General features: G+C 71.4%; 51 protein-coding genes (1 of these 51 running past the window's edge). 47 read left to right on the top strand and 4 right to left on the bottom strand.

Annotated elements, in window-relative coordinates; translation table 11 throughout:
* The 6 genes from AB0I73_RS21780 to relA form a co-directional block, all read left to right on the top strand.
* Positions 1-234, top strand: a 234-nt coding sequence (locus tag AB0I73_RS21780; protein ID WP_363039736.1) for a Holliday junction DNA helicase RuvB C-terminal domain-containing protein, incomplete at its 5' end; no start/stop codon positions are given.
* 165 nt (positions 235-399) lie between these two features.
* The gene (gene yajC, locus AB0I73_RS21785; protein ID WP_363039738.1) at positions 400-909 is read left to right on the top strand and encodes a preprotein translocase subunit YajC; all 510 of its coding nucleotides are present in this window, start codon (positions 400-402) and stop codon (positions 907-909) included.
* A 128-nt stretch (positions 910-1,037) separates the two neighbouring features.
* Positions 1,038-2,828, top strand: coding sequence for a protein translocase subunit SecD (secD, locus tag AB0I73_RS21790; protein WP_363039740.1), 1,791 nt, complete (start codon positions 1,038-1,040; stop codon positions 2,826-2,828).
* A gap of 3 nt (positions 2,829-2,831) precedes the next feature.
* On the top strand, positions 2,832-3,950 hold the full coding sequence (gene secF, locus AB0I73_RS21795; RefSeq protein ID WP_363039742.1) for a protein translocase subunit SecF: 1,119 nt from the start codon (positions 2,832-2,834) through the stop codon (positions 3,948-3,950).
* Positions 3,947-4,495 carry an adenine phosphoribosyltransferase gene (locus tag AB0I73_RS21800; RefSeq protein ID WP_363039744.1) on the top strand — a complete coding sequence of 183 codons (549 nt, stop codon included), beginning with the start codon at positions 3,947-3,949 and terminating at the stop codon, positions 4,493-4,495. The genes secF and AB0I73_RS21800 overlap by 4 nt, the downstream gene beginning before the upstream one ends.
* 194 nt (positions 4,496-4,689) lie before the next feature.
* Positions 4,690-7,248, top strand: a complete 2,559-nt coding sequence (relA, locus tag AB0I73_RS21805; RefSeq protein WP_363039746.1) for a GTP pyrophosphokinase — start codon at positions 4,690-4,692, stop codon at positions 7,246-7,248.
* Positions 7,249-7,360: 112 nt separating this feature from the next.
* Here relA and AB0I73_RS21810 read toward each other — a convergent pair whose 3' ends face one another.
* Positions 7,361-8,590, bottom strand: a complete 1,230-nt coding sequence (locus AB0I73_RS21810; protein WP_363039748.1) for a DUF349 domain-containing protein — start codon at positions 8,588-8,590, stop codon at positions 7,361-7,363.
* 137 nt (positions 8,591-8,727) lie between these two features.
* Entirely contained in the window at positions 8,728-9,549 is an 822-nt protein-coding gene (locus AB0I73_RS21815) for a peptidylprolyl isomerase (protein WP_363039750.1), read from the bottom strand.
* Positions 9,550-9,753: 204 nt separating this feature from the next.
* Here AB0I73_RS21815 and AB0I73_RS21820 point away from each other — a divergent pair, with 204 nt between their 5' ends.
* The 18 genes from AB0I73_RS21820 (at position 9,754) to nusB (ending at position 28,497) form a co-directional block, all read left to right on the top strand.
* On the top strand, positions 9,754-10,464 hold the full coding sequence (locus AB0I73_RS21820; protein ID WP_363039752.1) for an MBL fold metallo-hydrolase: 711 nt from the start codon (positions 9,754-9,756) through the stop codon (positions 10,462-10,464).
* A gap of 12 nt (positions 10,465-10,476) precedes the next feature.
* Positions 10,477-11,739 (top strand): histidine--tRNA ligase, encoded by a 1,263-nt coding sequence (gene hisS, locus AB0I73_RS21825; protein ID WP_363039754.1) that lies wholly within the window; start codon positions 10,477-10,479, stop codon positions 11,737-11,739.
* A 299-nt stretch (positions 11,740-12,038) separates the two neighbouring features.
* Positions 12,039-12,698, top strand: a complete 660-nt coding sequence (locus tag AB0I73_RS21830; protein WP_363039756.1) for a vitamin K epoxide reductase family protein — start codon at positions 12,039-12,041, stop codon at positions 12,696-12,698.
* A 43-nt stretch (positions 12,699-12,741) separates the two neighbouring features.
* On the top strand, positions 12,742-14,097 hold the full coding sequence (locus AB0I73_RS21835; protein WP_363039758.1) for a replication-associated recombination protein A: 1,356 nt from the start codon (positions 12,742-12,744) through the stop codon (positions 14,095-14,097).
* A gap of 337 nt (positions 14,098-14,434) precedes the next feature.
* Positions 14,435-15,049 (top strand): 30S ribosomal protein S4, encoded by a 615-nt coding sequence (gene rpsD / locus AB0I73_RS21840; protein WP_109379468.1) that lies wholly within the window; start codon positions 14,435-14,437, stop codon positions 15,047-15,049.
* Positions 15,050-15,324: 275 nt separating this feature from the next.
* A complete protein-coding gene (locus AB0I73_RS21845; protein WP_363039760.1) occupies positions 15,325-15,768 on the top strand; it encodes a DUF948 domain-containing protein in 444 nt (147 codons plus the stop codon).
* A gap of 7 nt (positions 15,769-15,775) precedes the next feature.
* The gene (locus AB0I73_RS21850) at positions 15,776-16,147 is read left to right on the top strand and encodes a hypothetical protein (protein WP_363039762.1); all 372 of its coding nucleotides are present in this window, start codon (positions 15,776-15,778) and stop codon (positions 16,145-16,147) included.
* Positions 16,147-18,819, top strand: a complete 2,673-nt coding sequence (alaS, locus tag AB0I73_RS21855; RefSeq protein WP_363039764.1) for an alanine--tRNA ligase — start codon at positions 16,147-16,149, stop codon at positions 18,817-18,819. Before AB0I73_RS21850 ends, alaS begins: the two co-directional genes overlap by 1 nt.
* 44 nt (positions 18,820-18,863) lie before the next feature.
* Positions 18,864-19,328: a Holliday junction resolvase RuvX gene (ruvX, locus tag AB0I73_RS21860; RefSeq protein WP_109379564.1), complete on the top strand. Its 465-nt coding sequence runs from the start codon at positions 18,864-18,866 to the stop codon at positions 19,326-19,328.
* A 124-nt stretch (positions 19,329-19,452) separates the two neighbouring features.
* Complete coding sequence (gene mltG / locus AB0I73_RS21865) at positions 19,453-21,216, top strand: endolytic transglycosylase MltG (RefSeq protein WP_363039766.1); 1,764 nt, start codon at positions 19,453-19,455, stop codon at positions 21,214-21,216.
* Positions 21,216-22,043 carry a shikimate dehydrogenase gene (locus tag AB0I73_RS21870; RefSeq protein ID WP_363039768.1) on the top strand — a complete coding sequence of 276 codons (828 nt, stop codon included), beginning with the start codon at positions 21,216-21,218 and terminating at the stop codon, positions 22,041-22,043. Before mltG ends, AB0I73_RS21870 begins: the two co-directional genes overlap by 1 nt.
* Positions 22,044-22,335: 292 nt before the next feature.
* Positions 22,336-23,520, top strand: a complete 1,185-nt coding sequence (gene aroC, locus AB0I73_RS21875; protein ID WP_109379462.1) for a chorismate synthase — start codon at positions 22,336-22,338, stop codon at positions 23,518-23,520.
* Positions 23,521-23,546: 26 nt separating this feature from the next.
* Positions 23,547-24,029, top strand: a complete 483-nt coding sequence (locus tag AB0I73_RS21880; RefSeq protein ID WP_363039846.1) for a shikimate kinase — start codon at positions 23,547-23,549, stop codon at positions 24,027-24,029.
* Positions 24,026-25,120, top strand: a complete 1,095-nt coding sequence (gene aroB, locus AB0I73_RS21885) for a 3-dehydroquinate synthase (protein WP_109379460.1) — start codon at positions 24,026-24,028, stop codon at positions 25,118-25,120. The genes AB0I73_RS21880 and aroB overlap by 4 nt, the downstream gene beginning before the upstream one ends.
* Before the next feature lie 236 nt (positions 25,121-25,356).
* Entirely contained in the window at positions 25,357-26,238 is an 882-nt protein-coding gene (locus AB0I73_RS21890; protein ID WP_363039770.1) for a Pro-rich N-terminal domain-containing protein, read from the top strand.
* 91 nt (positions 26,239-26,329) lie between these two features.
* Complete coding sequence (locus AB0I73_RS21895) at positions 26,330-27,436, top strand: aminopeptidase P family protein (protein ID WP_363039772.1); 1,107 nt, start codon at positions 26,330-26,332, stop codon at positions 27,434-27,436.
* Between the two features lie 57 nt (positions 27,437-27,493).
* A complete protein-coding gene (gene efp / locus AB0I73_RS21900; RefSeq protein ID WP_109379458.1) occupies positions 27,494-28,060 on the top strand; it encodes an elongation factor P in 567 nt (188 codons plus the stop codon).
* A gap of 2 nt (positions 28,061-28,062) precedes the next feature.
* Positions 28,063-28,497: a transcription antitermination factor NusB gene (gene nusB, locus AB0I73_RS21905; protein WP_363039775.1), complete on the top strand. Its 435-nt coding sequence runs from the start codon at positions 28,063-28,065 to the stop codon at positions 28,495-28,497.
* 257 nt (positions 28,498-28,754) lie between these two features.
* Here nusB and bldD read toward each other — a convergent pair whose 3' ends face one another.
* Entirely contained in the window at positions 28,755-29,258 is a 504-nt protein-coding gene (gene bldD, locus AB0I73_RS21910; protein ID WP_109379456.1) for a transcriptional regulator BldD, read from the bottom strand.
* A 275-nt stretch (positions 29,259-29,533) separates the two neighbouring features.
* On the opposite strand from bldD, the gene pyrR reads away from it, so the two are divergent.
* From pyrR to AB0I73_RS21980, 14 genes are all read left to right on the top strand, one after another.
* Entirely contained in the window at positions 29,534-30,091 is a 558-nt protein-coding gene (gene pyrR / locus AB0I73_RS21915; protein ID WP_363039778.1) for a bifunctional pyr operon transcriptional regulator/uracil phosphoribosyltransferase PyrR, read from the top strand.
* A 108-nt stretch (positions 30,092-30,199) separates the two neighbouring features.
* Positions 30,200-31,174: an aspartate carbamoyltransferase catalytic subunit gene (locus AB0I73_RS21920; RefSeq protein ID WP_109379454.1), complete on the top strand. Its 975-nt coding sequence runs from the start codon at positions 30,200-30,202 to the stop codon at positions 31,172-31,174.
* A gap of 4 nt (positions 31,175-31,178) precedes the next feature.
* Complete coding sequence (locus tag AB0I73_RS21925; RefSeq protein ID WP_363039780.1) at positions 31,179-32,474, top strand: dihydroorotase; 1,296 nt, start codon at positions 31,179-31,181, stop codon at positions 32,472-32,474.
* Complete coding sequence (locus tag AB0I73_RS21930; protein ID WP_363039782.1) at positions 32,471-33,043, top strand: hypothetical protein; 573 nt, start codon at positions 32,471-32,473, stop codon at positions 33,041-33,043. Before AB0I73_RS21925 ends, AB0I73_RS21930 begins: the two co-directional genes overlap by 4 nt.
* Positions 33,040-34,221: a glutamine-hydrolyzing carbamoyl-phosphate synthase small subunit gene (carA, locus tag AB0I73_RS21935; RefSeq protein WP_363039784.1), complete on the top strand. Its 1,182-nt coding sequence runs from the start codon at positions 33,040-33,042 to the stop codon at positions 34,219-34,221. The genes AB0I73_RS21930 and carA overlap by 4 nt, the downstream gene beginning before the upstream one ends.
* Positions 34,214-37,522, top strand: coding sequence for a carbamoyl-phosphate synthase large subunit (gene carB / locus AB0I73_RS21940; protein WP_363039786.1), 3,309 nt, complete (start codon positions 34,214-34,216; stop codon positions 37,520-37,522). The genes carA and carB overlap by 8 nt, the downstream gene beginning before the upstream one ends.
* 74 nt (positions 37,523-37,596) lie before the next feature.
* Positions 37,597-38,703, top strand: coding sequence for a quinone-dependent dihydroorotate dehydrogenase (locus AB0I73_RS21945; protein ID WP_363039788.1), 1,107 nt, complete (start codon positions 37,597-37,599; stop codon positions 38,701-38,703).
* A complete protein-coding gene (pyrF, locus tag AB0I73_RS21950; protein WP_363039790.1) occupies positions 38,700-39,545 on the top strand; it encodes an orotidine-5'-phosphate decarboxylase in 846 nt (281 codons plus the stop codon). The genes AB0I73_RS21945 and pyrF overlap by 4 nt, the downstream gene beginning before the upstream one ends.
* Before the next feature lie 257 nt (positions 39,546-39,802).
* A complete protein-coding gene (locus tag AB0I73_RS21955) occupies positions 39,803-40,126 on the top strand; it encodes an integration host factor (RefSeq protein WP_003977346.1) in 324 nt (107 codons plus the stop codon).
* A 60-nt stretch (positions 40,127-40,186) separates the two neighbouring features.
* Positions 40,187-40,780, top strand: coding sequence for a guanylate kinase (gene gmk, locus AB0I73_RS21960; RefSeq protein WP_363039791.1), 594 nt, complete (start codon positions 40,187-40,189; stop codon positions 40,778-40,780).
* 83 nt (positions 40,781-40,863) lie between these two features.
* Complete coding sequence (rpoZ, locus tag AB0I73_RS21965; RefSeq protein ID WP_006382157.1) at positions 40,864-41,136, top strand: DNA-directed RNA polymerase subunit omega; 273 nt, start codon at positions 40,864-40,866, stop codon at positions 41,134-41,136.
* 212 nt (positions 41,137-41,348) lie between these two features.
* Positions 41,349-42,551 carry a bifunctional phosphopantothenoylcysteine decarboxylase/phosphopantothenate--cysteine ligase CoaBC gene (gene coaBC / locus AB0I73_RS21970; protein WP_363039793.1) on the top strand — a complete coding sequence of 401 codons (1,203 nt, stop codon included), beginning with the start codon at positions 41,349-41,351 and terminating at the stop codon, positions 42,549-42,551.
* A gap of 236 nt (positions 42,552-42,787) precedes the next feature.
* Positions 42,788-44,011, top strand: a complete 1,224-nt coding sequence (gene metK / locus AB0I73_RS21975) for a methionine adenosyltransferase (RefSeq protein WP_363039795.1) — start codon at positions 42,788-42,790, stop codon at positions 44,009-44,011.
* 126 nt (positions 44,012-44,137) lie between these two features.
* A complete protein-coding gene (locus AB0I73_RS21980) occupies positions 44,138-46,285 on the top strand; it encodes a primosomal protein N' (RefSeq protein ID WP_363039797.1) in 2,148 nt (715 codons plus the stop codon).
* A 22-nt stretch (positions 46,286-46,307) separates the two neighbouring features.
* Here the strand turns inward: AB0I73_RS21980 and AB0I73_RS21985 are convergent, their stop codons facing one another.
* The gene (locus tag AB0I73_RS21985) at positions 46,308-46,877 is read right to left on the bottom strand and encodes a hypothetical protein (protein WP_363039799.1); all 570 of its coding nucleotides are present in this window, start codon (positions 46,875-46,877) and stop codon (positions 46,308-46,310) included.
* Between the two features lie 233 nt (positions 46,878-47,110).
* Between AB0I73_RS21985 and fmt the strand changes: the two genes are divergently transcribed.
* From fmt to AB0I73_RS22030, 9 genes are all read left to right on the top strand, one after another.
* Positions 47,111-48,043 (top strand): methionyl-tRNA formyltransferase, encoded by a 933-nt coding sequence (gene fmt, locus AB0I73_RS21990; protein WP_363039801.1) that lies wholly within the window; start codon positions 47,111-47,113, stop codon positions 48,041-48,043.
* Between the two features lie 98 nt (positions 48,044-48,141).
* The gene (locus tag AB0I73_RS21995; protein ID WP_363039803.1) at positions 48,142-49,560 is read left to right on the top strand and encodes a transcription antitermination factor NusB; all 1,419 of its coding nucleotides are present in this window, start codon (positions 48,142-48,144) and stop codon (positions 49,558-49,560) included.
* Between the two features lie 91 nt (positions 49,561-49,651).
* Positions 49,652-50,338 (top strand): ribulose-phosphate 3-epimerase, encoded by a 687-nt coding sequence (gene rpe / locus AB0I73_RS22000; protein WP_363039805.1) that lies wholly within the window; start codon positions 49,652-49,654, stop codon positions 50,336-50,338.
* Positions 50,339-50,416: 78 nt separating this feature from the next.
* Positions 50,417-51,463, top strand: a complete 1,047-nt coding sequence (locus AB0I73_RS22005; protein ID WP_109379439.1) for a sugar-binding domain-containing protein — start codon at positions 50,417-50,419, stop codon at positions 51,461-51,463.
* Between the two features lie 277 nt (positions 51,464-51,740).
* Positions 51,741-53,183, top strand: a complete 1,443-nt coding sequence (locus AB0I73_RS22010; RefSeq protein WP_363039848.1) for a GuaB1 family IMP dehydrogenase-related protein — start codon at positions 51,741-51,743, stop codon at positions 53,181-53,183.
* An 80-nt stretch (positions 53,184-53,263) separates the two neighbouring features.
* Complete coding sequence (locus AB0I73_RS22015) at positions 53,264-53,716, top strand: Lrp/AsnC family transcriptional regulator (protein WP_109379437.1); 453 nt, start codon at positions 53,264-53,266, stop codon at positions 53,714-53,716.
* Between the two features lie 359 nt (positions 53,717-54,075).
* Positions 54,076-55,278 carry an MFS transporter gene (locus tag AB0I73_RS22020; protein WP_363039808.1) on the top strand — a complete coding sequence of 401 codons (1,203 nt, stop codon included), beginning with the start codon at positions 54,076-54,078 and terminating at the stop codon, positions 55,276-55,278.
* An 81-nt stretch (positions 55,279-55,359) separates the two neighbouring features.
* Positions 55,360-57,324: a nitrate- and nitrite sensing domain-containing protein gene (locus tag AB0I73_RS22025; RefSeq protein WP_363039810.1), complete on the top strand. Its 1,965-nt coding sequence runs from the start codon at positions 55,360-55,362 to the stop codon at positions 57,322-57,324.
* A protein-coding gene (locus tag AB0I73_RS22030; RefSeq protein ID WP_363039812.1) for a DUF742 domain-containing protein crosses the window boundary here: on the top strand, positions 57,321-57,671 show its 5' portion. Its footprint extends 30 nt past the window's final position; 351 of the gene's 381 nt are visible here — the first part of the coding sequence; it begins with the start codon at positions 57,321-57,323; the stop codon falls past the right edge of the window. The genes AB0I73_RS22025 and AB0I73_RS22030 overlap by 4 nt, the downstream gene beginning before the upstream one ends.

Raw genomic sequence — 57,671 nt, forward strand, 5'->3', positions numbered from 1 at the left:
CTGCTCAGGCTGTTCGGCGGCGGCCCGGTCGGCCTGTCCACGCTGGCCGTCGCGGTGGGCGAGGAACGTGAGACCGTGGAAGAGGTCGCCGAGCCCTTTCTCGTCCGGGAGGGCCTGCTCGCCCGTACCCCGCGCGGCCGGATCGCGACCCCGGCGGCATGGGCGCACCTCGGCCTCACCCCGCCCGGCTCCCACGGAACCGGAAACGGACAAGGGGACTTGTTCGGGGCATGAGGGGGCCGGCACCGGCCGGGACAGGAACCCCGGTGCCACGCTGAGCGTTGTTCCCTGCGCGCGGACTCGCCTAGACTCCGCCGATGCCACCGCTTGCAGGCGGCATCACATACCCCCAACCAACAGGCCGTTCACCATCGCGGTCATGTGAAGGAAGTCCGACCCGTGAGTCTCCTGACCCTCCTCCCGTTCATTGTGCTCATCGGGGCCATGTTCCTGATGACCCGGTCGGCCAAGAAGAAGCAGCAGCAGGCCATCGATATGCGGAACCAGATGCAGCCGGGTTCCGGTGTCCGCACGATCGGGGGCATGTACGCCACGGTCAAGGAGGTCAGTGAGGACACGGTCCTCCTCGACGCCGGCCCCGGCGTGGAACTGCTGTTCGCGAAGAACGCCATCGGTGCCGTCCTGAGCGACGACGAGTACAACCACATCGTCCACGGCATCGAGCACGACCTGAAGTCCGACGCCGACGTCGTCCCCGACGACGCCTCCTCCCTCACCGAGACCGACGACTCCCCCGGCGCTGCCGCCTCCGACGACGCGCCGGTCGATTTCGGTAAGAAGGACGAGAAGGAAACGGCTGACACGGCCGACGAGCCGGCCGACGCCGCCGACAAGGCGAAGACGGACGAGCAGCCGAAGAAGTCCGAGGGCGGTTCCGGGACGAAGTAGTCGAGCCCCGGGGTGCGCGGGCCCGCCCGCGCACCCCGGGACCCGCCCCGCTCGCACGGAATCCCCAGACCAGTCATGGCCGCCCGCCCATCGACCGGGCCCGAGGCGGCCCGAGAGGGAGTACGAAGGTGGCTGCACTCAAAAAGGGAAACAAAGCGAGCGTCACAAGCAAGCCGTGGCGCTCGCTCACCCTGATCCTGATCGCCATCGTGGCGCTCACCGGAGGCATGTTCGCCTCCGGGCACAGAACCCCGCGTCTGGGCATCGATCTGGCCGGCGGCACCAGCATCACGCTGGCGGCGGTCCCCGAGGCCGGCCAGGAATCCGCGATCAACCCGGCCAACATGGCAACCGCGGTCTCCATCATGGAACGTCGCGTCAACGGCCTCGGCGTCTCCGAGGCAGAGGTCCAGACGCAGGGCGACCGTAACATCATCGTCAACATTCCCAAGGGCACCAACTCCGAGCAGGCCCGGAAACAGGTCGGCACCACCGCCAAGCTCTACTTCCGTCCGGTCCTCGCGACCGAACTCGCCACCGGCGGAGCCGCCCCCACGCCCCGCACCACCGATGGTGCCCCGGGCCAGGGCACCGGAGCGGACAAGGCCACCGACAAGGCGAGCGAGAAGGCCACGGACAAGACCACCGACGAGGGGTCCCCGTCCGCCTCCACCAGCCCGTCGGCGAACCCCACCACCCAGGGCCGCGCGGTCACCGACGCCCTGAAGGCCGACGCCACGCCGTCGGCGGCCCCCAGCGGCCCGGCCGAGGACGGGGCCACCCCCTCCCCGTCCGCCACGGGCGGTACGGACAGCAGGCTCCAGGCCCAGTACGCCGCGCTCGACTGCACCAAGGCGAGCGTCCGCGCCACCGCCGGAGACGGCGCCAAGTCCACCGACTCGACCGTGGCCTGCGGCCAGAACTCCCAGGGCCAGTGGCAGAAGTACATCCTCGGTCCCGCCGCCGTCGACGGCACGGACGTCGACCAGGCCAAGGCCGTCCTCAACACGCAGTCCGGTGCCGGCTGGACCGTCACCATGGACTTCACGGACAAGGGCAGCAGCAAGTTCGCCGACATCACCGGCAAGCTGGCCCAGAACCCGTCCCCGCAGAACCAGTTCGCCATCGTCCTGGACGGCGAGGTCGTCTCCGACCCCTACGTCAGCCAGGCCCTCACCGGCGGCAACGCGGAGATCTCCGGCAACTTCACGCAGAAGTCGGCCGAGGAACTCGCCAACATGCTCTCCTACGGCGCGCTGCCGCTGACGTTCCGCGAGGACAGCGTCACCACCGTCACCGCCGCGCTCGGCGGTGACCAGCTGCACGCCGGCCTCATCGCCGGCGCGATCGGCCTCGCCCTGGTCGTCCTGTACCTGCTCGTCTACTACCGCGGTCTGTCCTTCATCGCCGTCGCCTCGCTGCTGGTGTCCGCGTCCCTCACCTATGTGATCATGGCCCTGCTCGGCCCGACCATCGGCTTCGCGCTGAACCTGCCGGCCGTCTGCGGCGCCATCGTCGCGATCGGCATCACGGCGGACTCGTTCATCGTCTACTTCGAACGCGTGCGGGACGAGATCCGTGAGGGCCGCACCCTGCGCCCCGCCGTGGAGCGGGCCTGGCCGCGCGCCCGGCGCACCATCCTGGTCTCCGACTTCGTCTCGTTCCTCGCCGCCGCGGTGCTCTTCGTCGTCACCGTCGGCAAGGTCCAGGGCTTCGCGTTCACGCTCGGCCTGACCACGGTGCTCGACGTCGTGGTGGTGTTCCTGTTCACCAAGCCGCTGCTGACGCTGATGGCCCGCCGGAAGTTCTTCGCGAGCGGTCACAAGTGGTCCGGTCTCGATCCGAAGGCTCTGGGAGCGAAGCCGCCGCTGCGCCGCACCCGCCACCACTCCGCCCCCTCCCACCCGAAGGAGGCGTGAGAGATGTCGAAGCTCGGTGGTCTCGGCGCCCGACTGCACCACGGTGAGGTCGGCTACGACTTCATCAAGAGCCGCAAGATCTGGTACGGCATCTCCCTCCTGATCACCGTCCTGGCCGTCGTCGGCCTGGCGGTGCGCGGCCTCCACATGGGCATCGAGTTCCAGGGCGGGGCGGTCTTCACCACCCCGAAGAACATGAGTGCCTCGGTCGCCCAGGCCGAGACCTACGCGGAAGAGGCCTCCGGCCACGACGCCGTCGTCCAGAAGCTCGGTGACGGCAGTCTGCGCATCCAGATCGCGGCCATCGACACGGGTGTCTCGGACAAGATCAAGACGGAGCTCTCCCAGGACCTGAAGGTCAGTCCCGAGCAGATCAACGCGGACCTGGTCGGTCCCAGCTGGGGCGAGCAGATCGCCAACAAGGCATGGCTGGGCCTCGGCATCTTCCTGTTCCTGGTCGTGATCTATCTGGCCGTCGCCTTCGAGTGGCGCATGGCCGTCGCCGCGTTCGTCGCGCTGATCCACGACATCACCATCACCGTCGGCATCTACGCCCTCGTGGGCTTCGAGGTCACCCCGGGCACGGTGATCGGGCTGCTGACCATCCTCGGCTACTCTCTCTACGACACGGTCGTGGTGTTCGACAGCCTCAAGGAACAGACCCACGACATCACCCAGCAGACCCGCTGGACCTACAGTGAGATCGCCAACCGCTCCATCAACGGCACGCTGGTCCGCTCCGTCAACACCACGGTGGTCGCGCTGCTGCCGGTGGGCGCCCTGCTGTTCATCGGCGGCGGAGTGCTCGGCGCCGGCATGCTGAACGACATCTCGCTGTCGCTGTTCGTCGGTCTCGCCGCCGGTGCGTACTCCTCGATCTTCATCGCCACGCCGCTCGTCGCCGACCTCAAGGAGCGCGAGCCGTCGATGCGGACCCTGAAGAAGCGTGTCCTGGCCAAGCGGGCCCAGGGCACGGACACGGGCGAGCCGGCCGAGAACCGGGTGCCCGACGACAGCCACGACGACGGGTCGGCGGACGCCGTTCCCGCCGTTGTGGGACCACGCCACCAACCCGCGTCCCGCAACCGCGGTCGCGGCCGACCCCCAGGAAAACGCAGATGACCGAAACAACCGACGCCTCCGCACTGCTGCTGAGCCGTATCCGGGACGTCGAGGACCACCCGGAGCCGGGTGTGATGTTCAAGGACATCACCCCGCTCCTGGCCGACCCCAAGGCGTTCGCCGTGCTCAGCGACGCCCTCGTCGAGATCGCCGAAGCCACCGGCGCCACCAAGGTCGTCGGCCTGGAGGCCCGGGGCTTCATCCTCGGCGCCCCGGTCGCCGTTCAGGCAGGCCTCGGGTTCATCCCCGTGCGCAAGGCGGGCAAGCTCCCCGGAGCCACCCTCAGCCAGGCGTACGACCTGGAGTACGGCTCCGCCGAGATCGAGGTGCACGCCGAGGACCTGACCGCCACCGACCGCGTCCTGGTGATCGACGACGTGCTCGCCACCGGCGGCACCGCCGAGGCGTCGGTGCGGCTCATCCGCAGGGCCGGCGCCGAGGTCGTGGGCCTCGCCGTACTGATGGAACTCGGCTTCCTCGGCGGCCGGGCCCGGGTGGAGCCGGCCCTGGCCGGTGCTCCGTTGGAGGCACTGCTCAGGCTCTGAGCGGCGACGTGGGACGCGCGTGGAGCGCGGCGGAAACCGCACGGGGCGGGCACCGGAGGAATCCGGTGCCCGCCCCGTGCGTTTCACGGGTAGACGGTCCTCACACCGGTCCGTAGGAGAGCCATCGGCCGGGGATGGCTACCATGGGGGCTCCGGAGCCTGCCGGGGACCCGGAAAGCGCACGAGGAGTCCTCTTGCCAGACGAGGCCCAGCACCTGACCGCAGACAAGCCCGAGTCCGACTCGGCTGCGGCGGCCAAGCCCGCGCCCAGCACGCCCTACGCGAAGAACGACACGCGCGGGCCGGTCCAGCACGCCCAGGCCTCTGCCGCGGACAAGCCCGAGCAGCCGCGCCCCAAGCCCGCCCCCCCTCTCGACTCCGCCCGAGCGGGGGGACCGCCCGAGCGCTCCGCCCCCATGGTCCGCCCGAACACCGGACAGCCCGCCCGCTCCGGCTCCTCCAACCGCGTCCGCGCCCGGCTGGCCCGACTCGGCGTGCAGCGCGCCAACCCTTACAACCCGGTGCTGGAACCGTTGCTGCGGATAGTCCGCAGCAACGACCCCAAGATCGAGAACGCCACGCTCCGCCAGATCGAGAGCGCCTACCAGGTCGCCGAGCGCTGGCACCGCGGCCAGAAGCGCAAGAGCGGCGACCCGTACATCACGCATCCGCTCGCCGTGACCACGATCCTCGCCGAACTGGGCATGGACCCGGCCACCCTGATGGCCGGCCTGCTGCACGACACGGTGGAGGACACCGAGTACGGCCTGGAGCAGCTCCGCCGCGACTTCGGCGACACCGTCGCCCTGCTGGTCGACGGCGTCACCAAGCTGGACAAGGTCAAGTTCGGCGAGGCCGCGCAGGCCGAGACCGTGCGCAAGATGGTCGTAGCCATGGCCAAGGACCCCCGCGTCCTGGTCATCAAGCTCGCCGACCGCCTGCACAACATGCGCACCATGCGCTACCTCAAGCGCGAGAAGCAGGAGAAGAAGGCGCGCGAGACCCTGGAGATCTACGCGCCGCTCGCCCACCGGCTGGGCATGAACACCATCAAGTGGGAGCTGGAGGACCTCGCCTTCGCGATCCTCTACCCCAAGATGTACGACGAGATCGTCCGCCTGGTCGCCGAGCGCGCCCCCAAGCGCGACGAGTACCTCGCCGTCGTCACCGACGAGGTGCAGCAGGACCTGCGGGCCGCACGCATCAAGGCCACCGTCACCGGCCGCCCCAAGCACTACTACAGCGTCTACCAGAAGATGATCGTCCGCGGCCGGGACTTCGCGGAGATCTACGACCTGGTGGGCATCCGCGTCCTCGTGGACACCGTCCGCGACTGCTACGCGGCCCTCGGCACGGTGCACGCGCGATGGAACCCGGTCCCCGGCCGGTTCAAGGACTACATCGCGATGCCCAAGTTCAACATGTACCAGTCGCTGCACACGACGGTCATCGGCCCCGGTGGCAAGCCCGTCGAGCTCCAGATCCGCACCTTCGACATGCACCGCCGCGCCGAGTACGGCATCGCCGCGCACTGGAAGTACAAGCAGGAGGCCGTCGCCGGCGCCTCCAAGGTGCGCACCGACGCACCCAAGTCGTCCGGCAAGAGCAAGGACGACCACCTCAACGACATGGCGTGGCTGCGCCAGCTGCTGGACTGGCAGAAGGAGACCGAGGACCCGGGCGAGTTCCTGGAGTCGCTGCGCTTCGACCTGTCCCGCAACGAGGTCTTCGTCTTCACGCCCAAGGGCGACGTCATAGCGCTCCCCGCCGGTGCCACCCCGGTGGACTTCGCCTACGCGGTCCACACCGAGGTCGGCCACCGCACCATCGGGGCGCGGGTCAACGGCCGTCTCGTACCGCTCGAGTCGACCCTGGACAACGGCGACCTGGTGGAGGTCTTCACCTCCAAGGCGGCCGGCGCGGGCCCCTCCCGGGACTGGCTCGGCTTCGTGAAGTCGCCGCGCGCCCGCAACAAGATCCGCGCCTGGTTCTCCAAGGAGCGCCGTGACGAGGCCATCGAGCAGGGCAAGGACTCCATCGTCCGTGCGATGCGCAAGCAGAACCTGCCGATCCAGCGCATCCTCACCGGCGACTCGCTGGTCACGCTGGCGCACGAGATGCGCTACTCGGACATCTCCGCGCTCTACGCGGCGATCGGCGAGGGCCATGTCGCCGCGCAGAACATCGTCCAGAAGCTGGTGCAGGCCCTCGGTGGGGAGGAGGCGGCCACCGAGGAGATCGACGAGTCGGTGCCGCCGGCCCGCGGCCGCGGTCGCAAGCGCCGCACCAGCGCCGATCCCGGCGTCGTCGTCAAGGGCGTCGACGACGTCTGGGTCAAGCTGGCCCGCTGCTGCACGCCGGTCCCCGGTGACCCGATCATCGGTTTCGTGACCCGCGGCAGCGGTGTCTCGGTCCACCGCAGCGACTGCGTGAACGTCGACTCGCTGTCCCGGGAGCCCGAGCGCATCCTCGAGGTGGAGTGGGCGCCCACCCAGTCCTCGGTCTTCCTGGTCGCCATCCAGGTCGAGGCGCTGGACCGCTCCAGGCTGCTGTCGGACGTCACGCGCGTGCTGTCCGACCAGCACGTCAACATCCTCTCCGCGGCCGTCCAGACCTCCCGCGACCGTGTCGCCACCTCCCGCTTCACCTTCGAGATGGGCGACCCGAAGCACCTCGGGCACGTCCTGAAGGCGGTACGGGGCGTGGAGGGCGTCTACGACGTGTACCGGGTGACCTCGGCCCGCAACCGGTAGCCCCGCCGCCGCGCACGGCACGCAAGCCACGGAGCACGAGGCACGAAGCACACGGAAGAGGGGCTCCCGTACACCCGGTACGGGAGCCCCTCTCAGCGCGCGGCGACCGTCGTCAGCCGCCGAACTCCTGCAGCCCCTTCAGCGCCTGGTCCAGCAGCGCCTGGCGGCCCTCCAGCTCCCGCTCGAGCTTCTGGGCCCTGGCCTCGTTGCCCTGCGCCCGCGCCTGCTCGATCTGGCCCCTCAGCTTGTCCACGGCGGCCTGGAGCTGACCGGTCAGGCCCTCGGCACGCGCGCGCGCCTCCGGGTTGGTCCGGCGCCACTCGGCCTCCTCGACCTCCTGCATGGCCCGCTCCACGTTCTGCATCCGGCCCTCGACCTTCGGCCGGGCGTCCCGCGGCACATGGCCGATGGCCTCCCAGCGCTCGTTGAGCGCGCGGAACGCGGCACGGGCGGCCTTCAGATCCGTGATCGGCAGGAGCTTCTCGGCCTCCTCGGCCAGCTCCTCCTTGAGCTTGAGGTTCTCCGCCTGCTCCGCGTCCCGCTCGGCGAAGACCGAGCCGCGGGCGGCGAAGAAGACGTCCTGGGCGCCGCGGAAGCGGTTCCACAGGTCCTCCTCGTGCTCGCGCTGGGCGCGGCCCACGGCCTTCCACTCCGCCATCAGGTCCCGGTAGCGTGCCGCCGTCGCACCCCAGTCCGTCGAGTTCGACAGCGCCTCCGCCTCGGTGACCAGACGCTCCTTGGTCTTGCGGGCCTCCTCGCGCTGCGCGTCCAGGTGCGCGAAGTGCTGCTTGCGCCGCTTGGAGAACGCCGACCGGGCGTGCGAGAAGCGGTGCCACAGCTCGTCGTCGGACTTGCGGTCCAGCCGGGGCAGCCCCTTCCAGGTGTCCACCAGCGCCCGCAGCCGCTCACCGGCCGCCCGCCACTGGTCCGAGCCCGCCAGCTCCTCCGCCTCGGCGACCAGCGCCTCCTTGGCCTGACGGGCCTCGTCGGACTGTTTCGCCCGCTGCGCCCTGCGCTCCTCGCGCCGCTTGTCCACCAGCTCCACGAGCTTGTCCAGACGCACGCGCAGGGCGGCCAGATCACCGACCGCGTGATGGGCGTCGACCTGCTCCCGCAGGTGCTCGACCGCCGTCATGGCGTCCTTCGAGGACAGGTCGGTGGTCTTCACTCGCTTCTCGAGGAGGCCGATCTCGACAACCAGGCCCTCGTACTTGCGTTCGAAGTAGGCCAGTGCCTCCTCGGGGGAGCCCGCCTGCCAGGAACCGACGACCTGCTCTCCGTCAGCCGTACGCACGTACACGGTGCCCGTCTCGTCGACGCGGCCCCACGGGTCGCTGCTCACAGCGCCTCCTCCACATGATGCCTGCGGAGGGCTTTGCTACCCCCGGGCATCGTCCACAGTTTTCGTCACGGCCAACATAGGCGACCGACGGGACACCTGTCCGCATCCCGCGCGACCGAAATTCCGCAGCTGGGCGGTCAGGATGCGGTGACGGTCGCCTTGTCGATCACGACCGTCGCGTTGGGCGGGCCGTCACCCGCTCCGGTGCCGTCACCGGCGGCGGCGATCTTCTTCAGGACCTTCATGCCGGCCTCCGAGACGGTGCCGAACGGCGTGTAGCTCGGCGGGAGCGGGCTGTCCTCGTACACCAGGAAGAACTGACTGCCGCCGCTGTCCTTCTGCCCGGTGTTCGCCATCGCGACGGTGCCCGCCGGGTACGTGTTGTCCTTCAGGCTCTCGTCCTTCAGGTTCTCGTCCGGGATCGTGTAGCCGGGACCGCCGGTGCCGGTGCCCGTCGGGTCACCGCACTGCAGCACGTAGATGCCGTTGGTGGTGAGCCGGTGGCACTTGCTGTGGTCGAAGTAACCCTTGCCGGCGAGGAAGTTGAACGAGTTGACGGTGTGCGGGGCCGCCGACGCCTTGAGCGCCATGTCGATCGTGCCGCAGGTCGTCTCGAGCGTCATCGTGTACTTCGCCGACTCGTCGATGGAGAGCGCCGGCTCCTTCTTCCAGGTCTTCGACGCGACCTCGCCCCCGGCCGGCTTCTCGCACGGGTCGGGCGCCTTGCCGGTCGCCTCGGCGCTCGGCGTGACCTCCGCGCTCGCGTTGGCCTTGTCCCCGTCCGATTCGAACGCCCCGGCCGTGTACAGCGCGAGGCTGCCGATCAGGACCACGCCGAGCGCGGAAGCGATCACCGAGTTGCGGATCCGCGCCTTGCGTCGTGCCTGGGTGCGCCGCTGCTGCTGCCGCAAGAACTTCTCCCGCGCGAGCTGACGCCGCCGCTGTTCCTGGCTGACCACCGGGTTTACTCCTCATGCGTCTCGTGTGCCGACCGGTACGCGTGCCTGCGGCGGACCGACCGTCTGCGTGTGCCCCGTACCGTATATGGGTTCGCTGTGGAATCGGCAGCGCCGGTAGGCTCTGACGACGGGCGCGAGCCCCGTCGCAAGCCTCTCGTATCGACACAACCGTCGACGCGACCCTCGACACAACGAAGGACGATCGTGCTCATTGCCGGGTTCCCCGCCGGGGCCTGGGGGACGAACTGTTATCTCGTCGCCCCCGCCGCCGGTGAGGAGTGCGTGATCATCGACCCCGGCCATCAGGCCGCCCCGGGAGTGGAGGAGGCGGTCCGCAAGCATCGGCTGAAGCCCGTCGCCGTAGTCCTCACCCACGGTCACATCGACCACGTGGCCTCCGTCGTCCCCGTGTGCGGGGCGCACGACGTACCGGCCTGGATCCACCCCGACGACCGGTACATGATGAGCGACCCCGAGAAGGCCCTGGGCCGCTCCATCGGGATGCCGCTGATGGGCGAGCTGACCGTGGGGGAGCCGGACGACGTCAAGGAGCTGGCCGACGGCGTGAAACTCGAACTGGCCGGGCTGGAGCTGACGGTCGCGCACGCGCCGGGGCATACCAAGGGGTCGGTGACCTTCGGCCTGCCCGAGGCGGCGGACATCCCGCCGGTCTTCTTCTCGGGCGACCTGCTGTTCGCCGGCTCCATCGGACGCACCGACCTGCCCGGCGGTGACATGGTCGACCTGCTCGACTCGCTGGCGCGCGTGTGCCTGCCGCTCGACGACTCGACCGTGGTGCTGTCCGGACACGGACCCCAGACGACCATCGGCCAGGAGCGCGCCACCAACCCGTATCTGCGGCAGGTGGCCGCCGGCCAGGGAGCGGATGTGGACGCTCCCCGACGAGGAATGTGACGAGAGACTTCCGTGAGCACCTTCAAGGCCCCCAAGGGCACGTACGACCTGATCCCGCCGGACAGCGCCAAGTACCTCGCCGTCCGTGAGGCCATCGCCGCCCCGCTGCGCGACTCCGGTTACGGCTACATCGAGACACCCGGCTTCGAGAACGTCGAGCTGTTCGCGCGCGGCGTCGGCGAGTCCACCGACATCGTCACCAAGGAGATGTACGCCTTCGAGACCAAGGGCGGCGACCGCCTCGCCCTGCGGCCCGAAGGCACGGCCTCCGTGCTGCGCGCGGCCCTGGAGGCCAACCTGCACAAGGCCGGCAACCTCCCGGTCAAGCTCTGGTACTCCGGCTCGTACTACCGCTACGAGCGCCCCCAGAAGGGCCGGTACCGCCACTTCTCCCAGGTGGGCGCGGAGGCGATCGGAGCCGAGGACCCGGCGCTGGACGCAGAACTGATCATCCTGGCGGACCAGGCGTACCGCTCCCTGGGGCTCAGCGGCTTCCGCATCCTGCTGAACTCCCTGGGGGACAAGGAGTGCCGCCCCGTCTACCGGTCCGCACTGCAGGACTTCCTGCGCGGCCTGGACCTGGACGAGGACACCCTGCGCCGCGCGGAGATCAACCCGCTGCGCGTCCTGGACGACAAGCGCGAGTCGGTCCAGAAGCAGCTGACCGGCGCCCCCCTGCTGCGCGACTACCTGTGCGACGCCTGCAAGACGTACCACGAGGAGGTCCGCGAGCTGATCACAGCCGCGGGCGTCACGTTCGAGGACGACCCGAGGCTGGTGCGCGGCCTGGACTACTACACGCGCACCACCTTCGAGTTCGTCCACGACGGTCTGGGCTCCCAGTCCGCGGTGGGTGGTGGGGGCCGCTACGACGGTCTCTCCGAGATGATCGGCGGTCCCGCGCTGCCGTCCGTCGGCTGGGCGCTCGGTGTCGACCGTACCGTGCTGGCCCTGGAGGCGGAGGGGATCGAACTCGAGCTGCCCGCCACCACCCGCGTGTTCGCCGTCCCGCTCGGCGACGAGGCCCGCCGGGTGCTGTTCGCCAAGGTCACCGAACTGCGCAAGAACGGCGTCGCCGCCGACTTCGCCTACGGCGGCAAGGGTCTGAAGGCGGCGATGAAGGCGGCCAACCGCTCGGGCGCGCGCTACGCCCTGGTGCTCGGCGAGCGCGACCTCGCCGAGGGCGTCGTCCAGCTCAAGGACATGGGGTCCGGCGAGCAGACCGCGGTCGGCGTGAACGAGATCGTGGCCGAGCTGGAGGCACGGCTCGGCTGATCCCCGTACGCGGCCACGCGCGGACCACGCGCCACGGAGGCGCCGGTGTGCCCTTGCGGCATCCGGCGCCTCCGTCGTCGATGCCGGGAACCCTCGGGGCCCGGGGACGCCGATTCGTCCGAACGGGGGGCCCGGCTGGGGCGCGTGTGCGGTCATGGCACAGACGGCGGCCGAAACCGAGCCCTCGCGGGGGTGATTCGTACGTTCTTGTGGCCGGTGGGCGGTGGGTGCACAGGTGCGTGCGGCACAATGGCCCTGCCCGAAGCAGGTCCACACTCCCCAGCGACGGAATCGGCGTGATGAGCAAGACGACTGTGAAGGACGTGTCCACCGTGCCCGAGCCTTCGCCGGGACCCGCCGCCGGGCCGCCCCGCGAGGGCGCAGGCCGTGCGTTGGCCCTGCTCCTGGTCATCACCGGCGCGGCCGGCGTACTCGCCGCGTGGATCATCACGCTGGACAAGTTCAAGCTGCTCGAGGCCAAGGTCAAGGGCGAGACGTTCGTCCCCGGATGCAGTCTCAACCCGGTGGTCTCCTGCGGCAGCATCATGGAGAGCGACCAGGCGTCCGTCTTCGGGTTCCCCAACCCGATGCTGGGCCTGGTCACCTACGGCATCGTCGTCTGCGTCGGCATGAGCCTGCTCGCCGGGGCCCGCTTCCCCCGCTGGTACTGGCTCACCCTCAACGCGGGCACCCTGTTCGGCACCGGTTTCTGCGCCTGGCTGATGTTCCAGTCCCTGTACCGGATCAACGCCCTGTGCCTGTGGTGCTGCCTGGCCTGGGTCGCCACGATCGTCATGTTCTGGTACGTGACGTCGTTCAACGTCCGCAAGGGCTTCCTGCCCGCCCCCGGCTGGCTGAAGAGCTTCTTCGGCGAGTTCACCTGGGTCATGCCGGTGCTGCACATCGGCGTCATCGGCATGCTGGTCCTGACCCGCTGGTGGCATTTCTGGACCAGCTGACGGCCCCGCCGCGTTGTCGGTGCGGTCCTTTAGGGTTGCCGACGTGGAGCCCGACCTGTTCACCGCCGCAGCAGAAGAACGCCAGCAGAAGGACCCGACCGGCAGCCCCCTCGCCGTGCGGATGCGCCCGCGCACGCTCGACGAGGTGGTGGGCCAGCAGCATCTGCTGAAGCCGGGCTCACCCCTGCGCCGGCTGGTCGGCGAGGGTGCCTCGGGCCCCGCGGGCCCGTCCTCGGTGTTCCTGTGGGGGCCTCCCGGCACCGGCAAGACGACCCTGGCCTACGTCGTCTCCAAGGCCACCAACAAGCGTTTCGTCGAGCTGTCGGCGATCACCGCGGGCGTCAAGGAGGTCCGCGCGGTCATCGACGGCGCCCGCCGCGCCTCCGGCGGGTACGGCACGGAGACCGTCCTCTTCCTCGACGAGATCCACCGTTTCAGCAAGGCCCAGCAGGACTCCCTGCTCCCCGCGGTCGAGAACCGCTGGGTCACGCTGATCGCCGCGACCACCGAGAACCCCTACTTCTCGGTCATCTCCCCCCTGCTCTCCCGCTCCCTCCTGCTCACCCTCGAACCCCTCACCGACGACGACGTCCGCGGCCTGATGCATCGCGCGCTCGGCGACGAACGGGGCCTGAAGGGCGCCGTCACCCTCCCCGAGGACACCGGGGACCATCTGGTGCGCATCGCCGGCGGGGACGCCCGCCGCGCCCTGACCGCCCTGGAGGCCGCCGCGGGGGCCGCGCTGGACAAGGGCGAGACGGAGATCTCCCTGGCCACCCTGGAGGAGACGGTCGACCGGGCCGCCGTGAAGTACGACCGCTCCGGCGACCAGCACTACGACGTCGCCAGCGCCCTGATCAAGTCCATCCGCGGCTCCGACGTCGACGCCGCCCTGCACTACCTGGCCCGGATGATCGAGGCCGGCGAGGACCCCCGCTTCATCGCCCGCCGCCTGATGATCTCCGCCAGCGAGGACATCGGCCTCGCCGACCCGAACGCGCTGCCGCTCGCGGTCGCCGCCGCCCAGGCCGTCGCCATGATCGGCTTCCCCGAGGCCGCCCTCACCCTGAGCCACGCCACCATCGCCCTCGCCCTGGCCCCCAAGTCCAACGCGGCCACCACCGCGATCGGCGCCGCCCTGGACGACGTGCGCAAGGGACTGGCCGGGCCCGTGCCGCCGCATCTGCGCGACGGGCACTACAAGGGCGCGGCCGCACTGGGCCACGCGCAGGGGTACGTGTACCCGCACGACCTGCCCGAGGGCATCGCGCGCCAGCAGTACGCCCCGGACCCCCTGAAGGACCGCGCGTACTACGAGCCCACCCGGCACGGAGCCGAGGCGCGGTACGCCGACGCGGTGGAATGGACCAGGAGGCACCTCGGTCGGAAGCAGCCGTGAGCACCCTGTAGAATTTTCCGAAGCTGCGTCCCGTGTCCGGCCCCGCGAGGGAAACCGGCACCACCAGAGCGGGACATCCAGCAGGAGGGTCTGCCCCCGGGTAGGGATCTCCAGGAGCGTCGCGCACCGTCGAACGGTGTCGCGGGCAGCCCACCACCACCCGGAATCCCGGGAGCGGTCGGTGGGCCACTCGCGTGCTGCACGTATGTGCCCAGATCAGGGGAGCGGCTGCCCGGCAGGCCCGACACGGACCCGCGGGGTTTCCCCGGCTGCGGATGCGACCTCCCTTAACCCTGGTGAAGCCGTATTCGCACAGAGAACACGAGGTGTTTGGTTCATGGCGAACCAGTCCCGTCCCAAGGTCAAGAAGTCGCGTGCCCTGGGTATCGCGCTGACCCCGAAGGCCGTCAAGTACTTCGAGGCCCGCCCCTACCCCCCGGGTGAGCACGGCCGCGGCCGTAAGCAGAACTCGGACTACAAGGTCCGTCTGCTGGAGAAGCAGCGCCTGCGCGCCCAGTACGACATCAGCGAGCGCCAGCTCGTCCGCGCGTACGAGCGTGCCGCCAAGACGACGATCAAGACCGGTGACGCCCTCGTCATCGAGCTCGAGCGCCGTCTCGACGCCCTGGTCCTGCGTTCGGGCATCGCCCGCACGATCTACCAGGCCCGTCAGATGGTCACCCACGGCCACATCCAGGTCAACGGCAAGAAGGTCGACAAGCCCTCCTTCCTCCTGCGCCCGGACGACGTCGTGCAGGTCCGTGAGCGCAGCAAGGACAAGACGCTCTTCACGATCGCCCGCGAGGGTGGCTTCGCCCCCGACGGCGAGACCCCGCGCTACCTCCAGGTGAACCTCAAGGCCCTGGCATTCCGCCTGGACCGTGAGCCGAACCGCAAGGAGATCCCGGTGATCTGCGACGAGCAGCTCGTCGTCGAGTTCTACGCCCGCTGACCCCAGCAGGCAGGCGGTACCCCAGCCCGCCGTCTCCCCGCCCCTCAGGGTGGGCGGGGCGGCGGGCTGCTGCATGGGCGCCCCGGCCACGACGTGCCGACCCCGCCGGACGGTAATCCGGTGCGGAGTCCCGGCACCGGCGCGATAGGCTCGGTGCACGAATTTCTTGACGTTCTCGGTGTTTCTCGAAGTTCTCGATGTTCCTTGAGGCTCCTTGAGGTTCTTCGAAGCTCTTCGATGTGGCAGGCACGTTTCTCAGGGAGCAGGTGCGCACAGTGTCCGGTGGAGAGGTGGCCGGAATCCTGGTGGCCGTGTTCTGGGCGATCCTGGTCTCCTTCCTCGCCGTCGCACTGGCGAGGCTGGCCCAGACGCTCCGGGCGACCACCAAGCTCGTGGCGGACGTGACCGACCAGGCCGTCCCGCTGCTGGCGGACGCCTCCTCGGCGGTGCGTTCCGCGCAGACCCAGATCGAACGGGTCGACGCGATCGCCTCCGACGTCCAGGAGGTCACCTCCAACGCCTCCGCGCTGTCGACCACCGTCGCCTCCACCTTCGGCGGCCCGCTGGTCAAGGTCGCCGCCTTCGGCTACGGCGTGCGCCGGGCCGTCAGCGGCCGCAAGGAGGACACGTCCGCCAGGACACCGGGACCCACCGTGATCGTGGGCCGCGCCGTCCCGGGCATGCGGCGGGCGGGGCGCACCCGGGGAAAGAAGGACTGACGCAGCGATGTTCCGCCGTACCTTCTGGTTCAGCACCGGCGTCGCCGCCGGGGTGTGGGCCACCACCAAGGTCAACCGCAAGCTGAAGCAGCTGACCCCCGAGAACCTCGCCGTGACCGCGGCGAACAAGGCGCTCGAGGCCGGCGGCCGGCTCAAGGACCGGGCAGTGGACTTCGCGTTCGAGGTCCGCGACAACATGGCCCGGCGCGAGGCCGAACTGAGCGACGCCCTCGGCCTCGACACCCCCGCCGACCGGGAACTCCCGGCGGCCCGCCGGTACGCCGCCATCGAGAACCGAAACAGCCCGAAGAGCAACCCCCGGTACGTCGAGGGCTCGACGTACCTGACGCACCCGTACAACCGGAATGAGGACCACTGATGGAGTCGGCCGAGATCCGCCGCCGCTGGCTGAGCTTCTTCGAGGAGCGCGGACACACCGTCGTCCCTTCGGCGTCGCTCATCGCGGACGACCCGACTCTGCTGCTCGTCCCGGCCGGCATGGTGCCCTTCAAGCCCTACTTCCTGGGCGAGGTCAAGCCGCCCTTCGACCGCGCCACCAGCGTCCAGAAGTGCGTCCGCACGCCGGACATCGAAGAGGTCGGCAAGACCACCCGGCACGGCACCTTCTTCCAGATGTGCGGCAACTTCTCCTTCGGCGACTACTTCAAGGAAGGCGCCATCAAGCTCGCCTGGGAGCTGCTCACCAGCTCCCAGGAGCAGGGCGGCTACGGCCTGGACCCCGAGCGCCTGTGGATCACCGTCTACAAGGACGACGACGAGGCCGAACGGATCTGGCGCGACGTCGTCGGTGTGCCCGAGGAGCGCATCCAGCGCCTGGGCATGAAGGACAACTACTGGTCCATGGGCGTCCCCGGGCCCTGCGGCCCGTGCTCCGAGATCAACTACGACCGCGGTCCCGAGTTCGGCGTCGAGGGCGGCCCCGCCGTCAACGACGAGCGGTACGTGGAGATCTGGAACCTCGTCTTCATGCAGTACGAGCGGGGTGAGGGCATCGGCAAGGACAACTTCGAGATCCTCGGGGACCTGCCGAGCCAGAACATCGACACGGGCCTCGGCCTGGAGCGGCTCGCCATGATTCTGCAGGGCGTGCAGAACATGTACGAGATCGACACCTCCATGGCCGTCATCAAGAAGGCCACCGAGCTGACGGGCGTGGCCTACGGCGACGCCCAGGCCTCCGACGTCTCGCTGCGCGTGGTCACCGACCACATGCGCACCTCCGTGATGCTCATCGGTGACGGGGTCACCCCCGGCAACGAGGGGCGCGGCTACGTGCTGCGCCGCATCATGCGCCGCGCCATCCGCAACATGCGCCTCCTCGGCGCCACCGGCCCGGTCGTCAAGGACCTCATCGACGTCGTGATCGAGATGATGGGGCAGCAGTACCCCGAGCTGATCACCGACCGCGAGCGGATCGAGAAGGTCGCCGTCGCCGAGGAGAACGCCTTCCTCAAGACGCTGAAGGCCGGCACCAACATCCTCGACACCGCCGTCACCGAGACCAAGCAGTCCGGCGGCACGGTCCTGGCCGGCGACAAGGCCTTCCTGCTCCACGACACCTGGGGCTTCCCGATCGACCTCACCCTGGAGATGGCCGCCGAGCAGGGGCTGTCCGTGGACGAGGACGGCTTCCGACGGCTGATGAAGGAGCAGCGGGAGCGGGCCAAGGCCGACGCCCAGGCCAAGAAGACCGGCCACGCCGACCTCGGCGCCTACCGCGAGATCGCCGACCGGGCCGGCGCCACCGACTTCACCGGGTACACCGACACCGAGGGCGAGTCCACCGTCGTGGGCATCCTCGTCGACGGCGTCTCCTCACCGGCCGCCACCGAGGGCGACGAGGTGGAGATCGTCCTCGACCGCACCCCGTTCTACGCCGAGGGCGGCGGCCAGATCGGCGACACCGGCCGGATCAAGGCCGACTCCGGTGCCGTCATCGAGGTCCGCGACTGCCAGAAGCCGGTCCCGGGCGTGTACGTCCACAAGGGCGTCGTCCAGGTCGGCGAGGTGACCGTCGGCGCCAAGGCCCACGCCTCCATCGACGACCGCCGCCGCAAGGCCATCGCCCGTGCCCACTCCGCCACCCACCTCACCCACCAGGCCCTGCGCGACGCCCTCGGCCCGACGGCCGCCCAGGCCGGTTCCGAGAACCAGCCCGGCCGCTTCCGCTTCGACTTCGGCTCGCCGTCCGCCGTTCCGACGGCCGTGATGACCGACGTCGAGCAGAAGATCAACGAGGTGCTCGCCCGCGACCTCGACGTGCGTGCCGACGTCATGGGGATCGACGAGGCCAAGAAGCAGGGCGCCATCGCCGAGTTCGGCGAGAAGTACGGCGAGCGCGTGCGCGTGGTGACCATCGGCGACTTCTCCAAGGAGCTGTGCGGCGGCACCCACGTGCACAACACCGCCCAGCTCGGCCTGGTCAAGCTGCTCGGCGAGTCCTCCATCGGCTCCGGCGTGCGCCGCATCGAGGCCCTGGTCGGCGTGGACGCCTACAACTTCCTCGCCCGCGAGCACACGGTCGTCGCCCAGCTCCAGGAGCTGATCAAGGGCCGCCCGGAGGAGCTCCCGGAGAAGGTCTCCGCCATGCTCGGCAAGCTCAAGGACGCCGAGAAGGAGATCGAGAAGTTCCGCGCCGAGAAGGTGCTCCAGGCCGCCGGCGGCCTCGCCGAGTCCGCCAGGGACGTCCACGGGGTCGCCCTGGTGACCGGACAGGTCCCCGACGGCACCGGCGCCGACGACCTGCGCAAGCTGGTTCTGGACGTACGCGGCCGCATCCAGGGGGGCCGGGCCGCCGTCGTCGCCCTGTTCACGGTCAACAACGGCAAGCCCCTCACTGTGATCGCCACCAACGAGGCCGCCCGCGAGCGCGGCCTCAAGGCCGGTGACCTGGTCCGCACGGCCGCCAAGACCCTCGGCGGCGGTGGCGGCGGCAAGCCGGACGTCGCTCAGGGCGGCGGTCAGAACCCGGCCGCCGTCGGTGAAGCCGTCGACGCCGTCGAGCGGCTCGTGGCGGACACGGCCAAGTGAGCGGGCCCGTGGCCGGCCCCACGCCGGGCGGGGACGGCCCCGCGATGCGCCGGGGGCGCCGACTCGCGATCGACGTCGGGGACGCCCGTATCGGGGTCGCCTCGTGCGACCCCGACGGGATCCTCGCCACCCCGGTCGAGACCGTCCCCGGCCGGGACGTCCCGGCGGCTCACCGGCGCCTTCGGCAGCTCGTCGAGGAGTATGAGCCGATCGAGGTCGTGGTCGGTCTCCCTCGCTCCCTCAAGGGGGGCGAGGGCCCCGCCGCGGCCAAGGTCCGCGGCTTCACCCAGGAGCTGGCCCGCCGGATCGCGCCGGTGCCGGTGCGGCTCGTGGACGAGCGCATGACGACGGTGACGGCGAGCCAGGGGCTGCGCGCCTCGGGCGTGAAGTCCAAGAAGGGACGCTCCGTCATCGACCAGGCCGCCGCGGTGATCATCCTCCAGCAGGCACTCGAATCCGAACGGGTGTCAGGCAACCCACCCGGTGAGGGCGTCGAAGTGGTCATCTGATCGCGGTACGGTAACGTTCCGCGCGATGCGGTGGCGTTCGAACAGCCACCGCACAGAGAGAGGCGGGACGGGTGCCGGCGCCCCCACAGCCGCGCGACCGCCGCCTCGCGGCTCTAGGGGATCGATGACTGAGTATGGCCGGGGCCAAGGCTCCGAACCGTGGCACCCGGACGACCCGTTGTACGGCGACGGCGGGTGGACCGGGCAGCATGCCCAGCAGGCCCAGCCGGGTCAGCAGTCCCCCTACGAGGGCCAAGCGCAGCATTACCCGCAGCAGCAGTACGGCGACTGGGGCAGCGCCGAGCAGGGCGGATACGGCCAGCAGCAGTACCCGCAGCACGACCAGCAGCAGTACGACCAGCAGCAGTACGACCAGCAGCAGTACGACCAGCAGCAGTACGACCAGCAGTACGCCCCCCAGCAGATGCAGCATCCCGACCAGCAGCCGTACGACACCGGCGGCTGGCACAACGGCGCCCAGCCGCAGGACCCGTACGCGGCGGCCGATCCGACGGACCCGTACGGGCAGCAGGGCGGTGCGTACGGCGCCCAGCAGTCCGACCACTACGGCACACCGGAGGCCTATCCGCCGCCGGAGCCCCCGGCTCACCGGAACACCGAGCCCGAGCGGCGGCCGGAGCGGGAGGCGGACCCGGAGCCGGACACCGACTGGGACCCCGGGCCCGACCAGGGAGAACACGCCTTCTTCTCGGGCGCCGACGATGACGACGAGGACGGTGACGGCGATCCGGGCGCTCGTCGCGGTCGCGGTGAGCGCCGGGGCAAGGGCGGGAAGGGTGTCAGGGAGAAGAAGCGGCGCAACGGATCCGCCTGCCTCGTGGTGGTGCTGGTCCTCGGCGGCGGTCTGGCCGGTGTGAGCTACTTCGGCTGGCAGTTCGTCCAGGATCGTTTCGGCAGTGCCCCGGACTTCGCGGGCGACGGGAACGGCGAGCAGGTCACCGTCACGATCCCCAAGGGGGCGGGCGGATACGCCATCGGCCAGGTACTCAAGAAGGAAGGCGTGGTCAAGAGCGTCGACGCCTTCGTTGCGGCTCAGCAGGGCAACCCGAACGGCGGCACGATCCAGGACGGCGTCTACACGCTCGAGAAGGAGATGTCGGCCGACGCCGCCGTCGAGCTCATGCTCAGCCCGAAGAGCCGCAGCAACCTGATCATCGCCGAGGGCAAGCGCAACGCCGAGATCTACAAGCTCATCGACACACGCCTCAAGGTCGAGGACGGGACCACCGCGAAGGTCGCCAAGAATGACTGGGAGAAGCTCGGCCTGCCCGACTGGGCGGTGAACCACGAGGACGTCAAGGACCCCCTGGAAGGGTTCCTGTTCCCCTCCAGCTATGGCGTGTCCGAGGGGCAGACGCCCGAGGACGTGCTGAAGGGCATGGTCGAGCAGGCCACCGCCACCTACGAGAAGCTCGGAGTCGAGAAGAAGGCCGAGAGCCTCGGTCTCGAGGACCCGTGGCAGCTGGTCACCGTGGCGAGCCTCGTCCAGGCCGAGGGCACCAGCCACAGTGACTTCCGCAAGATGTCCGAGGTCATTTACAACCGGCTCAAGCCGGGCAACACCGAGACCAACGGCATGCTGGAGTTCGACTCCACCTACAACTACGTCAAGAACCAGAGCAAGATAGACCTGAGCCTCAGCGAGCTCAGGAACTACGACAACCCGTACAACACGTACTTCTACAAGGGCCTGCCGCCCGGACCGATCAGCAACCCCGGCGAGGACGCCATCAAGGGCGCGCTCGCCCCGACGAACGGCGGCTGGTACTACTTCATCTCGCTCGACGGCAAGACCAGCGAGTTCACCAAGACCAACGCCGAGCACGCGAAGCTGGTCGAAAAGTGGAACGAGTCGAGGAAGAACTGATGACCGCACCCCGCCGTGCCGCGGTCCTCGGCTCCCCGATCGCCCACTCCCTCTCCCCGGTGCTGCACCGTGCCGCGTACGCGGAACTGGGGCTGAGGGACTGGACGTACGACCGTTTCGAGGTCGACGAGCAGGCGCTGCCGGGCTTCTTCGAGACGCTCGGACGCGAGTGGGCCGGGCTGTCGCTGACCATGCCGTTGAAACGGGCAGTGATCCCGTTGCTGGACGGCATCAGCCGGACCGCGGCCTCGGTCGACGCGGTCAACACCGTCGTGTTCGCCGAGGACGGCCGCCGGACCGGTGACAACACCGACATCCCCGGCATGGTCGCCGCCCTGCGCGAGCACGGCATCGAGAAGGTGGACACCGCGGCCGTCCTCGGCGCCGGAGCCACCGCCTCGTCCGCGCTGGCCGCGCTGGCGCGGATCTGCACGGGCGAGGTCTCCGTCTACGTCCGCAGCGCGGCCCGCGCCGCCGAGATGAGGCAGTGGGCCGAGCGGCTCGGCGTCGCGGTGCGCATCGCCGACTGGGACGACGCCGATCAGGCCCTGCACGCTCCGTTGGTGATCGCCACTACCCCGGCGGGCGTCACCGACACCCTCGCCCGAGCCGTACCGGAACGCCCCGCGGCCCTCTTCGACGTGCTCTACGACCCCTGGCCGACCGCCCTCGCAACCCGCTGGTCGGCGTACGGCGGCGCCGTGATCGGTGGGCTCGACCTGCTGGTGCACCAGGCGGTGCTCCAGGTCGAGCAGATGACGGGACGCGCCCCGGCCCCGCTGGCCGTCATGCGAGAAGCAGGCGAGCGCGCTCTCGCGGCCCGATAGGCTCCCGTCCCGGTTCCGCAGGCGGCCGAAAACGGGCAGGGACGCGGGGCGGCCTCCTCGGAGCCCATGTTCGGCCGCAGCGGACGCAGCGGCAGCCCGGGGCACAGGCCCGGCCCGATTCCCCGGCGCCTGCGCAGCCCGTCCGTCTGATGGACCGGCGGCCGGATGCACCGCCCGGACGTGGGAGGATCGGAAACGGCGGGCCGGGGCCGCGCACCCCGTCGCGCCGTAGCCGTACGCGAGGACGCGCGTGCGCAGAGCAGTACCAGGGCGCGAGCACCGAGGAGCACCGTTGAGCAGGTTGCGCTGGCTGACCGCGGGGGAGTCCCACGGCCCCGCACTCGTCGCGACGCTGGAGGGTCTTCCCGCCGGCGTACCGATCACCACGGACATGGTGGCGGACCATCTCGCGAGGCGGCGGCTGGGCTACGGTCGCGGTGCCCGGATGAAGTTCGAGCGGGACGAGGTCACCTTCCTCGGCGGCGTCCGGCACGGCCTCACCCTCGGTTCCCCGGTCGCGGTCATGGTGGGCAACACCGAGTGGCCGAAGTGGGAGCAGGTCATGGCGGCCGACCCGGTCGACCCCGAGGTCCTGGCCGGCCTCGCCCGCAACGCCCCGTTGACCCGCCCGCGCCCCGGCCACGCGGACCTCGCCGGCATGCAGAAGTACGGCTTCGACGAGGCCCGGCCGATCCTGGAGCGGGCCTCCGCGCGCGAGACCGCGGCCCGCGTGGCACTGGGCGCGGTGGCCCGGTCGTACCTGAAGGAGACGGCCGGCATCGAGATCGTCTCCCACGTGGTGGAGCTGGCCGCCGCCAAGGCGCCCTACGGGGTGTACCCGACCCCGGCCGACGTGGAGAAGCTGGACGCGGACCCGGTGCGCTGCCTGGACGCGGGCGCCTCGGAGGCGATGGTCGCCGAGATCGACCAGGCCCACAAGGACGGCGACACCCTCGGCGGCGTGGTCGAGGTGCTGGCGTACGGCGTCCCCGTCGGGCTGGGCTCGCACGTGCACTGGGACCGGCGCCTCGACGCCCGGCTGGCCGCCGCCCTCATGGGCATCCAGGCGATCAAGGGCGTCGAGGTCGGCGACGGCTTCGACCTGGCCCGGGTGCCCGGTTCCAAGGCGCACGACGAGATCGTCCCCACCGACGAGGGCATCCGGCGCGCCTCGGGCCGCTCCGGCGGCACCGAGGGCGGCCTGACCACCGGTGAACTGCTGCGGGTGCGGGCCGCGATGAAGCCCATCGCGACCGTGCCGCGGGCGCTGAAGACGGTGGACGTCGCCACCGGCGAGGAGGCCGCCGCCCACCACCAGCGCTCCGACGTGTGCGCCGTGCCGGCGGCCGGCATCGTCGCCGAGGCCATGGTGGCACTGGTCCTCGCGGACGCGGTCGCGGAGAAGTTCGGCGGCGACAGCGTCACCGAGACCCGCCGCAACGTGACGTCCTACCTCGAGAACCTGGCCGTCCGGTGACCCCGCTGATCGTGCTGGTGGGCCCGATGGGCGTGGGCAAGTCCACCGTCGGGCGGCTGCTGGCCGAGCGGCTGGGCGTCGGCTACCGGGACACCGACGACGACATCGTCGCGGCGCAGGGCCGCAGCATCGCCGAGATCTTCGTGGACGAGGGCGAGTCCGCCTTCCGCGCGCTCGAGAAGCAGGCGGTGCGCACCGCGCTCGCCGAGCACGAGGGCGTCCTGGCCCTGGGCGGCGGCGCCGTCCTCGACGCCGACACGCGCGCGCTGCTCGCCGGGGGGCGGGTCGTCTATCTGTCGATGGACGTCGAGGAGGCGGTCAAGCGCACCGGGCTCAACGCCGCCCGCCCCCTGCTCGCGGTCAATCCGCGCAAGCAGTGGCGCGAGCTGATGGAGGCCCGGCGCCATCTGTACGAGGAGGCCGCGACGGCCGTCGTGGCCACGGACGGCCGCACGCCGGAAGAAGTCACCCGCTCCGCCCTGGACGCACTGGAGATGAAGCAAGCATGAGCAGCGAGGCAGTGACGCGGATCCACGTCGGCGGCACCGCGGGCACCGACCCGTACGAGGTCCTGGTGGGCCGTCAGCTCCTGGGCGAGCTCGGCGGGTTGATCGGGGACAAGGCCAAGCGGGTTGCGATCGTGCACCCCGAGGCGCTCGCCGAGACCGGCGACGTGCTCCGCGCCGACCTCGCCGAGCAGGGCTACGAGGCCATCGCCATCCAGGTGCCCAATGCGGAGGAGGCCAAGACGGCCGAGGTCGCCGCGTACTGCTGGAAGGCGCTCGGCCAGTCCGGGTTCACCCGCACCGACGTCATCGTCGGCGTGGGCGGCGGCGCCAGCACCGACCTGGCCGGTTTCGTGGCCGCGACCTGGCTGCGTGGGGTGCGCTGGATCGCGGTCCCGACCACGGTGCTGGCCATGGTGGACGCGGCCGTCGGGGGCAAGACGGGCATCAACACCGCCGAGGGCAAGAACCTGGTGGGCGCCTTCCACCCGCCCGCCGGTGTGCTGTGCGACCTCGCCGCCCTGGACTCCCTCCAGGTCAACGACTACGTCTCCGGACTGGCGGAGGTCATCAAGGCCGGCTTCATCGCCGACCCGGTGATCCTGGACCTCATCGAGGCCGACCCCCAGGCAGCCCGCACCCCGGCGGGCCCGCACACCGCCGAGCTCATCGAGCGCTCGATCCGGGTCAAGGCCGAGGTCGTCTCCTCCGACCTGAAGGAGGCGGGCCGCCGGGAGATCCTCAACTACGGGCACACCCTCGGTCACGCCATCGAGAAGAACGAGCGCTACAAGTGGCGCCACGGCGCGGCGGTGTCGGTGGGCATGCACTTCGCTGCCGAGCTCGGCCGACTCGCCGGCCGTCTGGACGACGCCACCGCCGACCGGCACCGCGCCGTCCTCGAGTCGGTGGGGCTGCCCCTGCACTACCGCTACGACCAGTGGCCCAAGCTGCTGGAGACCATGAAGGTCGACAAGAAGTCCCGCGGCGACCTGCTGCGCTTCATCGTCCTCGACGGTCTCGCCCGGCCCACCGTGCTGGAGGGCCCGGACCCGGCGGTGCTGCTCGCCGCTTACGGAGAAGTGGGGGAGTAGCCCTCGGAGCAGACCCGGAGCAGACCCCGGCCCCGATCGACGGGACGTTCGGCCCGGCGATCGGGGCACTCGGGGACGCCCCCGACCGTTCATCCGACAACGGCAGTGGGCCGTATCGTTCGAACAGCCACCCCGACGCTCTAGGGTGGGGGAGAGCGGGGACCCACCCTGCCTTCAGTGCTTGTCGCCTGTGGCGAGTGAACCGCGCCCAGCAGACCGAGACGGAGTGGCACCGGATGCAGCACGCAGTGGGTTCTCCGCTGCCGCCGCCCCACCGACCGGGGCACGGACCGGCCGACGGCTGGTCACCGGCCGCACACCACCCGGGAGCGCACCAGGGGCCCGCCCAGGTGCCCCCACCACCTTCGGCCCCTCCGGCCCCTCCGGCTCAGGGGTACCCCGCGCCCCCGCCCGGGCCGGCGCCCCGCCCCGCAGGCGTTCCGCAGACCGGACATCCCTCGGTTCCGCCACCGGACGCCACCGGTCATGTGCCGCTGCCGCCCGGCGGCCCCGTGGCCGTGCCCAGCGCCCCGCAGGCCCCCGCGGCCCCCGACCCGGCCGGTACGACCCTCGCGGTGCTGCTCATAGGCCCGGCGGGAGCGGGGAAGACCAGTGTCGCCAAGTACTGGGCGGACCACCGCCGGGTGCCGACCGCGCACATCAGCCTGGACGACGTACGGGAGTGGGTGCGGTCGGGCTTCGCCGACCCGCAGACCGGGTGGAACGACCACTCGGAGGCGCAGTACCGGCTGGCCCGCCGCACCTGTGGCTTCGCCGCGCGCAACTTCCTCGCCAACGGCATCTCCTGCATCCTCGACGACGCCGTCTTCCCCGATCGCCCCGTCGTCGGCCTCGGCGGCTGGAAACGGCATGTGGGGCCGGGCCTGCTGCCCGTCGTCCTGCTGCCGGGCCTGGACGTCGTCCTGGAACGCAACGCGGAGCGGTCCGGCAACCGCCGCCTCGGCGACGAGGAGGTCGCCCGCATCCACGGCCGCATGGCCGGCTGGTACGGCTCGGGCCTCCCGATCATCGACAACTCCCAGCTCGGCATACCGGAGACGGCCGCGATCCTGGACGACGTCCTGGCCCGGTCCATCGCCAGCCCTCCGGCCTGGTGAATCCCGCCCACGGCGCCGCCGCCCCCGGGCCGGCCCGCCCACTCGGACCTCTCGACCGGCGGTATCCGGCCATCGCTCATAGGCTCGGGTCATGTCTGAGGTGTACGCGGTCCGCCGGACGCGGCTGAGAGAGTGCTGCAACGCGGGCGGCAGCGCGGCGGCGCTGGTGTCCCGGCCCGCCAATGTCCGCTATCTCGCGGGCGCCGTTCCCGAGGACACCGTGCTGCTGCTGGGCCCGGCCGAGGACCTGCTGGTGTGCGCCGCGCCCCTCGACGACCGCTTCCCGCAGACCCGGCCCGACGAGGCGCTGCGTGTTCACGTCGTGCCGAGGGCCGGCGGCGACCCGGCCGCCCTGGCCGCCGGTCTCGCCGCCGCCCAGGGCGCCGACTCCCTGGCCGTCGAGGAGCACCACCTCACCGTGACCCGGCACCGCGCCCTCGGCTCGGCCGCTCCCGGGCTGCGTCTGGCCGATGTCGGAGCGGCGGTCGAGCAGCTCCGGGTGGTCAAGGACGAGGAGGAGATCTCCTGCCTGCGCATCGGCGCGGAGATCGCCGACCAGGCCCTGGGCGAGCTGCTGGAGTCGATCCTCGTCGGCCGTACCGAGCGGCATCTCGCGCTGGAGCTGGAGCGCCGGCTGGTCGACCACGGTGCCGACGGCCCCGCCTTCGCCACCGCCGTCGCCACCGGCCCGAACTCCGGGCGGCCCGGTCACCGGCCCACGGACCGGCGGGTGGAGGAGGGCGACTTCCTCTCCGTCTGTCTCGGCGCCGCCTACCGCGGTTACCGCTGTGCGATCGGCCGTACGTTCGTCATCGGCACCACCCCCGCGGACTGGCAGATCGAGCTGTACGACCTCGTCTTCGCCGCTCAGCGGGCCGGACGGGAGTCCCTCGTACCCGGCGCCGCCTGCCGTGACGTGGACCGCGCGGCCCGTCAGGTGCTGAACGGGGCCGGGTACGCCGAGGCCCTTCCGGACGTCACCGGACACGGAGTCGGACTCGAAATCGACGAGGACCCGCAGATGACCCCGGCGGCCATGGGTAAACTGGACGCTTGTGTGCCGGTCACCGTCGAACCAGGGGTTCACCTCCCGGGCCGGGGCGGTGTCCGGATCGATGACACGCTCGTCGTACGCCCCGAGGCGGACGGCGGACCCGAGCTACTCACCATCACGACCAAGGAGCTGCTGGCGCTCTAGCCTCGCGCCGAGTGCCGGCCCCGGGTCGTCTCACGTCAGTCCAGGAGATTCCGCAACGTGGCTTCCACGAACGACCTCAAGAACGGCATGGTGCTCAAGCTCGAAGGCGGCCAGCTCTGGTCCGTAGTCGAGTTCCAGCACGTCAAGCCCGGCAAGGGCCCGGCCTTTGTGCGTACCAAGCTCAAGAACGTGCTCTCCGGCAAGACCGTCGACAAGACCTTCAACGCCGGCGTGAAGGTCGACACGGCCACCGTCGACAAGCGGGACATGCAGTTCTCCTACATGGACGGCGACTACTTCGTCTTCATGGACATGGAGACCTACGACCAGATGCACATCGACCGCAAGGTCGTCGGTGACGCCGCCCACTTCCTCGTCGAGGGTTTCGAGGCCACCGTGGCCCAGCACGAGGGCGAGGTGCTCTTCGTCGAGCTGCCGGCCGCCGTCGAGCTGACCGTCGCCGAGACCGAGCCGGGCGTCCAGGGCGACCGCTCCACCGGCGGCAACAAGCCGGCCACGCTGGAGACCGGTCACCAGATCCAGGTCCCCCTCTTCATCACCACCGGTGAGAAGATCAAGGTCGACACGCGCACCAGCGACTACCTCGGCCGGGTGACCAGCTAACCGTGGCTGCCCGCAACACGGCCCGCAAGCGCGCCTTCCAGATCCTCTTCGAGGGTGACCAGCGCGGCGCCGACGTTCTGACGGTCCTCGCGGACTGGGTCCGGCATTCCCACTCCGACACCCGGCAGCCGCCGGTGAGCGAGTACACGATGCAACTGGTCGAGGGCTACGCGGAGCACGCGACGCGCATCGACGAACTGATCGCCCAGTACTCGGTCGGCTGGACGCTGGACCGGATGCCGGTCGTCGACCGCAACCTCCTGCGTCTCGGCGCGTACGAGCTGATCTGGGTCGACGAGACCCCGGACGCCGTCGTCCTCGACGAGATGGTGCAGCTGGCGAAGGAGTTCTCCACGGACGAGTCGCCCTCGTTCATCAACGGCCTCCTCGGCCGGCTCAAGGAACTCAAGCCCTCGCTGCGCCGCGACGAGATCTGAGCGGGCGCCGCCACCGGGACAGGGACCGGTACAGGCGCCCGGCAGGTACCCGCGTCGGCACAGACACGCCGGAGGGCCCGCAGCACGACCGCTGCGGGCCCTCCGGCGTACTCGGTGCCCCGGGCCCCGGTGGGGGGACGGGGCGGACGACGGGGATGACGGGTCGGCCGGACGAAGACCGCCGGGGTTGCCCGAACCTCACAGGTTCGGGCCACCCCGGCGGTACGTTTCTGCTCAACCCTCGGAGCGCTCCGTGATCAGCCCTCGTCGTGCGAGGCGACCGCACGGCGCGCGTCCGCGTCCAGGACGCCCCAGCTGATCAGCTGCTCGGTGAGAACCGAGGGGGACTGGTCGTAGATCACGGAGAGGGTGCGCAGGTCGTCCTGACGGATCGAGAGCACCTTGCCGTTGTAGTCGCCGCGCTGGGACTGGATCGTCGCCGCGTACCGCTGCAGCGGGCCCGCCTTCTCCGGCGGCACCGTGGCCAGCCGCTCCAGGTCGAGGACCAGCTTGGGCGGCGGCTCGGCGGCTCCGCCCGGAGTGGTGCCGGGAAGGAGCTCCTGCACCGGAACGCCGTAGAAGTCCGCCAGTTCGGCAAGACGCTGCACGGTCACGGCGCGGTCGCCGCGCTCGTACGAACCGACCACGACCGCCTTCCAGCGGCCCTGGGACTTCTCCTCGACGCCGTGGAGGGAAAGGCCCTGCTGGGTGCGGATCGCTCGGAGCTTGGCCCCGAGCTGTTTGGCGTATTCGCTGGACATATAGCTCCCCGGCACTGTGTCGACGCGGCTGGCATGTTTCCAGGCCGCGCGGCTGGTAACTCACTGTGAGGTTACGCAGAGTTACTCTCGCCCGTCAAGCCGAATGGTCCACACCGACTCTTCCGTGCTACGCCGGACCGGTTGCGCCAGGGGGGTGAGGGGGCGGCGGGCGAAGGAGTGAACAGGGGTGTCGCTGCCGACCTGATAACGTGGGCGGCGCAATTCCGACGTCCTTTAAAGTCCGTCCCGTGAGGCGGAGAAGGAGGTCCGTTCACATGGACACGCACGTCGATGCGCGGCCCGTTCTCGAGGGCCCCGACATCGCGCGGGTACTGACCCGCATCGCCCACGAGATCGTCGAGCGCGCCAAGGGCGCCGACGACGTGGTTCTCCTCGGCATCCCGACCCGGGGCGTCTTCCTCGCCCAGCGGCTCGCCGCCAAGCTCGAGCAGGTCACCGAACGCAAGGTCCCGGTCGGCTCGCTCGACATCACCATGTACCGCGACGACCTGCGCATGCACCCGCCGCGCGCGCTGGCCCGCACCGAGATCCCCGGTGACGGCATCGACGGCCGCCTGGTCGTCCTCGTCGACGACGTGCTCTTCTCCGGGCGCACCATCCGCGCCGCCCTCGACGCGCTGAACGACATCGGGCGCCCCCGTGCGGTGCAGCTCGCCGTCCTCGTCGACCGCGGCCACCGCGAACTGCCCATCCGTGCCGACTACGTCGGCAAGAACCTCCCCACGTCGTTGCGGGAGACGGTCAAGGTCCTGCTCGCCGAGGAGGACGGTCGCGACACCGTACTGCTCGGCGCCAAGCGGCCCTCCCCGTAGCGATCCGGGCGCACGTCGTCGGCGTGCGCCGGCCCGGGGCGCCTCCACGCCTCCGGGTGCCCGGATTCTCCCGTTCTTCCGATTGAACCGCCCTACGGAGCCTGACAGATGCACCGTCATCTCATCTCGGCCGCCGACCTCACCCGTGACGACGCCGTCCTGATCCTCGACACCGCCGAGGAGATGGCCCGGGTCGCCGACCGGCCGATCAAAAAACTGCCGACCCTGCGCGGCCGGACCGTCGTCAACCTCTTCTTCGAGGACTCCACCCGGACCCGGATCTCCTTCGAGGCCGCCGAGAAGCGGCTCTCCGCGGACGTCATCAACTTCACCGCCAAGGGCTCCAGCGTCTCCAAGGGGGAGTCCCTCAAGGACACCGCACAGACCTTGGAAGCCATGGGGGTCGACGCCGTCGTCATCCGGCACGGCGCCTCGGGGGCCCCGTACCGGCTGGCCACCTCCGGCTGGATCGACGCGCACGTCATCAACGCCGGTGACGGCACGCACCAGCACCCCACCCAGGCCCTGCTCGACGCCTTCACCATGCGGCGCCGGCTCGTCGGCCCGGACGCCGGCATCGGCCGGGACCTCGCCGGCCGGCGCATCACGATCGTCGGCGACGTCCTGCACAGCCGGGTCGCCCGCTCCAACGTCGACCTGCTGCACACCCTCGGGGCCGAGGTCACCCTCGTCGCCCCGCCGACCCTGCTGCCGGTCGGCATCGAGTCCTGGCCCTGCGAGGTCTCCTACGACCTCGACCGCACCCTGCCCAAGTCCGACGCCGTGATGATGCTGCGCGTGCAGCGCGAGCGCATGAAGGCCGCGTTCTTCCCGACCGAGCGCGAGTACTCACGGCGCTACGGCCTCGACGGCGAGCGCATGCGGCGGATGCCCGAGCACGCGATCGTGATGCACCCCGGCCCCATGGTCCGCGGGATGGAGATCACCGCCGAGGTGGCCGACTCCGGCCGCTGCACCGTCGTCGAGCAGGTCACCAACGGGGTCTCCATCCGGATGGCCGTCCTGTACCTGCTGCTCGGGGGCAACGAACCCGCCCTCACCCGCACCACGGAGGAGAAGTAACACCATGAGCAAGACCCTGATCCGCGGTGCGAAGGTGCTCGGCGGCGACCCGCAGGACGTGCTGATCGACGGCGGGACCGTCGCGGCCGTCGGCACCGGGCTGAGCGCCGGGACCGTCGAGGGCGCCGAGGTCGTCGAGGCTGCCGGCAAGGTGCTGCTGCCCGGCCTGGTCGACCTGCACACCCATCTGCGCGAGCCGGGCCGCGAGGACTCCGAGACCGTGCTGACCGGCACCCGCGCGGCGGCGAGCGGCGGCTACACCGCCGTGTTCGCCATGGCCAACACCTTCCCGGTCGCCGACACCGCCGGCGTCGTCGAGCAGGTCTGGCGGCTCGGCAAGGAGCACGGCTACTGCGACGTACGGCCCATCGGCGCCGTCACCGTCGGCCTGGAGGGCGGCACGCTCGCCGAACTGGGCGCCATGCACGAGTCCGCGGCCGGTGTCACCGTCTTCTCCGACGACGGCAAGTGCGTCCACGACGCCGTGATCATGCGGCGCGCACTGGAGTACGTGAAGGCCTTCGACGGCGTCGTCGCCCAGCACGCGCAGGAACCCCGGCTGACCGAGGGCGCCCAGATGAACGAGGGCGTCGTCTCCGCCGAGCTGGGTCTGGGCGGCTGGCCGGCCGTCGCCGAGGAGGCGATCATCGCCCGGGACGTCCTGCTCGCCGAGCACGTCGGTTCCCGCGTCCACATCTGCCACCTGTCGACGGCGGGCAGCGTCGAGATCGTGCGCTGGGCCAAGGCCCGCGGCATCCGCGTCACCGCCGAGGTCACCCCGCACCACCTGCTCCTCACCGACGAACTGGTGCGCACCTACAACCCGGTCTACAAGGTCAACCCGCCGCTGCGCACCGAGCGGGACGTCCTGGCGCTGCGCGAGGCGCTCGCCGACGGCACGATCGACATCGTCGCCACCGACCACGCCCCGCACCCGCACGAGGACAAGGACTGCGAGTGGGCGGCCGCGGCCATGGGCATGGTCGGCCTGGAGACCGCGGTGTCGGTGGTCCAGGAGACGATGGTCGACACGGGCCTGCTGGACTGGGCCGGCGTGGCCGACCGGATGTCCTTCGCCCCCGCGCGCATCGGACGGGCCGAGGGTCACGGCCGTCCCGTCTCGGTGGGTGAGCCCGCCAACCTCACCCTCGTCGACACGGCATACCGTGGTTCCGTGGACCCCGCGGGCTTCGCCTCGCGCAGCCGCAACACCCCGTACGAGGGCCGCGAGCTGCCGGGCCGTGTCACGCACACCTGGCTCCGGGGCACGGCCACGCTCGTCGACGGGAAGCTCACGTGACACCTGTAATCCTGCTGGCCGCCGAGAAACGATCGGCGGAAGTGACCGACTGGGCGGCCAGGATCGGCTGGGTCGTCGGACTCGCGCTCTTCGTCGTGCTCGTCTACTGGCTGATGCGCGAGGGCTGGAAGTGGCGCGGCACCCTCCAGGGCGACCTCCCCGGGCTGCCCACGACCCCGGACGACCCCGGCCCGGCGAAACTGAGCGCGAGCGGCCGCTACCACGGCTCCACCACCGCCGGTCAGTGGCTCGACCGCATCGTGGCGCACGGCCTGGGCACCCGCAGCCGGGTGGAGCTCACCCTCACCGACGCGGGCCTGGACGTCGTACGCCCCGGAGCCGGCGACTTCTTCGTCCCGGCCGACGCGCTGCGCGGGGCCCGGCTCGACAAGGGCATCGCCGGCAAAGTGCTCACCGAGGGCGGCCTGCTCGTCGTCACCTGGGCACACGGCGAGCGGCTGATCGACTCCGGCTTCCGCTTCGACCACGCGGCCGACCACAACGAGTGGGTCCCGGCCATCAACTCCATGAGCAAGACGAACGTCACGACGGAAGGCGCCGAACGATGACAACCTCCACCCGGGGAACCACCTCTCGCAAGAAGGTGCTTCCCGCCGTACTCGTCCTGGAGGACGGCCGGGTCTTCCGCGGCCGTGCCTACGGGGCGGTGGGGGAGACCTTCGGCGAAGCGGTGTTCTCCACCGGGATGACCGGCTACCAGGAGACCCTCACCGACCCGTCCTACCACCGCCAGGTCGTCGTGATGACCACGCCGCACGTCGGCAACACCGGAGTCAACGACGACGACCCCGAGTCCCAGCGGATCTGGGTCGCCGGCTACGTCGTGCGCGACCCCGCGCGCGTGCCGTCCAACTGGCGCTCCCGCCGTGCCCTGGACGAGGAGCTCGCCGCCCAGGGCGTCGTCGGCATCAGCGGCATCGACACCCGCGCGCTGACCCGGCACCTGCGGGAACGGGGCGCCATGCGCGTCGGCATCTTCAGTGGCGACGCCGTACGGGACGACGCCGCGCTGCTGGCCGACGTGCGGGAAGCCCCCGAGATGAAGGGCGCCGACCTCGCCGCCGAGGTCGCCACCACCGAGCCGTACGTCGTCCCCGCCGTCGGCCCCGACGGCGAGGCCGTCCCGGTCGGTGCAGCGAAGTTCACCGTCGCCGCGATCGACCTCGGCATCAAGGGCATGACCGCCCAGCGCATGACACAGCGCGGCATCGAGGTGCACGTCCTGCCCGCGAACGCCACCCTCGACGACGTCTACGCCGTCAACCCCGACGGGGTGTTCTTCTCCAACGGCCCCGGCGACCCCGCCACCGCCGACCACCCCGTCTCCGTGATGAGGGGCGTCCTGGAGCGCGGCACCCCGCTCTTCGGGATCTGCTTCGGCAACCAGATCCTCGGCCGCGCCCTCGGCTTCGGCACCTACAAGCTGAAGTACGGCCACCGAGGCATCAACCAGCCGGTGCAGGACCGTGCGACCGGCAAGGTCGAGGTCACCTCGCACAACCACGGCTTCGCCGTCGACGCCCCGCTCGACAAGGTCTCCGAGACCCCGTTCGGACGGGTGGAGGTGTCCCACGTCTGCCTCAACGACAACGTGGTGGAGGGACTCCGCCTGCTCGACCGGCCGGCCTTCAGCGTCCAGTACCACCCGGAAGCGGCAGCGGGCCCGCACGACGCCGCCTACCTGTTCGACCGCTTCGTATCCCTGATGGAGGGCCAGCGTGCCTAAGCGCACCGATATCCAGTCCGTCCTGGTCATCGGCTCCGGCCCGATCGTCATCGGCCAGGCCGCCGAGTTCGACTACTCCGGCACCCAGGCGTGCCGGGTGCTGAAGGCCGAGGGCCTGCGCGTCATCCTGGTCAACTCCAACCCGGCGACGATCATGACCGACCCGGAGATCGCCGACGCCACCTACGTCGAACCGATCACCCCGGAGTTCGTCGAGAAGATCATCGCCAAGGAGCAGCCGGACGCCCTGCTGCCCACCCTGGGCGGCCAGACGGCCCTGAACACCGCGATCTCCCTGCACGAGAACGGCGTCCTGGAGAAGTACGGCGTCGAGCTGATCGGCGCCAACGTGGAGGCCATCCACAAGGGCGAGGACCGCGACCTGTTCAAGGAGGTCGTGGAGGAGGTCCGCAAGAAGATCGGACACGGCGAGTCCGCCCGGTCCTACATCTGCCACTCCATGGACGACGTCCTCAAGGGCGTCGAGGAGCTCGGCGGCTACCCCGTCGTCGTCCGCCCGTCCTTCACCATGGGCGGCGCCGGTTCCGGCTTCGCCCACGACGAGGACGAGCTGCGCCGCATCGCCGGACAGGGCCTGACCCTGTCGCCGACCACCGAGGTGCTCCTGGAGGAGTCCATCCTCGGCTGGAAGGAGTACGAGCTGGAGCTGATGCGCGACAAGCACGACAACGTCGTGGTCGTCTGCTCCATCGAGAACTTCGACCCCATGGGCGTGCACACCGGCGACTCGATCACCGTCGCGCCCGCGATGACGCTGACCGACCGCGAGTACCAGACCCTGCGGGACATCGGCATCGCCGTCATCCGCGAGGTCGGCGTCGACACCGGGGGCTGCAACATCCAGTTCGCGGTGAACCCCGAGGACGGGCGCGTCATCGTCATCGAGATGAACCCGCGCGTGTCGCGCTCCTCGGCACTGGCCTCCAAGGCCACCGGATTCCCGATCGCCAAGATCGCCGCGAAGCTCGCCGTGGGCTACACCCTCGACGAGATCCCCAACGACATCACGAAGGAGACCCCGGCCTCCTTCGAGCCGGCCCTCGACTACGTCGTCGTCAAGGCCCCGCGGTTCGCCTTCGAGAAGTTCCCGAGTGCCGACTCCACCCTCACCACCACCATGAAGTCGGTCGGCGAGGCCATGGCGATCGGCCGCAACTTCACCGAGGCCCTGCAGAAGGCGCTGCGTTCGCTGGAGAAGAAGGGCAGCCGGTTCACCTTCGTGGGCGACCCCGGGGACAAGGCGCTCCGCCTCGACGAGGCGATCCGCCCGACCGACGGACGCATCAACGCGGTCATGCAGGCCATCCGTGCGGGAGCCACCCCCCAGGAGGTCTTCGACGCCACCAAGATCGATCCCTGGTTCGTCGACCAGCTCTTCCTCCTCAAGGAGATCGCCGACGAGATCGCCGAGGCGCCCGAGCTGACCCGGGACCTGCTCGCCGAGGCCAAGCGGCACGGCTTCTCCGACGAGCAGATCAGCGAGATCCGCGGCCTGCGCGCGGACGTCGTCCGCGAGGTCCGGCACGCACTGGGCATCCGCCCGGTCTACAAGACGGTCGACACCTGCGCCGCCGAGTTCGCCGCGGACACGCCGTACTTCTACTCCTCCTACGACGAGGAGACCGAGGTCGCCCCGCGCGAGAAGCCCGCGGTGATCATCCTGGGCTCCGGACCGAACCGCATCGGCCAGGGCATCGAGTTCGACTACTCCTGCGTCCACGCCTCCTTCGCGCTGAGCGACGCCGGGTACGAGACCGTGATGGTCAACTGCAACCCGGAGACGGTCTCCACCGACTACGACACCTCCGACCGGCTCTACTTCGAGCCGCTCACCCTGGAGGACGTCCTGGAGATCGTCCACGCGGAGCAGCAGGCCGGACCGATCGCGGGTGTGATCGTCCAGCTCGGCGGCCAGACCCCGCTGGGCCTGGCCCAGGCGCTGAAGGACAACGGTGTGCCGATCGTCGGCACGCCCCCCGAGGCCATCCACGCCGCCGAGGACCGGGGGGCCTTCGGCCGCGTCCTGGCGGAGGCCGGCCTGCCGGCCCCCAAGCACGGCACCGCCACCACCTTCGCCGAGGCCAAGGCCATCGCCGACGAGATCGGCTATCCGGTCCTCGTGCGCCCGTCCTACGTGCTCGGCGGGCGCGGCATGGAGATCGTCTACGACGAGAACCGGCTGGAGTCGTACATCGCCGAGTCGACCGAGATCAGTCCCTCCCGGCCGGTGCTGGTCGACCGGTTCCTCGACGACGCGGTCGAGATCGACGTCGACGCGCTGTACGACGGTGAGGAGCTCTACCTCGGCGGTGTCATGGAGCACATCGAGGAGGCCGGCATCCACTCCGGCGACTCGGCGTGCGCCCTGCCCCCGATCACGCTCGGCGGCTTCGACATCAAGCGGCTGCGCGCCTCCACCGAGGGCATCGCACGCGGGGTCGGGGTGCGCGGTTTGATCAACATCCAGTTCGCGCTGTCCGGCGACATCCTCTACGTCCTGGAGGCCAACCCGCGCGCCTCCCGCACCGTCCCCTTCACCTCGAAGGCGACCGCGGTGCCGCTGGCCAAGGCGGCAGCCCGGATCTCCCTCGGCGCGACCGTCGCCGAACTCCGCGCGGAGGGCCTGCTCCCCGCCCAGGGGGACGGCGGCACGCTGCCCCTGGACGCGCCGATCTCCGTCAAGGAGGCCGTCCTGCCGTGGTCGCGCTTCCGCGACATCCACGGCCGCGGCGTCGACACGGTCCTCGGCCCGGAGATGCGCTCCACCGGCGAGGTCATGGGCATCGACTCCGTCTTCGGCACGGCCTACGCCAAGTCGCAGGCCGGCGCCTACGGGCCGCTGCCCACCCGGGGCCGCGCCTTCATCTCGGTCGCCAACCGGGACAAGCGCCTGATGATCTCCCCGGCGCGTGAGCTGGTCGCCCACGGCTTCGAACTGCTCGCCACCTCCGGCACCGCCGAGGTCCTCAAGCGCAACGGCATCAACGCCACCGTGGTGCGCAAGCAGTCCGAGGGCACCGGTCCGAACGGAGAGAAGACCATCGTCCAGCTGATCCACGACGGCGAGGTCGACCTCATCGTCAACACGCCGTACGGCACCGGCGGCCGTCTCGACGGCTACGACATCCGCACGGCCGCGGTGGCGCGGTCCGTGCCGTGCCTGACGACGGTCCAGGCGCTCGCCGCGGCGGTCCAGGGCATCGACGCCCTCAACCGCGGCGAGGTGGGCGTCCGCTCGCTCCAGGAACACGCACACCATCTGACAGCGGCCCGCGACTAGGGCCGAGCCGCCGGAGGGGGACACCGTCAACGGTGTCCCCCTCTTCATGAGGACCACCTGGGACAGGACACCCGATGTACACGTACTTCTTCCGTCTGATCTTCCAGCGCATGGACCCGGAGCGGGCCCACCGGCTGGCCTTCCGCTGGATCCGCCGCGTCGCGGACGTCCCCGTGCTGCGCACCTTCGTCGCCGCCGTGCTCGCCCCCCGGATCAAGGAACTGCGCACCGAGGCGTTCGGGCTGCGTCTGCACAGCCCCTTCGGACTCGCCGCCGGCTTCGACAAGAACGCCGTCGGCGTCGACGGGATGGCGATGCTCGGCTTCGACCATGTCGAGATCGGCACGGTGACCGGGGAACCGCAGCCCGGGAACCCCGGGAAGCGGCTGTTCCGGCTGGTGCCGGACCGGGCGCTGATCAACCGCATGGGATTCAACAACGAGGGCTCGCTGGCCGTCGCCGCCCGCCTGGCCTCCCGCACACCCGTCTTCCGGACCGTGGTGGGCGTCAACATCGGCAAGACCAAGGTGGTACCGGAGGACGAGGCCGTCGCGGACTACGTGAAGTCCGCCGAGCGGCTGGCACCGTACGCCGACTACCTGGTGGTCAACGTCTCCTCCCCGAACACGCCGGGGCTGCGCGACCTCCAGGCCGCGGACCGGCTGCGCCCGCTGCTGAGCGCCGTCCGCGAGGCCGCCGACCGCAGTGCCCCCGGCCGCCGGGTGCCGCTGCTGGTCAAGATCGCCCCCGATCTCGCCGACGAGGACATCGACACGGTCGCCGACCTCGCCGTGGAACTCGGCCTGGACGGGATCATCGCCACCAACACCACCATCGCGCGCGCGGAGCTCTCCCTGGCCTCCGAGCCCGCCCTGGCCGCGGAGGCCGGGGGCCTGTCCGGTGCTCCGCTCAAGGCACGCTCCCTGGAGGTGCTGCGCCGCCTGTACGCGCGCGTGGGGGACCGGATCACCCTGATCGGAGTCGGCGGCATCGAGAACGCCGAGGACGCCTGGCAGCGCATCCTGGCCGGCGCCACGCTGGTCCAGGGCTACAGCGCACTCATCTACGAGGGCCCTTTCTGGAGCCGTGCCGTCCACAAGGGACTCGCCGCGCGGCTGCGCACCAGCCCGTACAGCACGCTCGCCGACGCGGTGGGCGCCGACGTGAGGAAGACGGCATGAGCGGACTCGACCCCTTCGGCGTGCGCCTGCGCCGCGCCATGGACGCGCGCGGCCCGCTGTGCGTCGGCATCGACCCCCACGCCTCCCTGCTCGCCGAATGGGGCCTGAACGACGACGTGGCCGGACTGGAGCGGTTCAGCCGCACGGTCGTCGAGGCGGTCGCGGACCGGGTCGCCGTGCTCAAGCCGCAGAGCGCGTTCTTCGAGCGCTTCGGCTCACGCGGCATCGCGGTACTGGAGAGGTCGGTCGCCGAGGCGCGGGAGGCCGGCGCGCTGGTGGTCATGGACGCCAAGCGCGGCGACATCGGCTCGACCATGGCGGCCTACGCCGAGTCCTTCCTGCACCGGAGCTCCCCGCTGTTCTCGGACGCGCTGACGGTCTCCCCCTACCTCGGCTACGGCTCGCTGGGCCCGGCGGTGGAGACGGCCCGGGAGAACGGCGCGGGACTGTTCGTCCTGGCACTGACCTCCAACCCGGAGGGCGGTGAGGTGCAGCACGCGGTGCGTCCCGACGGGCGCAGCGTCGCGGCGACCGTGCTCGCCCACCTGGCCGCCGAGAACGCGGGGGAGGCGCCCCTGGGGTCCTTCGGCGCGGTGGTCGGCGCGACGCTCGGCGACCTGTCGTCGTACGACCTGGACATCAACGGTCCGCTTCTCGCGCCCGGCATCGGAGCCCAGGGGGCCACGGCGGCGGATCTCCCGGCGGTCTTCGGGAAGGCGGTGCGCAACGTCGTGCCGAGCGTGAGCCGGGGCGTGTTGCGCCACGGTGCCGATGTGGTCGCGCTGCGTGACGCCACGGAGCGGTTCGCGGAGGAGATCAGGGCGGCCGTGACACCGGCCTGAGCCTCCGACGAGGGACGGAGGAGCCCGCCGAGGCCTGGATGCGGCGACAAATCCGGGGCGATTAGCCCTAAATGCCTGTTCCGCTCAAGGCTGACCTGGACTTTTCCGCTGTTCTCGCTGACTCTGACGGAGTTGGCCGCTAGTCTCCGACGGAGAGTGAACGGGTAAGCGTGTGGTGCCCGTGGCTCCCAGGTGTGGGGCGACCAGGTTCCTCACCGGTCCGTATCCGACAGTTCGACATCCGAGGTGACGTAGGCGTGGCTCTTCCGCCCCTTACCCCTGAACAGCGCGCAGCCGCGCTCGAAAAGGCCGCCGCGGCTCGCCGGGAGCGGGCCGAGGTCAAGAATCGACTCAAGCACTCCGGTGCCTCCCTCCACGAGGTCATCAAGCAGGGCCAGGAGAACGACGTCATCGGCAAGATGAAGGTCTCCGCGCTGCTCGAGTCCCTGCCGGGCGTGGGCAAAGTCCGCGCCAAGCAGATCATGGAGCGACTGGGCATCTCGGAGAGCCGCCGGGTGCGTGGCCTCGGCTCCAACCAGATCGCATCCCTGGAGCGCGAGTTCGGCAGCACCGGCTCCTGAGTGCCGGGCGGCCCGGGACCGGCGTCCCGGGCATCCCGGGATTGCTGGAATAATCGCCGTATGGCTGCAACACCCCGGGGGACGACCCCCGTACTCCCGGACGCTCGTCCGCGGCTGACCGTGCTCTCCGGCCCCTCGGGGGTCGGCAAGAGCACGGTCGTCGCCCATATGCGCAAGGCCCACCCCGAGGTCTGGCTCTCGGTGTCGGCGACGACCCGCAAGCCGCGCCCGGGGGAACAGCACGGGGTCCACTACTTCTTCGTCACCGACGACGAGATGGACAAGCTGATCGCCAACGGCGAGCTGCTGGAGTGGGCCGAGTTCGCGGGCAACCGCTACGGCACCCCCCGCGCGGCGGTGCTGGAGCACCTGGAGTCGGGCCTGCCCGTCCTCCTGGAGATCGACCTCCAGGGCGCCCGGCAGGTCCGTACGTCCATGCCCGAGGCCCAGCTGGTGTTCCTGGCCCCGCCCTCCTGGGAGGAGCTGGTGCGCCGGCTCACGGGCAGGGGCACCGAGTCGCCCGAGGTGGTCGAGCGTCGGCTGGAGGCCGCGAAGATCGAACTGGCCGCCGAGCCGGAGTTCGACACGACCCTGGTCAACACCTCCGTCGAGGACGTGGCGCGCGAGCTGCTAGCCTTGATGAACGTCGTGTGATCGTCAGCGTTTCCCCAGCGGCCGTCCCACGATCACGCAGACCTCATCTGCACCCATCTTTCCCATCCATCGGAAGGTAGAGCGTGTCCTCTTCCATCTCCACGCCCGAGGGCATCATCAACCCGCCGATCGACGAGCTTCTCGAGGCCACGGACTCGAAGTACAGCCTCGTGATCTACGCGGCCAAGCGGGCTCGCCAGATCAACGCGTACTACTCGCAGCTCGGTGAAGGGCTCCTCGAGTACGTCGGTCCCCTCGTCGACACCCACGTCCACGAGAAGCCGCTCTCGATCGCCCTGCGTGAGATCAACGCGGGACTGCTGACCTCCGAGGCCGTCGAAGGCCCCGCTCAGTAAGTCGCACCGTCGCACGGTCATTCGGTACTGCGGTCGCAACGTCGTATCAGCGACTCTCAGCCGACTTTTCCACAGGCCCGGCAGCACGGCTGCCGGGCCTGTGGTCTTGTCGGGGGCGTGGGGGCCGTTCCCCGCGGTGGTGCAGCATGAGAGATGTGCGCCCGTCCGAGGCGCGCACGGGGAGCCGGACAACCGGAGAGGGACGGAGAGACGTGGACAAGCCGAAGGTCGTTCTGGGCGTCACCGGCGGCATCGCCGCCTACAAGGCCTGTGAGCTGCTCAGGCGGCTGACGGAGTCGGGGCACGACGTGCGTGTCGTCCCCACCGCCTCCGCACTGCACTTCGTCGGCGCCGCCACCTGGTCCGCGCTCTCCGGGAACCCGGTCACCACCGAGGTCTGGGACGACGTCCACGAGGTGCCGCACGTCCGCATCGGGCAGCACGCCGACCTGGTGGTCGTCGCCCCGGCCACCGCGGACATACTGGCGAAGGCGGCGCACGGCCTGGCCGACGACCTCCTCACCAACACCCTGCTCACCGCCCGATGCCCGGTGGTCTTCGCCCCCGCCATGCACACCGAGATGTGGGAGCACCCGGCCACCCGGGAGAACGTGGCGACCCTGCGCCGACGCGGTGCCGTCGTCATCGAACCGGCGGTCGGCCGGCTCACCGGCGTGGACACCGGCAAGGGCCGGCTGCCCGACCCCGGCGAGATATTCGAGGTCTGCCGCCGGGTGCTGGCCCGGGGCGCGGCCGAGCCCGACCTCGAGGGACGGCACGTCGTGGTCAGCGCCGGCGGCACCCGCGAGCCCCTCGACCCGGTCCGCTTCCTCGGCAACCGCTCCTCCGGCAAGCAGGGCTACGCCCTCGCCCGTACCGCCGCCGCGCGGGGCGCGCGCGTCACGCTGATCGCCGCCAACGCGTCCCTGCCCGACCCCGCGGGGGTCGACGTCGTTCCCGTCGGGACCGCCGTGGAGCTGCGTGCGGAGGTGCTGCGCGCCGCCGCCGACGCCGACGCGGTGGTCATGGCCGCCGCCGTCGCCGACTTCCGGCCCGCGGCCTACGCGGCCGGCAAGATCAAGAAGAAGGACGGCCAGGAACCCGAGCCCGTCACCCTGGTGCGCAACCCGGACGTCCTCGCCGAGATCTCCGCCGACCGTGCCCGTCCCGGACAGGTGATCGTGGGCTTCGCCGCGGAGACGGACGACGTCCTCGCCAACGGCCGCGCCAAGCTGAAGCGCAAGGGCTGCGATCTGCTCGTGGTCAATGAGGTCGGCGAGCGCAAGACGTTCGGCTCGGAGGAGAACGAGGCGGTGGTGCTGGGAGCCGACGGCAGCGAGACGCCCGTGGCCCACGGCCCCAAGGAAGCCCTGGCCGACACGGTCTGGGACCTGGTGGCCGGACGCCTGGGCTGAACGGGAACGTCCTGTGTGCGGGCCGGAAACGCCGCCCGCCGGGGCGTGGCGCCTCTGGCCAACCCGCCTCGGCATGGGCAGAATGCCCGTGCCGCAGCCCACGGAGCTCCCGAGAGGCGAGACAGGGGGCCCCGTGGCGAGGCGCGACAGATAAACTGTTCCACGGACGGCGTGAGGTGCAGCCCCAGCCGTCCATCAATGATCAGCCAGCAGCCGCTGCAACCCCAGGGAGCGTTGTGTCCCGTCGTCTCTTCACCTCGGAGTCCGTGACCGAGGGTCACCCCGACAAGATCGCTGACCAGATCAGCGACACCATCCTTGACGCACTGCTCCGCGAGGACCCGACCTCGCGCGTCGCCGTCGAGACCCTGATCACCACCGGCCTGGTGCACGTGGCCGGAGAGGTCACGACCAAGGCTTACGCGCCGATCCCGCAGCTGGTGCGGGAGAAGATCCTGGAGATCGGCTACGACTCCTCGAAGAAGGGCTTCGACGGTGCCTCCTGCGGCGTGTCGGTGTCGATCGGGTCCCAGTCGCCGGACATCGCGCAGGGTGTCGACACCGCGTATGAGAGCCGGGTCGAGGGTGCCGCCGCAGGTGGGGAAACGGACGAGCTGGACCGGCAGGGCGCCGGGGACCAGGGTCTGATGTTCGGCTACGCGACGGACGAGACGCCGACGCTGATGCCGCTGCCGATCTTCCTCGCCCACCGCCTGTCCAAGCGCCTGTCCGACGTGCGCAAGAACGGCACGATCCCCTACCTGCGCCCGGACGGCAAGACCCAGGTCACCATCGAGTACGACGGCGACAAGGCGGTCCGCCTCGACACCGTGGTCGTCTCCTCCCAGCACGCCTCCGACATCGACCTCGATTCGCTGCTCGCCCCGGACATCCGCGAGTTCGTCGTGGAGCCGGAGCTGAAGGCGCTGCTGGACGAGGGCATCAAGCTGGACACCGAGACGTACCGTCTGCTGGTCAACCCCACCGGCCGCTTCGAGATCGGCGGGCCGATGGGCGACGCGGGCCTCACCGGCCGCAAGATCATCATCGACACCTACGGCGGTATGGCCCGGCACGGCGGCGGCGCCTTCTCCGGCAAGGACCCCTCCAAGGTGGACCGCTCGGCGGCGTACGCGATGCGCTGGGTCGCCAAGAACGTGGTCGCGGCCGGCCTGGCCGCCCGCTGCGAGGTCCAGGTGGCGTACGCCATCGGCAAGGCCGAGCCGGTCGGTCTGTTCGTGGAGACCTTCGGCACCGCCAAGGTCGACACCGAGCTGATCGAGCGGGCGATCGATGAGGTGTTCGACCTCCGCCCGGCCGCCATCATCCGCGACCTGGACCTGCTCCGCCCGATCTACTCCCAGACCGCCGCCTACGGCCATTTCGGCCGAGAGCTGCCCGACTTCACCTGGGAGCGCACCGACCGCGTGGACGCGCTGCGCAAGGCGGCGGGTCTGTAGGCCGCACGCCCGCACCCATGGCACGTCCGCCGAGGCCCGGCGTCCCTCCAAGGACGCCGGGCCTCGGCGCGTTCCCGGGGGTGGGAACGCCGCCGGTTGTCAGTCGCGTTTGGTAAGAATGCAAGCGTGAGCAGCGAGAACGGGCAGGTGGACGGTGGTGCGCGGGGTGCCCCGCCGGAGCAGCTCGCGCTCATCCGCGAGACCGTGCGCAAGGCGGACACACCCCGGGCCAAGCCGCGGACCTGGCGGGGTGCCGCGCTCGCCGGGGAACTACCGGTCGCGCGCGTCCTGGTCGACAAGGGCGCGCTGCACCTCGACCGGTACTTCGACTACGCGGTGCCCGAGGAACTCGACGCCGACGCGCAGCCGGGCGTCAGGGTCCGGGTGCGGTTCGGGGCCGGCCGGCACCGGGTGCGCGAGGGACGCCGCGAGGGCGGAGGGCTGATCGACGGGTTCCTCGTCGAGCGACTCGCCGAGTCCGACTACTCCGGCCCGCTGGCCGCCCTCGCCCAGGTGGTGTCACCCGAGCCGGTCCTGAACGAGGAACTGCTGGGGCTGGCCCGCGCGGTCGCCGACCGGTACGCGGGCAGCCTCGCCGACGTGCTTCAGCTCGCCGTGCCGCCGCGCAACGCCCGCGCCGAGCGGCGTCCCTCGCCCGACCCCGCGCCGCCGCCCCCGATACCCGAGCCGGGCTCCTGGGCCCGGTACGAACAGGGGGAGGCCTTCCTCCGGTCGCTGGCCTCCGGCGGTGCTCCGCGGGCCGTGTGGAACGCGCTGCCCGGACCGCTGTGGAGCGAGGAGCTGGCCCGTGCCGTGGCGGCGACGCTGGCCTCGGGGCGCGGCGCGCTCGTCGTCCTGCCGGACGGACGGAGCGTCGCCCGTGTCGACGCCGCGCTCACCGAGCTCCTGGGCAAGGGGCGGCATGCCGTACTGACCGCCGACGCCGGACCCGAGAAGCGGTACGCGCAGTGGCTCGCCGTGCGGCGGGGGTCCGTGCGCGCCGTGATCGGCACCCGGGCGGCGATGTTCGCGCCCGTCCAGGATCTCGGGCTGGTCGCGCTCTGGGACGACGGCGACGCCAGCCACAGCGAGCAGCACGCCCCGCAGCCGCACGCGCGAGAAGTGCTGCTGCTGCGGGCGGCGCAGGACAAGTGCGGCTTCCTGCTGGGGAGCTGGAGCTGCACGGTGGAGGCCGCCCAGCTGGTCGAGACCGGCTGGGCCGGACCGCTGGTCGCCGGGAGGGGCCGGGTACGGGCCGCCGCGCCGCTGGTGCGGACCGTCGGCGACGGGGACCTCGCGCGGGACGAGGCCGCCCGTGCCGCCCGGCTGCCGACGCTCGCCTGGCAGGCCGTCAGGGAGGGGCTGCGGCACGGGCCGGTGCTCGTGCAGGTGCCCCGGCGCGGCTATGTCCCCCGGATGGTGTGCGCCGGCTGTCGCACCCCCGCGCGGTGTCGGCACTGCTCGGGGCCGCTGGAGGCGCACGGTGTCGGCGATCTGCAGTGCGGGTGGTGCGGGCGCGAGGAGGTCGGCTGGCACTGCCCGGAGTGCGGCGGGTTCCGGCTGCGGGCCCAGGTGGTGGGGGCCCGCCGGACCGCCGAGGAGCTGGGGCGGGCCTTCCCCGCCGTGCCGGTGCGCACCTCAGGGCGCGAGCATGTGCTGGACACGGTGCCGGGCACGCCCGCGCTGGTGGTGAGCACCCCCGGGGCCGAGCCGGTCGCGGAGGGCGGCTACGCGGCGGCGCTGCTGCTGGACGGCTGGGCGATGCTGGGCCGGCCCGATCTGCGGGCCGCGGAGGACGCGCTGCGCCGGTGGATCGGTGCGGCGGCGCTGGTGCGTCCGCAGGCGGCCGGCGGCACGGTGGTGGTGATCGCCGAGCCGACGCTGCGGCCCGTGCAGGCACTGGTGCGGTGGGACCCGGTGGGACACGCGGTGCGGGAGCTGAGCGAGCGGACCGAGCTGGGCTTTCCGCCGGTGTCGCGGATGGCGGCCGTGTCGGGACCGGGGGAGGCCGTGGCGGAGTTCCTCCGGGCGGTCGAACTGCCGGCGGAGGCGGAGGTACTGGGGCCCGTCCCGCTGTCCCCCACCCCCGTCGGCCGCCCCCGGCGACCGGGCGGTTCGCCGCCCGGGGAACACTGGGAGCGGGCGCTGATCCGGGTACCACCGGGCAGGGGGGCGGCGCTCACCGGCGCACTGAAGTCGGCCCAGGCGGCGCGCATGGCCCGCGGGGGCGACACACCGGTACGGGTGCGGATCGACCCACCCGACATCGGCTGAACGGCGCCGTACTGCCGTCGGGTCAGCCGTTGCGGGGGCCCGGGAAGGTCGGGGGAGCGGGGGACGCCGTGGGGCGGGGGTCGTTGCGGAGGGACGAGCTGCTCGCTGTGGGCTGGGTCGGCATGGAGCGGGCGGCCGGGACCGTCGGCACGGTGGAGACGCCGGCGCCCACGTTGACCGTGCGGGTCCCCGACGGCTCCGCGGTGTGCTCCGCCTCCATGGCCGGGGCGGTCCGGGCGGCCGAGGCACGGCGGGAGCCGTAGCGGCGGTGCACCGCCTGCTTGGTGACGCCGAGCGCGGAGCCCACCGCGTCCCACGAGAAGCCCAGCGAACGGTCGAAGTCGACGGCTGCGGTGACCAGGGTCTCGACGCTGTCCCGCAGCTCCTGGGCGAGACGGACCGTCGGAGCGGGGGCACGTCCGTAGACGACGAAGCCCGTGGAGGAGCCGGAGCGGCGAGGGCGGTAGACGTTGCCCAGCTGGGCGGTGAGCGTGCGCAGTGCGTCCACCTGCCGGCGGACCCGCTCGATGTCCCGCACCAGCAAGTGCAGGCTGGCGCGAGCCTGGGCGTCGTGGGTTGCGTGGTCGGCCATGGGCAAGCCTCTCGAGCCGGCGTTGAAAGGAACGGGCCGCGTCCGGGCCCGATGTGGTCAACTCTTTCTTGACCAACGCGGATTCGCCCCGCGGGTCACGGGGTGGGGGCGTGGCGGCATATGCGTGCGCCCCCGTGCGGGAGCGTGCGCCTCGGCTTCGTCCGACGCGTGGGTCCCCCATAGACTGGTGCGCTGCCCGCACCCGTTCCTGCCCGAGAGGCCCGAACCACTCCATGAAGCTCGTCTTCGCCGGTACCCCCGAGGTCGCCGTTCCCGCCCTGGACGCTCTTCTCGCTTCGGAGCGGCACGAGGTGGCCGCCGTCGTCACCCGGCCCGACGCGCCGGCCGGGCGGGGCCGCAGGCTGGTGGCCTCTCCGGTCGCCGAGCGGGCGCGAGAGGCCGGGATCGAGGTGCTCAAGCCCGTGAAGCCCCGGGACCCGGAGTTCCTGGAGCGGCTGCGCGAGATCGCCCCCGACTGCTGCCCCGTCGTCGCCTACGGCGCCCTGCTGCCCCGGGCCGCCCTCGACATCCCGGAGCGGGGCTGGGTCAACCTGCACTTCTCGCTGCTGCCCGCCTGGCGCGGTGCGGCGCCCGTCCAGCACGCCGTCATGGCGGGGGACGAGATCACCGGTGCGTCCACCTTCCTCATCGAGGAGGGGCTCGACTCCGGGCCGGTCTACGGCACCGTCACCGAGGAGATCCGCCCCACCGACACCAGCGGCGACCTGCTCACCCGGCTCGCCTTCGCCGGTGCCGGGCTGCTCGCCGCGACCATGGACGGCATCGCGGACGGCACCCTGAAGGCCGTACCGCAGCCCGCCGACGGGGTCACCCTCGCCCCGAAGGTCTCCGTCGAGGACGCCCACGTCGACTGGAACGCCCCGGCCCTGCGCGTCGGCCGGGTCGTGCGAGGCTGCACCCCCGCGCCCGGTGCCTGGACCACCTTCCGGGGCGAGCGGCTCAAGCTCGTCCAGGTCGTCCCCGCTCCCGACCGCACGGACCTCGCCCCGGGCCGGGTGTCCGCGGGCAAGAACAACGTGTACGTCGGCACCGGTTCGCACGCCGTGGAGCTGCTGTGGGTGCAGGCCCAGGGCAAGAAGCCGATGCGGGCGGCGGACTGGGCACGCGGCGCGCGGATCGGCGCGGAGGAGACGGTCGGCGCCTGACGCCGCGGCCTTTGGCCCCACTTCGCCCCGGTCCCGCCCCGCCCCCGGCGACGTAGGCTGGACCGCGCACTTCATCCCACACCCGGAGCACCTTTTTCGTGAGCGACCAGTCCCGTCGACCCCGCAACCCCGGCAAGCCCTACCGTCGGCCCAAGAAGGACCCCGTCCGCATCCTCGCCTTCGAGGCCCTGCGGGCCGTGGACGAGCGGGACGCCTACGCCAACCTCGTCCTGCCGCCGCTGCTGCGCAGGGCCCGCGAGGGCGGTGACTTCGACGCCCGGGACGCGGCGCTCGCCACCGAGCTGGTGTACGGGACGCTGCGCCGGCAGGGCACGTACGACGCGGTCGTCGCGGCCTGTGTCGACCGGCCGCTGCGGGAAGTGGACCCGCCCGTGCTGGACGTGCTCAGTCTGGGCGCGCACCAGCTGCTCGGGACCCGGATCCCCCCGCATGCCGCCGTCTCCGCCTCCGTCGAGCTCGCGCGCGTGGTGCTCGACGACGGGCGGGCCAAGTTCGTCAACGCCGTGCTGCGCAAGGTCGCGCAGCACGACCTCGACGGCTGGCTGGAGCGGGTCGCGCCGCCCTACGACGAGGACCCCGAGGACCATCTCGCCGTCGTGCACTCGCACCCGCGCTGGATCGTCTCCGCGCTGTGGGACTCCCTCGGCGGCGGCCGTGCCGGCATCGAGGAACTGCTGCGGGCGGACAACGAGCGGCCCGAGGTGACCCTGGTCGCCCGTCCCGGGCGAGCCACCCCCGAGGAACTGCTCGGCGAGGAGGCCGCCCTCCCGGGACGCTGGTCGCCGTACGCGGTGCGGCTGAGCGAGGGCGGCGAGCCGGGCGCGATCCCGGCCGTGGCGGACGGCCGGGCCGGAGTGCAGGACGAGGGCAGCCAACTCGTCGCGCTCGCCGTCGCCAACGCCCCGCTGGACGGGCCGGACCACAGGTGGCTGGACGGCTGCGCCGGCCCCGGTGGCAAGGCCGCGCTGCTCGCCGCGCTCGCCGCCGAGCGGGGCGCCGCCCTGCTGGCCTCCGAGAAGCAGCCGCACCGGGCCGGACTGGTCGCGAAGGCGCTGGCCGGGAACCCCGGGCCGTACCAGGTCGTCGCCGCCGACGGGACCCGGCCGCCGTGGCGGCCCGGCAGCTTCGACCGGGTGCTGGTCGACGTGCCGTGCACCGGGCTCGGCGCCCTGCGCCGCCGGCCCGAGGCGCGCTGGCGCCGCCGGCCGGACGACCTGGACGGCTTCGCCCCGCTGCAGCGCGGGCTGTTGCGCGGCGCCCTGGAAGCCGTACGGGTCGGCGGCGTCGTCGGCTACGCCACCTGCTCGCCGCACCTCGCCGAGACCAGGGCCGTGGTCGCCGACCTGCTCAAACAGTTTCCGGACACCGAGCTCCTCGACGCCCGGCCGCTGCTGCCCGGAGTCCCGGAGCTGGGCGAGGGCCCCGACGTACAGCTGTGGCCGCATCTGCACGGGACCGATGCCATGTATCTGGCGCTCATCCGCCGGACCGGCTGACCCCGCCCCGAAGCGGCGGCCGGTCCGCACGCGACCGTATTGGTACCCGACCGATGCCGCCGACCCTCGAAGGGCATGGCAGGCTTGATGCATGGCCGCGCAGATCAACCCCAGTATTCTGTCCGCCGACTTCGCCCGCCTCGCGGACGAGGCGCGGGCGGTCGAGGGAGCCGACTGGCTCCACGTCGACGTCATGGACAACCACTTCGTCCCGAACCTCACGCTCGGTGTGCCGGTCGTGGAGTCGCTCGCCCGTGCGACGGACACTCCGCTGGACTGCCACCTGATGATCGAGGCCCCCGATCGCTGGGCGCCCCAGTACGTCGAGGCGGGGGCCGGTTCCGTCACCTTCCACGTGGAGGCGGCCGCCGCACCGGTGCGGCTGGCCCGCGAGATCCGGGCCAAGGGGGCGCGGGCCTCCATGGCGCTGAAGCCCGCGACCCCCATCGAGCCGTACGAGGACCTCCTCCCCGAGCTCGACATGCTGCTGATCATGACGGTCGAGCCGGGCTTCGGGGGCCAGGCCTTCCTCGACATCGTGCTGTCGAAGATCCGCCGCACCCGCGAGCTGATCAGCAAGCACGGCCTGGAGCTCTGGCTGCAGGTCGACGGCGGGGTCTCGGCGTCCACCATCGAGCAGTGCGCCGACGCCGGCGCCGACGTCTTCGTCGCGGGATCCGCCGTGTACGGGGCGGCGGACCCGGCCGAGGCGGTCCGCGCACTGCGCCGCCAGGCCGAGGCCGCCACGGGCAAGGCGTCCTGGGCATGCGACCACTGAGCCACGAGAACGTGAACGGCTTTCAGCAGGGCTGATCGACCGCGCCGGATCTGCGAGGATGAACGGCGAATCCAGAGTGTGAACAGCAGTGAGGAGAACGCCGTGTCGGGTATGTCGGCGGCGGGCCGTTCAGCCATGCGGATGGGACCCGCTGAGCTGGTGCAGGCGGCGGCCATGGCCCGCCGCTTCTACCTCGAGGGCAAGTCCAAGATCCAGATCGCCGAGGAGTTCGGCGTCAGCCGCTTCAAGGTGGCCCGGGTCCTGGAGACCGCCCTCGAACGGGATCTCGTGCGCATCGAGATCCGTGTGCCCGCCGAGCTGGACGCGGAGCGCTCCGACGCGCTGCGTGCCCGCTACGGCCTGCGGCACGCCGTCGTGGTGGAGTCCCCGGCCGAAGCCGAGGAGACACCCGACCCCGAGAACCTCGGAGAGGTGGCCGCCGACCTGCTCGGCGAGCTGGTCGACGAAGGTGATGTGCTGGGCCTGGCCTGGGGCCGGTCCACCATCCACATGGCGGCGGCCCTGGACCGGCTGCCGCCCTGCACGGTCGTGCAGCTCACGGGTGTGTACGACGCCGGGACCGCCGAGCGCGGCTCGGTGGAGGCCGTACGGCGGGCCGCGCAGGTGTCGGGCGGCGACGCCCACCCCATCTACGCGCCGATGCTGCTGCCGGACGCGGCCACCGCTCAGGCGCTGCGCCACCAGACGGGCATCGCGCGGGCCTTCGAGTACTTCGACAAGGTCACGGTCGCCTGTGTCTCCATCGGATCGTGGGAGCCGGGCATCTCGACGGTGCACGACATGCTCTCGGACGAGGAGCGTGCGCACTACGCCTCGCTCGGTGTCGCCGCCGAGATGTCGGCCCATCTCTTCGACTCCGACGGACGCCGGGTCGGCCGCGACCTGGGCGAGCGGTGCATCACGGTCAAGGCCGACCAGCTCCGCCGGGTACCCGAGGTCGTCGCGATCGCCGGCGGGCAGCGCAAGGGCCCCGCCATCGACGCGGTGCTGCGCTCCGGGCTCGTCACCAGCCTGGTGACGGACACCTCGGCCGCGGACTACCTGATGGCGGCGGGGCCGGCCCCCAGGTCCGCCCTCAACCGCTCGGACCCCGACGGCCCCTGACCGACCCCGACGACGCGTGGACCCGGGGCGGGCGCGGCGGCATCGGGCGCACGGTGCCGCGGCTCGTCCTCGTCTGCCTGCCTGCCCGTTCGGCCCCGCGTGCCCCGTCGCTCACCGTGGCCCGGACGCTCGGAGATTCCTCCCAGTGCCCGACGGCACGGCCTGGACGATCCGACCGGAGAAGGCGCTCCGGCCGTCATGGGACAATGAGGTACGTGCTCTTCCCCCTGGCTGACCTGTCCGGGGGCCACCTCTGAACGACTGGGATGTGCAGCACGTGCGTTTCCTCAACGACATCCAGCCCCCGTACGACCTGACGTACGACGATGTCTTCATGGTGCCGAACCGGTCCGCCATCGGTTCCCGGCAGAGCGTGGACCTCAGCTCCCCGGACGGCACGGGCACCACCATCCCGCTCGTCGTCGCCAACATGACGGCCATCGCCGGCCGCCGCATGGCCGAGACGGTGGCCCGCCGGGGCGGTCTCGTGGTCATCCCGCAGGACATCCCGATCGAGGTCGTCACCGAGGTCGTCTCCTGGGTCAAGAGCCGCCACCTGGTCCTCGACACCCCCATCGTGCTCGCCCCGCACCAGACCGTCGCCGACGCGCTCGCCCTGCTGCCCAAGCGCGCGCACAACGCGGGCGTCGTCGTGGACGACGAGCACCGGCCGGTCGGCGTGGTCACCGACACCGACCTGTCCGGCGTGGACCGTTTCACGCAGCTCACCGAGGTCATGTCCCGCGACCTGCTGCTCGTCGACGCCGACATGGACCCGCGCGAGGCCTTCAACACCCTGGACGGCGCCAACCGGCGCTACGCCCCCGCCGTCGCCGAGGACGGCCGCCTCGCCGGCATCCTCACCCGCAAGGGCGCCCTGCGGGCCACCCTGTACACGCCGGCCACCGACGCGCAGGGCAGACTGCGGATCGCCGCGGCCGTCGGCATCAACGGCGATGTCGGCGGCAAGGCCCAGCAGTTGCTGGAGGCGGGCGTCGACACGCTCGTCATCGACACGGCGCACGGGCACCAGGAGTCGATGATCAGCGCGCTGAAGCTGGTGCGCGACCTCGATCCGCAGGTCCCGGTCGCCGCGGGCAACGTCGTCGCCGCCGCGGGGGTGCGCGATCTGATCGAGGCCGGCGCGGACATCGTCAAGGTCGGTGTCGGCCCCGGCGCCATGTGCACCACCCGCATGATGACCGGCGTCGGCCGGCCGCAGTTCTCCGCGGTGCTGGAGTGCGCGGCGGAGGCGAGGAAGTACGGCAAGCACGTGTGGGCCGACGGTGGTGTCCGCCACCCGCGCGACGTCGCGATGGCGCTCGCGGCCGGTGCGTCCAACGTGATGGTCGGCTCCTGGTTCGCCGGGACCTACGAGTCCCCCGGCGACCTCCAGCACGACGCGGACGGCCGCCCCTACAAGGAGTCCTTCGGCATGGCCTCCGCGCGTGCCGTGCGCAACCGCACCTCGGAGGAGTCGGCCTACGACCGGGCCCGCAAGTCGCTGTTCGAGGAGGGCATCTCCACCTCCCGCATGTTCCTCGACCCGGCCCGGCCCGGCGTCGAGGACCTGATCGACTCGGTCATCGCGGGCGTCCGCTCCTCCTGCACGTACGCGGGCGCCGGCTCCCTGGAGGAGTTCGCCGAGAAGGCCGTCGTAGGCGTCCAGAGCGCCGCCGGCTACGCCGAGGGCAAGCCGCTGCACGCCAGCTGGACCTGACCCGCCCCGGCCGATTCCGTACCGGCCCGACCCCACCGGCCCCGTCGTGGACCTCCCAGAAGCGAAGTGAACCGCCCGCAGTGCTGAACGATCTCGACGAACGCATCGTGCACGCCCTCGCCGAGGACGCCCGCCGCTCCTACGCGGACATCGGCCAGCTCGTCGGCCTGTCCGCGCCCGCGGTGAAGCGGCGCGTGGACCGGCTGCGCGCCACCGGTGCCATCACCGGTTTCACGGTACGGGTGGACCCCGCCGCCCTCGGCTGGGAGACCGAGGGGTTCGTCGAGATCTACTGCCGCGGCAACACCTCCCCGGAGACCATCCAGCGGGGCCTGGAGCGCTACCAGGAGGTCGTGTCCGCCTCCACCGTCACCGGGGAGGCGGACGCGGTCGCCCAGGTCTTCGCCGCCGACATGCGGCACTTCGAACGGGTCCTGGAACGGATCGCGGGGGAGCCGTTCGTCGAGCGGACCAAGTCCGTACTGGTGCTGTCACCGCTGCTGCGCCGCTTCTCGTCGGGGTCGCCCACCTAGGCGAGAACCCCGGCTGCGGCCTCGAGGCGAACGCCGACTGGAACGCGGCCCGGAACCTCCTGCACCTGTACCGGATCGGCCACGTGGCGATCCCGGCTGTCCCGGCGGCGGCTCAGGCGCAGCGGAGACGTGCTGCCGCCCCCTCGGCGCTCCACCCCGGAGCCGTGACCGTCCGGCCGGACACGTCGGCCGGACACGTCGGCCGGATACGGAAACGACGGACCACATCCGGCTCAGGCGTCTACCATCGGTGCCATGACCTGGCGACATTGATCCACCCCTCGTGCCTCCCGTGGGCCGCCCCGGGCGCCGTACGTCCTCCACGTCCGGTGTCCGAACCGCCCTTACGGGAAGGCCTCATGACTCTCACGTCCACGCGTGCGCCCGACCCCCGCGTCCGACGGCTGACGACCACGCTGTACGGCTACGCGTTCCTCGAAGACTTCGTGCTGCTCTACCCGGTGTACGCGCTGCTGTTCAGCGACACCGGCCTGACGGTCTGGCAGATCTCCTCCCTGTTCGCCCTCTGGTCGGTCACCGGCGTCCTGCTGGAGGTCCCCTCCGGTGTCTGGGCGGACGCCGTGTCCCGGCGCCTGCTGCTGTGGCTCGGCCCGCTGCTCACCGCCGCCGGCTTCGCCCTGTGGGTGCTGCTGCCCTCCTACGGTGCCTTCGCGACCGGCTTCGTGCTGTGGGGAGCCGGCGGAGCGCTCGCGTCCGGTGCACTGGAGGCGCTGGTCTACGACGAACTGGAGCGGCTCGACGCGGCCGACCGCTACGCCCGCGTCATGGGCCGCGCCCGCGCGGCGGGACTGGTCGCCGTGATGGCGGCCATGGGGCTCGCCGGTCCGGTGCTGGCCCGGGGCGGCCACATCGCCGTCGGCGCCGCCAGCGTCCTGGGGTGCGTGCTGACCGCGGCCACGGCCCTCCGGTTCCCGGAGCACCGCCGCCCGGCGACCGGGCAGGAGGGCTGTACCGCGGCCCTGCGCGCCGGGCTCGCCGAGGCTCGGGCCGACCGGTCGGTGCGCGGCGCGCTGCTGCTCGTACCGGCCGTGGGCGCCGTCTGGGGCGCCCTCGACGAGTACACGCCGCTGCTGGTGCGGGACACCGGCGTCGCGGACGAGACGGTTCCCTGGCTGCTCCTGGTGATCTGGGCCGGTGCCACCGCCGGAAGCCTGCTGGCCGGGGCGGGCGAACGCCTCGGCACGACCGGACTCGCGGGCCTGCTCGCGGGTTCCGGGCTCGTCCTGGCCGTCGGCTCCGCCGCGGGCACGACGGCCGGGCTCGTGCTCGTCGCCCTGGCCTTCGGCGGCTTCCAGGCGGCGACCGTACTGACCGACGTGCGACTCCAGCGGCGGATCGCGGACACCGGGCGGGCCACCTTGACCTCGGTCGCGGGCCTGGTCACCGAGCTGGCCACGGTCGCGGTGTTCGGCGGCTACGCGGTGATCGCCTCACGCGGCGGACACAGCACGGCCTTCGCCGTGTTCGCGCTGCCGTACCTGGTGACAGCGTTGCTCCTGATGCTCACGAGACCATTGCGCTCGCCGCGCGGCATCCCGTAGGTTGTGCGCCTCGCTACCGGCTGGTAACGCCGTCGGCGGCCGTTTCGCCGCCCAGTCATCCGAGCATCCTGGGAGAGAGCCATGCGTCGGCTCATCGGCCGTCCCACCACGGTCCGCGCCCGCATCGTCGCGCTCGCGTTCGCCCCGGCGCTCGCCCTGCTGGTGCTGTGGACCTTCACCATGGTGTCGGTCACCGGGGAACTGCGCGCACTGATCCGGCTGCAGGGCGTGTACGAGGACTTCGGCACGCCCGTCGACACGGCGATCGGACAGATCCAGATCGAACGGCGGCTCGCCGCCACGTACTTGGGGGCCGGCCACCGTACGTCCGCGGCCCCGGACCTGATGGAGCAGCAGCGCCGCACCGACCGTGCCGTGAACGCGATGCGCCACGCGGTCCGGGACGGCGACCGCGGCCGGCTCTCCGGTAGGCAGCGCCGGGCCCTCGACGCCGTGGTCGGCGCCGCCGACGAACTCGAGGAACTGCGCCACCGGGTCCTGTCCCGCGACATCTCCTGGGACAGGGCCGTCGACGCGTACGGCGCGCTCGTGGACCCCGGATTCGACGTGCAGTCCGCCCTCACCGCACTGCAGGCCGGACAGCTCGCGCGGGAGGCGCAGGTCGTCGTCGAACTCGTCCGGGTGCGGGAGTTCGTCTCCCGTGAGGACGCTCTCGTGGCCGGAGCGCGTGCGGCCGGCCGGCTCACCGACCGGCAGTACGCCACACTCACCGCGACCATCGAGCACCGCCGGGTCTTCGAGCGGACGTACGTGGCCGACCTGCCGACCGACTCACGGGCGCTGTTCGAGGAGTTCCGACGCGGCGAGCTGCACGGCGCGTTGACCCGGGGCGAGGACGCGCTGCTGGAGGCGGGGCCGGAGCGTGCCGGTGAGGCAGTCGCGGCCGAGGCCTGGCGTACGACCACCGACCGGGCCGTCAAGCGCTACATGGAACTGTGCACCCAGGCGGCCCTCAACTCCGCCGAGCGTGGCCGGGCCTTCGCCTACCAAGAACTGATCAAGGCAGGCGTCGTGGGCGGGCTCGGGCTGGCGGCCATCGGCCTGTCCCTGTGGTGGGCGGTGCGCGGCGCCCGCCGCATCTCCCGCCGACTGGAGCTGCTGCGGGACTCCGCCGACCTGTTGACCACCCGCCAACTTCCGGATGTCATGGCCCGGTTGAGCGCCGGCGAGGAGGTGAACGCGGCTGTTGAGGCACCGCCGCTGGCCGAGGTGGAGGCGGAACCCGACGAGATCGGCCAGGTCGGCCGGTCCTTCAACGCCGCCCGGCTCGCCGCCGTCGAGGCCGCCGTCCGGCAGGCCACCCTGCGCCGCGGGCTGTTCGCCGTGCTGCTCACCATCGCCCGGCGCAACCAGGCTCTGGTGCACCGCCAGCTGAAGCTGGTCGACACGCTGGAACGGCGCACGGACGACCCCGAGGCGCTGGAGCAGCTGTTCCGCATCGACCACCTCACCACCCGGATGCGGCGCCACGCGGAGAACCTGATCATCCTCTCCGGCGCGGCCCCGGGCCGCCGGTGGCGCCGGCCCGTGCCCGTGGCCGACATCGTCTCCTCCGCCGTGAGCGAGATCGAGGACTACACGCGGGTGGAGGTGCCGCCCATGGACCGGGTGGGGATCACGGCGGACGCCGTCGCCGATGTCGTCCACCTCCTCGCCGAACTGCTGGAGAACGCCACCGTGTTCTCGCCCCCGCACACCCGTGTGACCCTGCGCACCGGCCGGGAGCGCGGTGGCTTCGTCCTGCGGATCGACGACCGGGGCCCCGGCCTCGGCCCCGGACCGCTCCACGAAGCCCCTCGCATCCTCAGCCACCCCGACGACTTCGACCCGTCCCGCCACGACCGGCTAGGCCTGTACGTGGTCGGCCGGCTCGCCGCACGGCACGCCGTCGAGGTGACGCTGCACGAGTCCCCGTACGGCGGGACGACGGCCACCGTGCTGCTGCCGGCAGGAATGCTCGCGGACCTGGAGCCCCAGGAGCCGGAGTCGCTCGAGGAGCCGGACGGCGTGTCCCCGCTGCCGTGACCGACGACGATCACCGGTACGAGGACGAGACCGGTTCGATGGTGCGCCCCTATACCGTCACGTGGGGCCGGACCCGGCCCTCGGGAGGGCCCGCCATCACCCTGCTGTCCCAGGTCAGCGCCGTGGAGCCCGGCCTGGCACGACCCGGCATCGACCACGTCCGCGCCGGCCTGCTCGACCGGGTGCGCCGCCGGGGCCCGCTGCCGGTCGTCGAACTCGCGGTGCAGGCCGACCTGCCCCTGACCATCGTCCGTGTGCTGCTCGCGGACCTGGCGGGAGCCGGTCTGGTGTGGATCGGCGCACCGCGCCGACCGGGCGGGCCGGCGGCCGACCCGGAGCTGCTGCGC

It is taken from the genome of Streptomyces sp. NPDC050388 (assembly GCF_040655635.1).
Taxonomy (GTDB): domain Bacteria; phylum Actinomycetota; class Actinomycetes; order Streptomycetales; family Streptomycetaceae; genus Streptomyces.

What these genes read in the sequence shown, in the direction of transcription:
- secF (WP_363039742.1), top strand. Translation starts at nt 2,832, where the DNA reads ATGTCGAAGCTCGGTGGTCTCGGCGCCCGACTGCACCACGGTGAGGTC.
- AB0I73_RS21800 (WP_363039744.1), top strand. Translation starts at nt 3,947, where the DNA reads ATGACCGAAACAACCGACGCCTCCGCACTGCTGCTGAGCCGTATCCGG.
- AB0I73_RS21830 (WP_363039756.1), top strand. Translation starts at nt 12,039, where the DNA reads ATGAGCAAGACGACTGTGAAGGACGTGTCCACCGTGCCCGAGCCTTCG.
- rpsD (WP_109379468.1), top strand. Translation starts at nt 14,435, where the DNA reads ATGGCGAACCAGTCCCGTCCCAAGGTCAAGAAGTCGCGTGCCCTGGGT.
- AB0I73_RS21850 (WP_363039762.1), top strand. Translation starts at nt 15,776, where the DNA reads ATGTTCCGCCGTACCTTCTGGTTCAGCACCGGCGTCGCCGCCGGGGTG.
- alaS (WP_363039764.1), top strand. Translation starts at nt 16,147, where the DNA reads ATGGAGTCGGCCGAGATCCGCCGCCGCTGGCTGAGCTTCTTCGAGGAG.
- ruvX (WP_109379564.1), top strand. Translation starts at nt 18,864, where the DNA reads ATGCGCCGGGGGCGCCGACTCGCGATCGACGTCGGGGACGCCCGTATC.
- mltG (WP_363039766.1), top strand. Translation starts at nt 19,453, where the DNA reads ATGACTGAGTATGGCCGGGGCCAAGGCTCCGAACCGTGGCACCCGGAC.
- AB0I73_RS21870 (WP_363039768.1), top strand. Translation starts at nt 21,216, where the DNA reads ATGACCGCACCCCGCCGTGCCGCGGTCCTCGGCTCCCCGATCGCCCAC.
- AB0I73_RS21880 (WP_363039846.1), top strand. Translation starts at nt 23,547, where the DNA reads ATGGGCGTGGGCAAGTCCACCGTCGGGCGGCTGCTGGCCGAGCGGCTG.
- aroB (WP_109379460.1), top strand. Translation starts at nt 24,026, where the DNA reads ATGAGCAGCGAGGCAGTGACGCGGATCCACGTCGGCGGCACCGCGGGC.
- AB0I73_RS21890 (WP_363039770.1), top strand. Translation starts at nt 25,357, where the DNA reads ATGCAGCACGCAGTGGGTTCTCCGCTGCCGCCGCCCCACCGACCGGGG.
- AB0I73_RS21895 (WP_363039772.1), top strand. Translation starts at nt 26,330, where the DNA reads ATGTCTGAGGTGTACGCGGTCCGCCGGACGCGGCTGAGAGAGTGCTGC.
- bldD (WP_109379456.1), bottom strand. Translation starts at nt 29,258, where the DNA reads ATGTCCAGCGAATACGCCAAACAGCTCGGGGCCAAGCTCCGAGCGATC.
- pyrR (WP_363039778.1), top strand. Translation starts at nt 29,534, where the DNA reads ATGGACACGCACGTCGATGCGCGGCCCGTTCTCGAGGGCCCCGACATC.
- AB0I73_RS21920 (WP_109379454.1), top strand. Translation starts at nt 30,200, where the DNA reads ATGCACCGTCATCTCATCTCGGCCGCCGACCTCACCCGTGACGACGCC.
- AB0I73_RS21925 (WP_363039780.1), top strand. Translation starts at nt 31,179, where the DNA reads ATGAGCAAGACCCTGATCCGCGGTGCGAAGGTGCTCGGCGGCGACCCG.
- carA (WP_363039784.1), top strand. Translation starts at nt 33,040, where the DNA reads ATGACAACCTCCACCCGGGGAACCACCTCTCGCAAGAAGGTGCTTCCC.
- AB0I73_RS21945 (WP_363039788.1), top strand. Translation starts at nt 37,597, where the DNA reads ATGTACACGTACTTCTTCCGTCTGATCTTCCAGCGCATGGACCCGGAG.
- pyrF (WP_363039790.1), top strand. Translation starts at nt 38,700, where the DNA reads ATGAGCGGACTCGACCCCTTCGGCGTGCGCCTGCGCCGCGCCATGGAC.
- gmk (WP_363039791.1), top strand. Translation starts at nt 40,187, where the DNA reads ATGGCTGCAACACCCCGGGGGACGACCCCCGTACTCCCGGACGCTCGT.
- AB0I73_RS21985 (WP_363039799.1), bottom strand. Translation starts at nt 46,877, where the DNA reads ATGGCCGACCACGCAACCCACGACGCCCAGGCTCGCGCCAGCCTGCAC.
- fmt (WP_363039801.1), top strand. Translation starts at nt 47,111, where the DNA reads ATGAAGCTCGTCTTCGCCGGTACCCCCGAGGTCGCCGTTCCCGCCCTG.
- rpe (WP_363039805.1), top strand. Translation starts at nt 49,652, where the DNA reads ATGGCCGCGCAGATCAACCCCAGTATTCTGTCCGCCGACTTCGCCCGC.
- AB0I73_RS22020 (WP_363039808.1), top strand. Translation starts at nt 54,076, where the DNA reads ATGACTCTCACGTCCACGCGTGCGCCCGACCCCCGCGTCCGACGGCTG.
- AB0I73_RS22025 (WP_363039810.1), top strand. Translation starts at nt 55,360, where the DNA reads ATGCGTCGGCTCATCGGCCGTCCCACCACGGTCCGCGCCCGCATCGTC.